At 54.2% G+C, this 57,671-nt stretch carries 49 protein-coding genes, 2 tRNA genes and 1 pseudogene (1 of these 52 running past the window's edge); 31 read left to right on the top strand and 21 right to left on the bottom strand.

From position 1 onward, the window contains the following. A protein-coding gene (gene fepB, locus HA51_RS09515) for a Fe2+-enterobactin ABC transporter substrate-binding protein (RefSeq protein WP_084934295.1) crosses the window boundary here: on the top strand, positions 1 to 917 show its 3' portion. Its footprint begins 49 nt before the window's first position; only the last 917 of its 966 coding nucleotides appear in the window; the start codon falls outside the window, past its left edge; the stop codon is at positions 915 to 917. On the opposite strand, the gene entS is transcribed toward fepB, so the two are convergent. Then, on the bottom strand, positions 912 to 2,162 hold the full coding sequence (gene entS / locus HA51_RS09510; protein WP_084934294.1) for an enterobactin transporter EntS: 1,251 nt from the start codon (positions 2,160 to 2,162) through the stop codon (positions 912 to 914). The two genes, fepB and entS, sit on opposite strands and share 6 nt — an antisense overlap. A 139-nt stretch (positions 2,163 to 2,301) precedes the next feature. On the opposite strand from entS, the gene fepD reads away from it, so the two are divergent. The 3 genes from fepD to HA51_RS09495 are packed head-to-tail and all read left to right on the top strand — an operon-like array spanning position 2,302 to position 5,065. After that, complete coding sequence (fepD, locus tag HA51_RS09505; RefSeq protein ID WP_084934293.1) at positions 2,302 to 3,291, top strand: Fe(3+)-siderophore ABC transporter permease; 990 nt, start codon at positions 2,302 to 2,304, stop codon at positions 3,289 to 3,291. Beyond that, on the top strand, positions 3,288 to 4,271 hold the full coding sequence (gene fepG, locus HA51_RS09500) for an iron-enterobactin ABC transporter permease (RefSeq protein ID WP_084934292.1): 984 nt from the start codon (positions 3,288 to 3,290) through the stop codon (positions 4,269 to 4,271). Before fepD ends, fepG begins: the two co-directional genes overlap by 4 nt. Beyond that, positions 4,268 to 5,065 carry an ATP-binding cassette domain-containing protein gene (locus HA51_RS09495; protein ID WP_084934291.1) on the top strand — a complete coding sequence of 266 codons (798 nt, stop codon included), beginning with the start codon at positions 4,268 to 4,270 and terminating at the stop codon, positions 5,063 to 5,065. The genes fepG and HA51_RS09495 overlap by 4 nt, the downstream gene beginning before the upstream one ends. 86 nt (positions 5,066 to 5,151) lie before the next feature. Here the strand turns inward: HA51_RS09495 and HA51_RS09490 are convergent, their stop codons facing one another. Then, the gene (locus HA51_RS09490) at positions 5,152 to 9,066 is read right to left on the bottom strand and encodes an enterobactin synthase subunit F (protein ID WP_084934290.1); all 3,915 of its coding nucleotides are present in this window, start codon (positions 9,064 to 9,066) and stop codon (positions 5,152 to 5,154) included. A gap of 32 nt (positions 9,067 to 9,098) precedes the next feature. Continuing rightward, positions 9,099 to 10,310, bottom strand: a complete 1,212-nt coding sequence (gene fes / locus HA51_RS09485; protein WP_084934289.1) for an enterochelin esterase — start codon at positions 10,308 to 10,310, stop codon at positions 9,099 to 9,101. Between the two features lie 261 nt (positions 10,311 to 10,571). Here fes and HA51_RS09480 point away from each other — a divergent pair, with 261 nt between their 5' ends. After that, on the top strand, positions 10,572 to 12,845 hold the full coding sequence (locus tag HA51_RS09480; protein WP_084934288.1) for a TonB-dependent siderophore receptor: 2,274 nt from the start codon (positions 10,572 to 10,574) through the stop codon (positions 12,843 to 12,845). On the opposite strand, the gene pmrB is transcribed toward HA51_RS09480, so the two are convergent. Genes pmrB through dacB form a run of 3 tightly spaced genes read right to left on the bottom strand, consistent with a single transcriptional unit; the run spans position 12,842 to position 15,992 of the window. Then, a complete protein-coding gene (pmrB, locus tag HA51_RS09475; protein WP_084934287.1) occupies positions 12,842 to 13,900 on the bottom strand; it encodes a two-component system sensor histidine kinase PmrB in 1,059 nt (352 codons plus the stop codon). The genes HA51_RS09480 and pmrB overlap by 4 nt on opposite strands. Further along, a complete protein-coding gene (gene pmrA / locus HA51_RS09470) occupies positions 13,897 to 14,559 on the bottom strand; it encodes a two-component system response regulator PmrA (protein ID WP_084934286.1) in 663 nt (220 codons plus the stop codon). Before pmrA ends, pmrB begins: the two co-directional genes overlap by 4 nt. Continuing rightward, on the bottom strand, positions 14,559 to 15,992 hold the full coding sequence (gene dacB / locus HA51_RS09465; RefSeq protein WP_084934385.1) for a serine-type D-Ala-D-Ala carboxypeptidase: 1,434 nt from the start codon (positions 15,990 to 15,992) through the stop codon (positions 14,559 to 14,561). Before dacB ends, pmrA begins: the two co-directional genes overlap by 1 nt. Before the next feature lie 246 nt (positions 15,993 to 16,238). Here dacB and greA point away from each other — a divergent pair, with 246 nt between their 5' ends. Next, positions 16,239 to 16,715: a transcription elongation factor GreA gene (gene greA / locus HA51_RS09460; RefSeq protein ID WP_084934285.1), complete on the top strand. Its 477-nt coding sequence runs from the start codon at positions 16,239 to 16,241 to the stop codon at positions 16,713 to 16,715. A gap of 127 nt (positions 16,716 to 16,842) precedes the next feature. Here the strand turns inward: greA and yhbY are convergent, their stop codons facing one another. Next, a complete protein-coding gene (gene yhbY / locus HA51_RS09455; protein ID WP_034826542.1) occupies positions 16,843 to 17,136 on the bottom strand; it encodes a ribosome assembly RNA-binding protein YhbY in 294 nt (97 codons plus the stop codon). A gap of 126 nt (positions 17,137 to 17,262) precedes the next feature. Between yhbY and rlmE the strand changes: the two genes are divergently transcribed. The 17 genes from rlmE (at position 17,263) to HA51_RS09370 (ending at position 35,348) form a co-directional block, all read left to right on the top strand. Further along, complete coding sequence (rlmE, locus tag HA51_RS09450; RefSeq protein ID WP_084934284.1) at positions 17,263 to 17,892, top strand: 23S rRNA (uridine(2552)-2'-O)-methyltransferase RlmE; 630 nt, start codon at positions 17,263 to 17,265, stop codon at positions 17,890 to 17,892. 173 nt (positions 17,893 to 18,065) lie between these two features. After that, positions 18,066 to 19,997, top strand: coding sequence for an ATP-dependent zinc metalloprotease FtsH (gene ftsH / locus HA51_RS09445; RefSeq protein ID WP_084934283.1), 1,932 nt, complete (start codon positions 18,066 to 18,068; stop codon positions 19,995 to 19,997). Between the two features lie 85 nt (positions 19,998 to 20,082). Beyond that, on the top strand, positions 20,083 to 20,916 hold the full coding sequence (folP, locus tag HA51_RS09440; protein ID WP_084934282.1) for a dihydropteroate synthase: 834 nt from the start codon (positions 20,083 to 20,085) through the stop codon (positions 20,914 to 20,916). A gap of 4 nt (positions 20,917 to 20,920) precedes the next feature. Next, positions 20,921 to 22,255, top strand: coding sequence for a phosphoglucosamine mutase (gene glmM, locus HA51_RS09435; RefSeq protein ID WP_084934281.1), 1,335 nt, complete (start codon positions 20,921 to 20,923; stop codon positions 22,253 to 22,255). A 218-nt stretch (positions 22,256 to 22,473) separates the two neighbouring features. After that, entirely contained in the window at positions 22,474 to 22,809 is a 336-nt protein-coding gene (gene secG, locus HA51_RS09425) for a preprotein translocase subunit SecG (RefSeq protein WP_084934279.1), read from the top strand. 46 nt (positions 22,810 to 22,855) lie between these two features. Continuing rightward, positions 22,856 to 22,942, top strand: a tRNA-Leu gene (locus HA51_RS09420). Between the two features lie 59 nt (positions 22,943 to 23,001). Then, a tRNA-Met gene (locus HA51_RS09415) sits at positions 23,002 to 23,078 on the top strand. 212 nt (positions 23,079 to 23,290) lie between these two features. Continuing rightward, complete coding sequence (gene rimP, locus HA51_RS09410; protein WP_139810661.1) at positions 23,291 to 23,743, top strand: ribosome maturation factor RimP; 453 nt, start codon at positions 23,291 to 23,293, stop codon at positions 23,741 to 23,743. 24 nt (positions 23,744 to 23,767) lie between these two features. Next, positions 23,768 to 25,255 carry a transcription termination factor NusA gene (nusA, locus tag HA51_RS09405; protein WP_084934277.1) on the top strand — a complete coding sequence of 496 codons (1,488 nt, stop codon included), beginning with the start codon at positions 23,768 to 23,770 and terminating at the stop codon, positions 25,253 to 25,255. A gap of 17 nt (positions 25,256 to 25,272) precedes the next feature. After that, on the top strand, positions 25,273 to 27,963 hold the full coding sequence (gene infB / locus HA51_RS09400; RefSeq protein WP_084934276.1) for a translation initiation factor IF-2: 2,691 nt from the start codon (positions 25,273 to 25,275) through the stop codon (positions 27,961 to 27,963). A 66-nt stretch (positions 27,964 to 28,029) separates the two neighbouring features. Next, entirely contained in the window at positions 28,030 to 28,437 is a 408-nt protein-coding gene (gene rbfA, locus HA51_RS09395) for a 30S ribosome-binding factor RbfA (RefSeq protein WP_084934275.1), read from the top strand. Beyond that, complete coding sequence (gene truB, locus HA51_RS09390; RefSeq protein WP_084934274.1) at positions 28,437 to 29,381, top strand: tRNA pseudouridine(55) synthase TruB; 945 nt, start codon at positions 28,437 to 28,439, stop codon at positions 29,379 to 29,381. Before rbfA ends, truB begins: the two co-directional genes overlap by 1 nt. 134 nt (positions 29,382 to 29,515) lie before the next feature. Then, positions 29,516 to 29,785, top strand: coding sequence for a 30S ribosomal protein S15 (rpsO, locus tag HA51_RS09385; protein ID WP_084934273.1), 270 nt, complete (start codon positions 29,516 to 29,518; stop codon positions 29,783 to 29,785). 311 nt (positions 29,786 to 30,096) lie between these two features. After that, positions 30,097 to 32,232 carry a polyribonucleotide nucleotidyltransferase gene (gene pnp / locus HA51_RS09380; RefSeq protein WP_084934272.1) on the top strand — a complete coding sequence of 712 codons (2,136 nt, stop codon included), beginning with the start codon at positions 30,097 to 30,099 and terminating at the stop codon, positions 32,230 to 32,232. Between the two features lie 129 nt (positions 32,233 to 32,361). Continuing rightward, positions 32,362 to 33,246, top strand: a complete 885-nt coding sequence (gene nlpI, locus HA51_RS09375) for a lipoprotein NlpI (RefSeq protein ID WP_008104288.1) — start codon at positions 32,362 to 32,364, stop codon at positions 33,244 to 33,246. 103 nt (positions 33,247 to 33,349) lie between these two features. Then, positions 33,350 to 33,406 (top strand): protein YrbN, encoded by a 57-nt coding sequence (yrbN, locus tag HA51_RS27795; protein ID WP_139810663.1) that lies wholly within the window; start codon positions 33,350 to 33,352, stop codon positions 33,404 to 33,406. A gap of 16 nt (positions 33,407 to 33,422) precedes the next feature. Continuing rightward, on the top strand, positions 33,423 to 35,348 hold the full coding sequence (locus tag HA51_RS09370; RefSeq protein WP_084934271.1) for a DEAD/DEAH family ATP-dependent RNA helicase: 1,926 nt from the start codon (positions 33,423 to 33,425) through the stop codon (positions 35,346 to 35,348). Between the two features lie 66 nt (positions 35,349 to 35,414). On the opposite strand, the gene HA51_RS09365 is transcribed toward HA51_RS09370, so the two are convergent. After that, entirely contained in the window at positions 35,415 to 36,161 is a 747-nt protein-coding gene (locus HA51_RS09365) for an SDR family NAD(P)-dependent oxidoreductase (RefSeq protein ID WP_084934270.1), read from the bottom strand. A gap of 183 nt (positions 36,162 to 36,344) precedes the next feature. On the opposite strand from HA51_RS09365, the gene HA51_RS09360 reads away from it, so the two are divergent. After that, a complete protein-coding gene (locus tag HA51_RS09360; RefSeq protein WP_084934269.1) occupies positions 36,345 to 37,262 on the top strand; it encodes an AraC family transcriptional regulator in 918 nt (305 codons plus the stop codon). 5 nt (positions 37,263 to 37,267) lie between these two features. Here HA51_RS09360 and HA51_RS09355 read toward each other — a convergent pair whose 3' ends face one another. The 3 genes from HA51_RS09355 to ubiU all read right to left on the bottom strand — a co-directional run bounded on the left by HA51_RS09355 (position 37,268) and on the right by ubiU (position 40,283). Then, complete coding sequence (locus HA51_RS09355; protein ID WP_084934268.1) at positions 37,268 to 38,278, bottom strand: luciferase-like monooxygenase; 1,011 nt, start codon at positions 38,276 to 38,278, stop codon at positions 37,268 to 37,270. Between the two features lie 115 nt (positions 38,279 to 38,393). Then, on the bottom strand, positions 38,394 to 39,278 hold the full coding sequence (locus HA51_RS09350; RefSeq protein ID WP_084934267.1) for a U32 family peptidase: 885 nt from the start codon (positions 39,276 to 39,278) through the stop codon (positions 38,394 to 38,396). A gap of 9 nt (positions 39,279 to 39,287) precedes the next feature. After that, positions 39,288 to 40,283, bottom strand: a complete 996-nt coding sequence (gene ubiU, locus HA51_RS09345) for a ubiquinone anaerobic biosynthesis protein UbiU (RefSeq protein ID WP_084934266.1) — start codon at positions 40,281 to 40,283, stop codon at positions 39,288 to 39,290. A gap of 204 nt (positions 40,284 to 40,487) precedes the next feature. On the opposite strand from ubiU, the gene ubiT reads away from it, so the two are divergent. Together ubiT and HA51_RS09335 are read left to right on the top strand one after the other, a co-directional pair. After that, the gene (ubiT, locus tag HA51_RS09340; RefSeq protein WP_084934265.1) at positions 40,488 to 41,012 is read left to right on the top strand and encodes a ubiquinone anaerobic biosynthesis accessory factor UbiT; all 525 of its coding nucleotides are present in this window, start codon (positions 40,488 to 40,490) and stop codon (positions 41,010 to 41,012) included. Beyond that, positions 41,006 to 41,512, top strand: coding sequence for a GNAT family N-acetyltransferase (locus HA51_RS09335; RefSeq protein ID WP_084934264.1), 507 nt, complete (start codon positions 41,006 to 41,008; stop codon positions 41,510 to 41,512). Before ubiT ends, HA51_RS09335 begins: the two co-directional genes overlap by 7 nt. Here the strand turns inward: HA51_RS09335 and HA51_RS09330 are convergent. After that, positions 41,496 to 41,783, bottom strand: a complete 288-nt coding sequence (locus tag HA51_RS09330) for a GIY-YIG nuclease family protein (RefSeq protein ID WP_084934263.1) — start codon at positions 41,781 to 41,783, stop codon at positions 41,496 to 41,498. The two genes, HA51_RS09335 and HA51_RS09330, sit on opposite strands and share 17 nt — an antisense overlap. 79 nt (positions 41,784 to 41,862) lie before the next feature. Here HA51_RS09330 and HA51_RS09325 point away from each other — a divergent pair, with 79 nt between their 5' ends. Both HA51_RS09325 and HA51_RS09320 read left to right on the top strand, forming a co-directional pair. Beyond that, the gene (locus HA51_RS09325) at positions 41,863 to 42,288 is read left to right on the top strand and encodes a YhbP family protein (protein WP_084934262.1); all 426 of its coding nucleotides are present in this window, start codon (positions 41,863 to 41,865) and stop codon (positions 42,286 to 42,288) included. 273 nt (positions 42,289 to 42,561) lie between these two features. Beyond that, the gene (locus tag HA51_RS09320; RefSeq protein WP_084934261.1) at positions 42,562 to 43,599 is read left to right on the top strand and encodes a permease; all 1,038 of its coding nucleotides are present in this window, start codon (positions 42,562 to 42,564) and stop codon (positions 43,597 to 43,599) included. Here the strand turns inward: HA51_RS09320 and nrdG are convergent. Both nrdG and nrdD read right to left on the bottom strand, forming a co-directional pair. Beyond that, positions 43,594 to 44,058, bottom strand: a pseudogene (nrdG, locus tag HA51_RS09315) (anaerobic ribonucleoside-triphosphate reductase-activating protein); the annotation flags it as partial. The gene HA51_RS09320 and the pseudogene nrdG sit on opposite strands and share 6 nt — an antisense overlap. Beyond that, positions 44,055 to 46,193, bottom strand: a complete 2,139-nt coding sequence (nrdD, locus tag HA51_RS09310; protein ID WP_084934259.1) for an anaerobic ribonucleoside-triphosphate reductase — start codon at positions 46,191 to 46,193, stop codon at positions 44,055 to 44,057. The pseudogene nrdG and the gene nrdD, both read right to left, overlap by 4 nt. 268 nt (positions 46,194 to 46,461) lie before the next feature. On the opposite strand from nrdD, the gene HA51_RS09305 reads away from it, so the two are divergent. Beyond that, complete coding sequence (locus tag HA51_RS09305; protein WP_084934258.1) at positions 46,462 to 48,846, top strand: beta-N-acetylhexosaminidase; 2,385 nt, start codon at positions 46,462 to 46,464, stop codon at positions 48,844 to 48,846. A 277-nt stretch (positions 48,847 to 49,123) separates the two neighbouring features. Here the strand turns inward: HA51_RS09305 and ridA are convergent, their stop codons facing one another. From ridA to argF, 4 genes are all read right to left on the bottom strand, one after another. Continuing rightward, positions 49,124 to 49,510, bottom strand: coding sequence for a 2-iminobutanoate/2-iminopropanoate deaminase (ridA, locus tag HA51_RS09295; RefSeq protein ID WP_084934256.1), 387 nt, complete (start codon positions 49,508 to 49,510; stop codon positions 49,124 to 49,126). 78 nt (positions 49,511 to 49,588) lie between these two features. Then, positions 49,589 to 50,053: an aspartate carbamoyltransferase regulatory subunit gene (pyrI, locus tag HA51_RS09290; protein ID WP_084934255.1), complete on the bottom strand. Its 465-nt coding sequence runs from the start codon at positions 50,051 to 50,053 to the stop codon at positions 49,589 to 49,591. A gap of 10 nt (positions 50,054 to 50,063) precedes the next feature. Beyond that, entirely contained in the window at positions 50,064 to 50,999 is a 936-nt protein-coding gene (pyrB, locus tag HA51_RS09285; protein ID WP_084934254.1) for an aspartate carbamoyltransferase, read from the bottom strand. A 232-nt stretch (positions 51,000 to 51,231) separates the two neighbouring features. Continuing rightward, on the bottom strand, positions 51,232 to 52,239 hold the full coding sequence (argF, locus tag HA51_RS09280; RefSeq protein ID WP_084934253.1) for an ornithine carbamoyltransferase: 1,008 nt from the start codon (positions 52,237 to 52,239) through the stop codon (positions 51,232 to 51,234). A gap of 163 nt (positions 52,240 to 52,402) precedes the next feature. On the opposite strand from argF, the gene rraB reads away from it, so the two are divergent. Both rraB and miaE read left to right on the top strand, forming a co-directional pair. Further along, positions 52,403 to 52,825 (top strand): ribonuclease E inhibitor RraB, encoded by a 423-nt coding sequence (gene rraB / locus HA51_RS09275; protein ID WP_084934252.1) that lies wholly within the window; start codon positions 52,403 to 52,405, stop codon positions 52,823 to 52,825. Between the two features lie 59 nt (positions 52,826 to 52,884). Further along, a complete protein-coding gene (gene miaE, locus HA51_RS09270; RefSeq protein WP_084934251.1) occupies positions 52,885 to 53,646 on the top strand; it encodes a tRNA isopentenyl-2-thiomethyl-A-37 hydroxylase MiaE in 762 nt (253 codons plus the stop codon). Between the two features lie 26 nt (positions 53,647 to 53,672). Here miaE and HA51_RS09265 read toward each other — a convergent pair whose 3' ends face one another. From HA51_RS09265 to HA51_RS09255, 3 genes are all read right to left on the bottom strand, one after another. Beyond that, entirely contained in the window at positions 53,673 to 54,179 is a 507-nt protein-coding gene (locus HA51_RS09265) for a GNAT family N-acetyltransferase (RefSeq protein WP_425435717.1), read from the bottom strand. Between the two features lie 63 nt (positions 54,180 to 54,242). Further along, positions 54,243 to 57,098, bottom strand: a complete 2,856-nt coding sequence (locus tag HA51_RS09260) for a valine--tRNA ligase (protein WP_084934249.1) — start codon at positions 57,096 to 57,098, stop codon at positions 54,243 to 54,245. Positions 57,099 to 57,100: 2 nt separating this feature from the next. Further along, the gene (locus tag HA51_RS09255) at positions 57,101 to 57,562 is read right to left on the bottom strand and encodes a DNA polymerase III subunit chi (RefSeq protein ID WP_058971041.1); all 462 of its coding nucleotides are present in this window, start codon (positions 57,560 to 57,562) and stop codon (positions 57,101 to 57,103) included. Between the last annotated feature and the right edge of the window lie 109 nt (positions 57,563 to 57,671).

Below are 57,671 nucleotides of genomic sequence, written 5' to 3'. Positions count from 1 at the left end.
AGACTTTTACAAGTCTTGCGCAGGCTGAACAGGGTTGGCCGCGCACCGTTCAGGGGGCTAATGGTCCCCTGATCCTCAACAAAGCGCCGCAGCGCATTGTTTCCACCAGCGTTACCCTGACGGGCTCGCTACTGGCCATCGATGCGCCTGTCATCGCATCCGGCGCGACAGCACCTAACAGCCGCTTGGCTGACGATCAGGGCTTCTTCCGTCAGTGGGGCGACGTGGCGAAACAGCGTCATCTCAAACGCCTTTATATTGGTGAACCGAGTGCGGAGGCCGTTGCTGCCGAAGCGCCCGATCTGATTCTGGTCAGTGCAACCGGCAATGATTCAGCGATCAAGCTGGCCAGCCAACTCTCGGCCATCGCACCCACGCTGGTGGTCAATTACGATGACAAAAGCTGGCAGGACGTGGTGACGCTGCTCGGTCAGGCCACCGGCCATGAAACTCAGGCCGCCCAGCGAGTGAAAGCTTTTGACGATCGTGAAGCGGCGTTGAAGAAAGCCATCACGTTGCCGCCGCAGCCGGTTTCCGCCATGGTGTGGAATGGGGATGGGCGCGCGGTCAATGTGTGGACCGCGGAGTCAGCGCAAGGCAAGCTACTGCAACAGCTCGGTTTCACCCTCGCTGAACCTCCTGCTACTGTTCAACAGGGACACAGTATGGGGCAGCGTAAAGACATTATTCAGTTGTCGGGTGAGAACGTTGGCAGTGGTCTGACGGGTAAAACCTTCCTGCTGTTCGCCGGTGACGATAAAACAACGCAGTCGGTGCTTAATAATCCGTTCCTAGCGCAAAATGCGGCAGTGAAACAGCAGCAGGTCTTCCCGCTGGGCGTCGATTCGTTCCGACTGGATTACTACAGCGCCAGCAACCTGCTGGCGCGTCTGGAAAAACTGTTCGTTAAATCATGATGCCTGTTCCGCCAGCTCCGGTGCTGGCGGATGGTATCGACGCAGACGTCCCATCACCCACCACATCATTACGCCCAGCAGCGCTGCCGCAAAGCCAAATAGGGCGGCAGCCTGTGGTGGCAGTAACCATGAACCCATGGCACCAATCATCGCCGCCCCGATCGCATCGCCAGTGACGTTTTGCGCTGTCCATAACCCATTAATGCGTCCCAATAAATGGTCAGGCGTTAATAGCTGAATCATGGCGTACTGCACCAGACTGTTGATGGCACTGAAGTAACCAAAGGCAACCAAACACAGTAGCGCCAGCGGCAAGTTGGGCATCAAACTGAACAAGCCCAGTGCCACAAAAGCCGCAACCGCACTGCCCAGTACTAACTGTCCTGGTCGTGCGGCGTGCTTCAGTTTGCCGCTGGTAAAGGCGCCAATGGCGGCACCCAGCGGGACTGCTGCATACATCATACCGAGCTGATTTACCGTGACTGACCAGTGTGGTGCCAAGGCGGGGTAAAGTACCCGTACCGCACTGGCCAGTGTGACCAGAGCACCAATCAGCGCCACCATGCCGACAATCGGGCTTGCAAACAGGAACTGCACCCCGGCAGCGAGTGATTTCAGTGGATGTTCGCGCGGCTGCGGGGGTGGGGGAAGTTGTGGCAGTTTTAGCAGTGTCAGCACCGTTAATAGCGTACCGAATGCGGTCAGGCCGTAGTTCCACACGACGCCGCCGTGTGCAATCACCAGGCCCGCAATCGCCGGTGAGAGAATGGAACCAAAGCGTACCGTCAACATGGTGATGGCACCGGCCTGCATAATATTTTCGCGTCCTACCAACGCAGGAGTGGCCGCCAGCAGCGCCGTCACGCCTATCGCGCCAAAGAAACCGTCCCAGAATCCCAGCAGATAAACGGCAATCAATGACGGTTCAGGGAGTGCGGCGTTAATTGCCAAGGCAATAAAACCCAATCCGCAGGTAGAACGGGCAATCAGAATCAGCTTTTTACGTTCGTAGCGATCCGCTAACACGCCACCGGTTAGCAGACCGATAAACATACCTGATGCCGCCAGCGTTACCGCTAACCCCACCAAAAGCGGAGATTGTGTCATTTGCTGAATTTGTACCGGCACCGCGACGGCAAGCATACCTAACGCGACAATGGAGATGAAACGCGCGATAAACACGGCGCGAAATGCCGCGTGAGTTTTCAGCAGGGAGAGATCAATAAAGTGGGAGGATTTGTTCATTCGTTCGCCTTTTTGCACCAATTTTCCTCATCGTCCGCGAGGCCAGTCATGGTAACATAGGCAAACGCGAGTAATAACGATAACCATTATCAAATTGCGTTGCGCATGCGACGACGTTAAACAGTGAAGGTTTTGAACGATGCGCCAAATTCGTGCATTAGCAGGCTCAGGGATTCTGCTCGTGCTCCTCATCGCGCTCAGCTTAATGCTGGGGGCAAAATCAATACCCCTTTCCGATGTTTACCATTCTCTGACCTCCAGTTGCAGCAGCGCGGAGTGTGTGATTGTGCGCGATGCACGTTTGCCTCGCACTTTGGCAGGATTACTCGCTGGCGTTGCACTGGGTTTAGCAGGGGCTTTGATGCAAAGCCTGACACGCAACCCGTTGGCCGATCCCGGCATTCTTGGCGTCAATGCAGGTGCCGGATTTGCGGTGGTGATTGGCATTGCGCTGTTTGGTGCCGACTCCCCCCTCGACTGGCTCGGCTTTGCTTTTATCGGCGCATTGCTGGCATCACTGCTGGTGGCCATGACCGGTGCGATTGGCGGCGGACGCGTTAACCCGGTACGCCTGACGTTAGCGGGTGTGGCGCTCGGCGCGGTACTGGATGGCCTAACATCGGGCTTATCACTGCTCAACCCTGATATTTATGACCATCTGCGTTTCTGGCACAGCGGCTCGCTGGATATCCGTAACTTTACTGTTCTACGCACCCTGTTTCCGGCGGTGCTGGTGGGCAGCGTGGTGGCGATTTGCCTGTCGCAGGCGCTGAACAGTTTAAGCATGGGCGGCGATATGGCGACGGCGTTGGGCACGCGAGTCGCGCGGACGCAGCTGTTGGGATTGCTGGCCATCGCTCTGCTGTGTGGTGCCGCCACCGCTGCGGTGGGGCCGATTGCTTTTATTGGCTTGATGACGCCGCATTTTGCGCGCTGGCTGGTAGGCAACGATCATCGCTGGATGCTGCCTGCGACCGCATTGATTACACCTATATTGCTACTGGCGGCGGATATTCTTGGCCGCCTTCTGGTCGCAGGAGAATTGCGCGTTTCCATCGTGACGGCGATGTTGGGTGCGCCGGTACTGATTATCTTGGTACGTCGTAAACTTGGACGAGGTGCGCTATGACGCGCCGGGTAGGGTTACACACCACCTGGTTGCTGCTGTGTTGCTTACTGCTGGCGTATCTGGCAATGACGCGCGGTGCCTTGCCAATCGGGGCTGAGCAATTCTGGCAGATGCTAAGGGGCGAAGGCGCCGGTAACGTCAAATTGATCGTGCTGGAATGGCGACTCCCTCGCGTATTGATGGCGTTACTGATTGGCGCGGCCCTCGGCGTAAGTGGCGCTATTTTCCAGTCTCTGCTGCGCAATCCGTTGGGTAGCCCGGACATACTCGGTTTTAACACGGGCGCCTACAGTGGGGTGCTGGTGGCGTTGGTGCTGTTCAATCAAGGCATCGCCGCCATGACCGGTGCCGCGCTGATCGGTGGGATCGCCACTGCGGCGCTGGTGTACCTGTTCGCCTGGCGCAACGGCGTCGAAACCTTCCGTCTGATTATTGTCGGCATTAGCGTGCGTGCATTGCTGATGGCGTTGAATGCCTGGCTGATTATCAGCGCCTCGCTGGAGTCGGCGCTGAGCGCCGGTTTATGGAGTGCCGGCTCGCTAAACGGCATCACTTGGGCGAAAACGCCGCCGGTGATTGCGGTGTTGCTGTTGTCGCTGCTGGTGATGGCCTTGCTGACGCGACGGATGCGCCTGCTGGAGATGGGCGATGACACCGCCAGCGCGCTCGGTGTCCCGGTTGAACGCAGCCGCATGTGGCTGATGCTGATTGGCGTGGTGCTGACTGCCGCATCCACCGCGCTGGTGGGGCCGATCTCTTTTGTGGCGCTCTTGGCCCCGCAAATTGCCCGTCGGCTCGGTGGCGGAGAGAGAGGCGCATTGTTGCTGGCATCACTGTGTGGCGCACTGCTACTGATCGCCGCTGATTTTGCTGCACAGCATCTGTTCCTGCCTTATCAATTACCGGTTGGCGTGATCACTGTCAGCTTGGGTGGACTCTATTTGATTGCATTACTGGTGCGGGAGGCGCGACGCCAATGATCGATATTCCTTCACGTCTGTATGGCGAAAGCCTGACGCTTGGCTATGACAAAAAAATCGTGGCGGAGAATCTGTCAGTGGCGATCCCGGAAGGGGAGCTGACGGTGATTATCGGCCCGAACGCCTGTGGTAAATCCACCTTATTACGGACACTCAGCCGCCTCAACACGCCGCTAAAAGGTGAGGTGTATTTAGATGGCGAGGCCATTGCGCGCTATCCCACTAAAGAAGTGGCGCGGCGGCTTGGGCTGCTGCCCCAGAGTTCGAATGCGCCTGCTGGCATTAGCGTGTCGGAGTTGGTGGCGCGCGGGCGCTATCCTCACCAGGCACTGTTTGGTCGCTGGCGCGAGGAGGATGAAGAGGCGGTGCAGCAGGCGATGCGCGCGACGGGCGTGGCTGATTTGGCACAACAACTGGTCGATACCTTATCCGGTGGACAGCGTCAGCGAGTGTGGATAGCCATGGTGCTGGCACAGCAAACGCCGCTGTTGCTGCTGGATGAACCGACAACCTGGCTGGACATCACGCATCAGATTGAGTTGCTGGAACTGATGCAGGAATTGAACCAGCAGCATGGCCGCACGCTGGTGGTGGTATTGCACGACCTCAATCATGCCTGTCGTTATGCCACGCATTTGATTGCCATGCGTCACGGCAAGATTATCGCAGAGGGCAAGCCAGCAGAGATCGTGACGCCCGCGTTGATTGAGCAGGTGTATGGTTTACGCTGTGTGATTGTCGAAGATCCAGTGGCGCATACGCCGATGATCGTGCCGCTGGGGCGAGGAAGATAATACCCAGGGCTGCATAAATGGCAGGGCGGCATAAATGCTGCCCCTACGGCGGGGTAAGGTGCGCATTGATGCGCACCGGGTATGTTTTAACCCAATATCCGCTGCAACAGCGGCCCAATCTGTTCAAACATCTGCGGTGAAATGATCTCCACGTGAGCACAATCCATCGGCCACACCTCTAACTCACCCACGTAGGGTGCCCAGGCATCCCGTGCATCCTGGCCTGGCTGCTGCGTCTGTTCCGCCAGGAACAGGGTAGCACGCCCCTTAAAGCGAGCGCTGCGTGCCGTCGCCAGCAGGCGCACTGAACTGGCGTAGTTAGCTTCGATGGTATCGAACATCGCTCGCATCTCTTCACCGGCCTGATGGCGCTGCGCGGCAATAAACTGTTCGCGTTCACGATTGACCTCTTCGAGCACCGCCGGATCTAATACGTTCTCACCGCGCTTCTCGTCCCAGTTTTGTGTCTCGGGTGGCCAGGTATCGAGCAAGCCGAGGAAGGCAACCTCTTCTCCTGCCGCTTCAAGCCGTGCAGCGATGCCTTGTGCCAGCGTGCCGCCCAGTGAATAGCCGAGGAAATAATAAGGCCCATGCGGTTGTGCCTCACGCAGCGTGCGCAGATGCGCCTCGCATACCTCATCGAGATGCGCGCTCTGGTTCAGTGGGCTGTCGGTGCCTGGAGACTGGATGCCAACCAGCGACCAGCGCGGCGCGAGGTAGCGTTGCAGGATGCTGAACTGCCAGGCAAAGCCGGATGCCGGATGGAAGCAGAACAGCGTTGGCCCCGCGCCTTGACGCAGTGGCAGCACCGCTTCAAAACCGGCTTGTTGATGTGATTGTGTATCACTGAGCAGCCGAGCCAGTTTTTCCACCGTTGAGGCCACCATAATTTGCCCCACCGAAACCGGTTGTTGCAGTTCACGACGCAACTGCGCCGCTAAACGCATCGCCAGCAACGAGTGTCCACCGAGGGCGAAGAAGTCATCCTGCGCACGGATGTGCTCGCGATCCAGCAGTTGGCAGAAAGCCTGTGCCAACTGGGTTTCCAGCCCTGCATGCGGTTCACGGCCCACGCTGTCAGCGGCGTTTTGCGGCAGAGGCAGGGCTTTACGATCTAATTTACCGTTGCTGCTGAGTGGGAAAGCTTCAAGCTGCACAATCGCCACCGGCACCATGTGCGCAGGCAGGCGCTGTGCCAGTGCTTCACGCAGCGCTTCGCCATCCACCGGATGCGCTGCAATCACATAACCCACCAGTTGCCGCGCATCCCCGCCTTGCGTCGCGGCGTTGCCCAGCACCACAGCATGGGTGACAGCCTGTTCAATGCCTGGCTGATCACTTAATACATGATCGATTTCGTTAAGCTCGATGCGTTGACCACGAATTTTTAGCTGATCGTCGCTGCGGCCAAGATATTCCACGGCGCCGTTATCCAGCCAGCGTGCGACATCACCGGTCAGATACATACGCTCGCCCGGGACAAAAGGATCAGGAATGAAGCGGCTGGCGGTCAGTTCTGGACGACCCAGATAGCCATGCGCCAACTGTACGCCCGTGAGATAAAGGTCGCCCGCCACACCGGGTGGTACGGGCTGCATGCGTGCATCAAGAATACGCAATCCTGTGTTCCACACTGGGAAACCAATCGGCACGCTAGGCCCCTCGACGGCTGCCAGTGCCTCACCAAAGGCGGGATACCAGCTGACATCCACAGCGGCTTCGGTCGGGCCATACAGGTTATGCAGAGGAGCGTGCGTCAGTGTTTCCCATTCACGCGACAGGTCGGTGGGGAGGGCTTCACCGCTGCAAAACACGTTGCGCAGGCTGGCGCAGCAAGCGATGGCTTGCGGGTTATCAAGGGCCGCGATAAAGGCCGCCAGCATCGAGGGTACGAAATGCGTGGTGGTCACTTTGTAGCGGGCAAACAGCTGTTGCAGTGCTTCAGGATCGCGGTGCGCCTCCGGCGGTGCCATCACCAACTGCGCGCCAACAAGCAGCGGCCAGAAGAATTCCCATACTGACACATCGAAACTGCTCGGGGTTTTCTGCAGAACCACATCATCGGCTTGCAGCGGATAGCGATCCTGCATCCACAGCAGGCGGTTCACAATCGCTTCATGGCCCACCAATACGCCTTTCGGCCGTCCCGTTGAGCCAGAGGTGTAGATGATGTAAGCCGCATCCTGCGGCGTCGGTGCGCTAGCCGGTGCAGGTGCATCCAGGCGCGTGTAAAGCGCATCAAAATGCAGTTGATTCACTTGGGCGATAGCGCTGAAGCGGGCGCGCAGATCTGACGAGGTTATCAGCGTTTTCGGCGTGGCATCTTCCAACATCAGCTGTAGACGTTCATCGGGATAACTGGTATCCAGCGGTAGGTAAGCCGCACCGAGCGAAACGATCGCCTGTAACGCCAGCGAAAGCTGAACTGAACGCGGTAAAGCCACCGCCACGATATCACCGCGCTGTACGCCTGCGGCAGTGAGATCGGCCGCCAGCGCGAAGACTTGCTGCTGCATGTCGTGATAGCTGAGTTGATGCGTAGCATCGATCAGGGCGGGCGCGTCTGGCGTACGTTCAACCTGCTTTGCCAGCAGTGAAGCCAGTGTTTCAACCGGAACGGGATGTGCCGTCTGATTGATACGGGCGATCTGTTCATGTTCATCCGCGGTCAGCAGATCGAGTTCACCCAGCGGGCGCAGGGGTTGTGCCGCGAGCTGATTGAGCAGCAAAGCAAAACGGCTGGCGTGGCGCAGCAAGGTTGATTCGCTATAGCGCTCCGCATTGGCCAGCAGCTCCAGCGTCACCTCACCCTGTTCGCTCAGGTAGATTGCGATCTCCAGATCGCGCACTGGCCCCGAAGCCAGCTGATGGGTAATACCCTCCACGCCGGCAAAATCGAGCTGATAATCAAACATCTTCAGGTTGATCACCGGACCATACAGCGGGTCGCCATCGCCGAGACGGCCCAAATCGCGCTGTACCTGTTCTGCATCATAACGCTGGTGGCGGCGCATTTTCTTCACTTCACCTGCCAGTTGCGCGGCAAGCGCGGCGATCGGCTGGGCGGGATCGTAATGCACGGCCATCGGCAGCACATTGATCACCGGACCGGTGGCGCACAGCGCGGCGGAACCGATGCGGCGCATAAAGATAAATCCAGCGGCGAAGTCATTCTGTCCACTGAGACGAGCCAGCCACAATGCCACCAAGGCAAAAGCCAAATCGGCTGCGCTGGATTGCGGGTGCTGGTGAGTTAACGCCTGGAAAGTGCTGTGATCGAGCGTCACGCTATGGCGCAGCAGATCGGTACTGGCGCTTTGTCCGGCAAGAGGCAGCGGTGACAGGGAAGCCGGCGAGGGCAGTGCCGCGCCTTTTTCGCGCCAGAATTCACGATCGCGCGTAAACGAAGCGGATTCCTGATAGCGCTGATACTCTTCCACCACCTCGCTAAACGGGATAAACGGCGTGGGTTCAGCGTCCTGTTGCTGCACTGCCGCCGTGTAGAGATTGGCGATACGGCGAGTAATGGCGGTAAAGCTAAAGCCATCGACCACCAAATGGTGATAACGCTGATACCAGAACCAGTGTTGATCGCCAATGCGATACAGCGTGTGATGCCATAATTTAGCACCGCTCAACACGCGCAGATCGCCGTTCATGTCTGCACGCATCAACGCACGCGCCTTGGCGGCAGCATCCGCTTCATCGCGCAGGTCCACTATCTGGGGGGCGCTAAACGTTTGTGGCTGTGCCCACTGCAGGGCTTCTCCCTCGACTTCGCCAAACGCCATGTTTAAGGTGTCGGCTTCCTGCATTCCCGCCACAATCGCTTGTGCCAGCAACGCACTGTTAATGGTGCCACGTAGCTCCACAAAATGGGCCACGGCATAGGCATTGTGGTGCTGGGTCAGCTGGTCGGCAATCCAGATGCCGGGCTGCGCCGCTACCAGCGGCAAGGTATGTTGGTCGGTCATAGTATTGTTCATCAGAGATTCAGACATCGTTGCTCCGGTTTGCGTCCTGCGTGATGAAATTAAGTCGGATTGCGCCACAGGGCTTGCAGACCGTCGAGCAGACCACCGCGCCAGCACAGCGCGTCATGGCCGCCCTCAACCGGTTGGTAATTAACCTGATAACCGGCCGCGGTAAGTTGTTGTTGTAATTGTTGATTAGCTTGCAGAATCAAGCCTTCACGTTTTCCGGCCTCTAGCCAAAAACGCAGCGGCTGTTTGGGTGCTAAGCCGCTATCCAGCGCCTGCAACAGCCAACCGTGCGGATTACCACGCTCTGGCCACCAGAAGGATCCCGAGAGGCTAAGCGCGTTACCGAAAGTTTGCGGGAAATGCAGCGCAGCGAACACCGAAGCCAGACCACCAAAGCTTTGCCCGGCCACCAATGTGCTGCTGGCCTGTTGGTGATAGGGAGCCCATTCCGCCACTTGTGGCAGTAACTCCTGCTGAACCGCCTGCCAAAACTGTGGGTTGCAGGGCAGTTCCCGGCTACGGTGCTCACGGTCAATGATGTCGATAAACAGATAGACCGCAGCGGGCAATTTCTTCGCGTCAGTGAGGTGCTGCAACGGCCCGGCAATCGGCATTTGATTGGCCCAAAATTGTCCGTCCAGCAGGATGGCCAGCGGGCGTTGTGCCGCATCAGACTCACCTGTGGTGTAAATCCACACTTTGCGGCTATTGCCTAATAGTTCGCTATCCCACTGATATTGCTGCAAAGCGATGGCGGGTGCAGTGCCATCGTCAACGGATTGCCAGATTTGCTGATTGGGGGCCTGTGGCAGATGCAGCGGCGATACGCCCATGCCGCGTCCGCCCGCCCAGCCGCGCAGTTTATTGAGTGGGTCGGCCTTGGCCGTAGGGAATTTGTCACGCCACCACTGACGCAGTGCGTACATGTCGGCTTCACCCGAGAAATCGGTGGCTTGTTCATCGGGCATCAGACAGTAGCTGCCGCGCCAGTTGGCAGGAAGCGACGTTTGCCAGTACCACACATCGGTGCCTGTTACGCGCACCAAGGATTGCGGTGGACGCTTCTGGTGATGATCGGTCACGCCGGTAATGTTGATCCACACCCGCTGCGTGCTTGAGGTACTTTCACTGCCTTGCGGGTCCCGCCAGAAGAAGGTGACCAGACAGGTGCCATCCGGTTGGACATCTACGCGTGGAATACCTTGAGATTGTTGCTCCTGCCACCAGGCTTCGTTACCGGTCACATCATTTCGCCAGGTCATAGGGGCTGCCAGTCACTGTGTAGGGAAAGATTTACATAAGATTAATATTTAATACTATTGATAACTATTTGCATTTGCAATAGGGTGTTTCCGCTCAAAAAGAGCGCGCGCGTTCCGCCTGACTCTTTCCTTTTTGGAAAGTTATGCAACGGATGGCACTGTCAGGTCTGGAACTCAGCGTACAAGGACAGGGATATTCTCACCGGCTCGCCAGTCAAGAATCCAACGGCATTTTTCGCTGGCCATCCAGGAATGAAAACAATGACGCGTTATTCACGATTATCATTAGCTATTTTGATTGAACTGGGGCTTAGCGCCTCACTGCTCTCCGGCAGCGCCTGGGCAGCAGACACTTCCAGCAAGACGACCAGCAGCCAATCTTCACCCGACGCCGAATCCATGAACGGCGGTACGTTAATGGTGACCGCCCAGCAGCAAAACCTGCAGGCACCCGGCGTGTCTACCATCACCGCAGACGAAATTAAAAAGCATCCTCCTGCGCGCGATGTCTCGGAAATCATTCGAACCATGCCAGGCGTCAACCTCACTGGCAACTCAACCAGCGGCCAGCGCGGTAACAATCGTCAGATTGATATTCGCGGCATGGGCCCGGAGAATACCCTGATCATGGTGGACGGCATGCCGATCACCAGCCGCAATTCAGTGCGTTTAGGTTGGCGTGGCGAGCGTGATACGCGCGGTGACACCAACTGGGTACCGCCGGAGATGATCGAACGCATCGACGTGATTCGTGGCCCGGCAGCGGTACGCTACGGTAACGGCGCGGCGGGTGGGGTGGTGAATATTATCACCAAGAAATACACCGACCAGCAGTGGCACGGCTCGTGGAACACCTACTTAAATGCTCCGGAACATAAATCGGAAGGTTCCACAAAACGCACCAACTTCAGCCTTGAAGGCCCATTGGGTGATGATGTTAACTTCCGTTTGTACGGTGGCTTAGCCAAAACCCAGGCGGACGCTTACGACATCAACGATGGCCACGCAGCGGCACGTACCGGTACTTATGCGGGCAGCTATCCGTCTGGACGTGAAGGTTCAGTTAACAAAGATATCAATGCGTTGTTGAGCTGGGCGTTTGCTCCGATGCAAACCCTGGAACTGCAGGCCGGTTATAGCCGTCAGGGCAACCTGTACGCAGGCGATACGCAGAACACCAACACCAGTGCGCTGGTGAAAAGCCTCTATGGTGATGAAACTAACCGCCTGTATCGTCAGAACATCTCGTTGAAATGGACCGGTGCCTGGGATAACGGTGTCAGCACCAATACCTACGCGCGTTATGAGAAAACCCGTAACAGCCGTATCAACGAAGGTCTGGCGGGCGGTACCGAAGGTATCTTCTCTAACGATGGTTTCAACACCATTCAGTTAGACGATATTTTGCTGCACAGCGAAGTCAGTATTCCTTTCGAATGGCTGATTAATCAGACGGCAACGCTGGGTACCGAATGGAACCAGCAGAGCATGAAGGATCCCTCTTCAACCACCCAGGCTGCGAGCTACGGTGATGTGCCAGGCGTGTCGAATACTGGCCGCAGCCCGTATTCAAAGGCGGAAATCTTCTCGCTGTTCGCTGAAGACAACATGGAGCTGACCGACAGCACCATGCTGACGCCAAGCCTGCGTTTCGATCACCACTCGATTGTGGGCAACAACTGGAGCCCGTCTCTGAACCTGTCGCAAGGTTTGGGTGATGACTTCACGCTGAAGATGGGCGCGGGCCTGGCGTATAAAGCGCCAAGCTTGTACCAGACCAACCCGAACTACCTGCTGTACAGCAACGGTCAGGGTTGTGCTGCCAGTACTGGTGCCTGCTATTTGCAGGGTAACCCGGACCTGAAAGCCGAAAACAGTTTCAACAAAGAGATTGGGCTAGAGTGGAAACATGAAGGTTATCAGGCGGGTCTGACTTGGTTCCGTAACGATTATCGTAACAAGATCGAAGCGGGTTATGCAGCAGTCGGTAAAGCCTCGAATGGCACCACGGATATCTATAAGTGGGAAAACGTACCGAAAGCGGTGGTGGAAGGGCTGGAAGGTACGGTTAACGTACCGTTCTCTGATAGCGTAATGTGGAACAACAACTTCACTTACATGCTGCAGAGTAAGAACAAGGAAACCGGCGATCGTCTGTCGATCATCCCGGAATACACCTTGAACTCCACGCTGAGCTGGCAGGCAACGCAGGACCTGTCGCTGCAAACCACTCTGACTTGGTACGGCACGCAGACACCGAAAAAGTATGACTACAAAGGTCAGCCTGTTACGGGAAGCGCGGCCGATAAAGTCAGTCCTTACTCCATCATTGGCCTGAGCGGCACTTACGATGTGAATAAGTACGCCAGCGTGACCTTGGGTATCGACAACCTGTTTGATAAGCGTCACTTCCGTGAAGGTAATGCGCAAACCACCGGTAACGCCACCACGGGCGCTTATCTCTACGGTGCGGGTGCCAATACTTATAACGAATCAGGTCGTACTTACTACATGAGCCTCAACACCCACTTCTAAAGCAGCTGTTGCGGTAAATAGCAGCGGGCAATCAGCCCGCTGCTATCTGAACGGTTTATCAGCTCCAGCCTGCCACGATGCATCTGCACAATGCGCAGCACAATGTTCAAACCCAATCCACTGCCACCGTAACGCTGATCGCGTCGACGGAACGCTTGGGTTAATTCTTCCGCTGCATCGGCCTCAATGCCTGGCCCCTGATCCCACACTTCGATGATCACCTGCTGTTTGTCTTGCTGCATATTTACTCTCACTTCACTCCCTTCCGGGCTATAACGTGAGGCATTCTCAAGCAAATTGCGCAGCATTAGGCGTAGCAGTACGGCTTCGCCTTGCTGCGGGATGTCTTTGTTATGTGGCCAGTGCAGCGTTTGCTGGCGTTGTTCGTAAAGTTCGGCCATTTCCGGCTCTAGCGGCTGCATGATGTCTTTCTGCCACAACAGTTGTTGATAGTGGCCACCCGCCAGCGCTTGGCCTGCACGCGACAGCATCAGCAATTGCTCAACGGTATGCATCAATTGATCGATGCGCTCAATCAGCATCTCGCTCTGCGGCACGCTTTGCTGGTGCAATAGCTCCAGATGCAGGCGCAGTCCTGCCAAAGGCGTACGCAACTCGTGCGCCGCATCGGCCGTAAATAAACGTTCCTGCTGTAGCGTGTGATCGAGACGGGATAAGAGCTGATTGATGGAGGATGTGACGGCGACGATCTCATCCATTTCGGAATAGACCGGCAGCGGGGTGAGATTGTCGGCAGAGCGGTGTGCCAGGCTATCTTGCAGCGAACGCAGTGGGCGAATAATCCAGTTGATCGCCCAGAATGAGAGTAGCAGCGTCAGCGCTATCATCACTAACGAGGGCAGCAGCAGCGACGCAATCGCTTCGCGGATCTCATTTTCGACGCGGTCATTACGCGCTTGGGCCGAAAGGGTTTCATTAACCAGGAAACTGATCTGTTCGCGGCTTTCATGCCACAGCCAGATGGCGCTCATCACCTGGCAGGTGAGGAGAATCAGCGCCAGCATTATCAGTAACCGCTGACGCATGCTATTCATTCGCGTAATTCCAGACGGTAGCCCACGCCGCGCACGGTTTTGATGCGATCTTTCCCGAGCTTGCGACGCAGATTGTGGATGTGAACTTCCAGGGTGTTGGATCCGGGATCGTCATTCCAACTATAGAGATCCTGCTGTAACGTTTCACGATGGACGTTCTGACCGACACGCATCAACAGACGCGTTAGCAGTGCGAACTCTTTCGGCGTGATTTCCAGCGGACGTTCCTCAAGCAATACCTGTTGCGTACTCAAATTCAGTGTGAGATCGCCCTGCTGCAGCAAGTTGTCACTGTGTCCCTGAAAACGACGGATCAAGGCACGCACACGCGCCTGCAGTTCCACCAGCGCAAAAGGTTTCACCAGATAATCATCGGCGCCTGCATCCAAGCCATCGACGCGATCTTCTAATGCATCACGTGCTGTGAGGATCAGCACCGGCACGTTGATGCCATCACGTCGCCACTGGCGTAGCAGCGTCGCGCCATCACGATCCGGCAGTCCGAGATCCAACACGATCAGACTGTATTGGCCGCTACGCAAAAATGCGTTGCTCTCTGCGGCCGTGCTGGCGCAATCGATGGCATAACCTTGTGCACTGAGGGCCTGAGCCAGGCCCGACTGTAACAGCGCATCATCTTCAACAATCAGCAGTTTCATTAGTTGTTTTTGTTGATATCCGAGTAGAGGCGGCTCTCAAAGCGTACCAGAGGGATACGCCGTGTTTTTTGATCTTCAGGCGGTACGGCATAGCCAGAAAGATATTGCACAAAGGCCACGCGCGCGCCGCTGGAGGTGGTGATGAATCCTGCCAGATTATAGACGCCCTGCAGTGAACCGGTTTTGGCCGATACTTTGCCATCCAGTCCCGCTTCGTGCAGACCACCACGATATTGCAGTGTGCCATCATAACCAGCCAGCGGCAGCATCGAAATATAGTCCAACGTCGAATCATTTTTAGCAATGTATTGCAGCACCTGCATCATGGTATCCGGCGCGATCAAATCATGGCGCGACAAGCCAGATCCATCGACCTGAATGCTGTTACCCAGATCAACACCGGCTTTTTCACGCAGAATACGGCGTACGGCATCAGAACCGGCGCGGAACGTGCCTGGCACATTGAAATAGTGATGGCCAATGGTGCGGAACACGGTATCTGCAATCATGTTGTCTGATTTCTTCAACATGGTGTGCAACAGATTATGCAGCGGCGCGGATTGCGTTGAGGCGAGTACGGTGCCAGGTGGCGTCACTTGCGTCTGACGTACTAAGTGCCCGCTGTAGTCGATATCGGCGGCACGCAGTTCGGCTTTCAGGATTTCACCGGCCCACGCTGCACCATCTTGCACGGCAAAGGCCAGCGGCAGCGGTTCAGCGCGCTGGCGCATGCAGCCCGTCAACGTGTAACGGTTCAGTTCGCCCGGCACGACATCCAGTTCGCAATATTGTCCATCACCACTGTTACGGCCAATGGTGCGTACCTGGCTAAACATATGCGCCGGATAATAGGAAGCGATGCGTACAAAGGCGTTTTCGCCCGGCGTATTGGCGCTGTAAAGCGAGACGGAGAAACAGTTTTTATCAACAATAGCCGCGCCTGGCGGGGCACTGAAGCACTGCGTCATATCGTTCCACGGCCATCCTGGCGCAGCGTCGTGGCTGGCGAACACCGAGGTGTCGATCACCAAATTGCCCTTGATGTGCGTGATGCCCTGCTTTTTCAGCGCCGCAACCATGTTGCGCAAATCCTGACGGCTCAGCGTCGGATCGCCACCAAAGCGTGCCACCAAATCACCGTTAAGTGTGCCATCGCTGACCGCACCTTTGGTTTCCATGGTGGTCTGGAATCGGAAATCAGGACCGAGTTCCAGTAAAGCCGCCAGCGCAGTCACGACTTTCATCGTACTGGCCGGCAATGCCATCTGTTTGCCGTGATAGTCGATTATCGGGGTTGATGCGCCCACTTTTTGTACCAACAGCGCCAGGTTTGCGCCGTCTGGCAAATACTGCATGTATTCTTCAACGGGGGCTGCTTGTGCCTGCAGCATAAACGCACAGGTTAATCCGGTAACAAGTCGTGAAAATCGCATAATCTCGCGGTAACTGACGGGTGAAGGCGTCAATACTACGTCCCGAGGCGGTGCAAAGTAAACGATGACCCACAGGGAACTCTGGGGTAAAATACGTATCAAAATGCAAAACCGAACCTGACCCGGAAAGCTTTCCGGGTCAGGATTCTTTTGCTTGTGAAAAGAGGTAACGCGCCGCAGAAGCTATTTTCTGCTGTCACCGGTCAGGATGACGCCGTTAACCAGGATAGATGACGAGGAGCCAAAATGAATCAGATTCCGATGACGTTGAAAGGCGCTGAGAGCCTGCGTGAAGAGCTGAACGAACTGAAAACCGTGAAGCGTCCGCGCATCATCGCCTCTATCGCCGAAGCCCGTGAGCACGGCGATCTGAAAGAGAATGCCGAGTACCACGCTGCCCGCGAAGAGCAGGGTTTTTGTGAAGGGCGTATTCAAGAGATTGAAGCCAAACTCTCTAACGCTCAGGTGATTGATATCACTTCGATGCCAAAGACCGGACGCGTTATTTTTGGTGCCACCGTGACCATTTTGAATGTGGATACTGACGAAGAATTCACTTACCGCATTGTGGGTGATGACGAGGCCGACTTTAAGCTGAATCTGATTTCTGTGAACTCACCCATGGCGCGTGGTTTGATTGGAAAAGAAGCGGATGACGTCGCGATTGTGAAGACACCGGGCGGCGATGTGGAATATGAAGTGTTAAAGGTGGAATACCTTTAAGATATTGCTACGCTTTGAAATGTATAGCCGCACATTGTAAAGAAAGGAAAAAGGCCGCATAGCGGCCTTTTATCCCATGCAGGAGCATGGCACTTTCTCTGCCCGTCATGGCAGCCTTTACGGCTTATTAACGTGGCAGAGTAATTTTGCGCTCTTTTGCAGGGCGATACAGCACCAGCGTGTTGCCGATGACCTGTACGTTACAAGCTTTTGTTTCACGTACGATTGCGTCAACGATCAGCTGCTTGGTTTCACGATCTTCCGAGGCAATTTTCACCTTGATCAATTCGTGATGCTCGAGCGCCAGTTCGATTTCGGCGAGCACGCCTTCGGTCAAGCCATTACCGCCCAGCATAACAACGGGCTTAAGTGGATGGGCAAGGCCTTTCAGGTGCTGTTTTTGTTTGGTACTCAGATTCATCGTATTTTTTACTTACTCAGGGATTGAAAACGGTTCATTCTACCGCCATCTCGGGTATATCGCCAAATCAACGCGACCGATTGCGTACTGATTTATCGCTACGATGAAGATTTAATTGGAAAAATTATGACGGGTAAAAAGCGTTCGGCCAGCTCCAGTCGCTGGCTACAGGAACACTTTAGCGATAAATATGTGCTTCAGGCACAGAAAAAGGGGTTGCGTTCGCGCGCCTGGTTTAAACTGGATGAAATTCAGCAGGGTGACAAGCTTTTCAAACCCGGCATGACAGTGGTAGATCTGGGTGCTGCACCCGGTGGTTGGTCGCAATATGCGGTACAACAAATTGGATCGAATGGTCGTATTATTGCCTGTGATTTGCTTCCTATGGACCCGATTGTCGGCGTCGATTTTTTGCAGGGCGACTTTCGTGAAGAGGCGGTTTTAAGCGCATTGCTGGAGCGTGTAGGTGACCAAAAGGTGCAAGTTGTCATGTCTGACATGGCGCCGAACATGAGCGGTACACCTGCGGTTGATATTCCACGATCAATGTATTTGGTAGAGTTGGCGCTGGAAATGTGTCGAGATATCCTGGCACCTGGCGGCAGTTTTGTAGTGAAAGTGTTTCAGGGAGATGGCTTCGAGGAATACCTGCGGGAAATTCGCTCCCTATTTACGAAAGTGAAAATTCGTAAGCCAGACGCTTCTCGTTTACGTTCGCGTGAAGTGTATATTGTGGCGACAGGGCGCAAACTATAGCCCTCGGTACCGGAATCAAAGCAAGGCGAACTGCGTTTACTCTGATGTGTAATTCTGAGTTTCAGTGGAAAGCAGTAAAATCATCAGCGCCGCGATTCCAGGTCTGAAGGATATATAGTACCCTACGCTGTCTGTTAACACCGTTGTAATATGAGGTTAATCCCTTGAGTGACATGGCGAAAAACCTGATTCTCTGGTTAGTCATCGCGGTCGTGCTGATGTCTGTCTTCCAGAGCTTTGGGCCCAGCGAGTCGAATGGCCGTAGGGTTGATTATTCAACCTTCCTGTCGGAAGTGAACCAGGATCAGGTCCGCGAGGCACGTATTAACGGGCGTGAAATTAACGTTGTCAAAAAAGACAGTAATAAATATACGACTTACATTCCTGTCAACGACCCTAAGCTGCTTGATAACCTCTTGACCAAAAACGTCAAAGTGGTTGGCGAACCACCTGAAGAACCAAGCCTGCTGGCTTCTATCTTCATCTCTTGGTTCCCAATGCTGCTGTTGATAGGCGTTTGGATCTTCTTTATGCGTCAGATGCAGGGCGGCGGTGGCAAAGGCGCGATGTCCTTTGGCAAGAGCAAAGCCCGTATGCTGACCGAAGACCAGATCAAGACCACTTTTGCTGATGTCGCTGGCTGTGATGAAGCGAAAGAAGAAGTGGGTGAGCTGGTTGAATATCTGCGCGAGCCAAGCCGCTTCCAGAAACTGGGTGGTAAGATCCCGAAAGGCGTCCTGATGGTCGGTCCTCCGGGTACCGGTAAAACCTTGCTGGCTAAAGCGATTGCTGGCGAAGCGAAAGTGCCGTTCTTTACTATCTCTGGTTCTGACTTCGTCGAAATGTTTGTGGGTGTCGGTGCATCTCGTGTGCGTGACATGTTCGAGCAGGCGAAGAAAGCCGCGCCGTGCATCATCTTTATCGATGAAATCGATGCCGTAGGCCGTCAACGTGGCGCCGGTTTAGGCGGTGGTCACGATGAACGTGAGCAGACGCTGAACCAGATGCTGGTTGAGATGGATGGCTTCGAAGGCAATGAAGGCATCATCGTTATCGCCGCAACCAACCGTCCAGACGTACTCGACCCGGCGCTGCTGCGTCCAGGCCGTTTTGACCGCCAGGTTGTGGTGGGTCTGCCAGACGTTCGCGGTCGTGAACAGATTCTGAAAGTGCATATGCGTCGTGTGCCGCTGGCTACAGACATTGATGCAGCAATCATCGCACGTGGTACGCCGGGCTTCTCAGGTGCTGACCTCGCTAACCTTGTCAACGAAGCGGCACTGTTCGCTGCACGTGGCAACAAGCGTGTGGTCTCGATGGTTGAGTTCGAGAAAGCGAAAGACAAAATCATGATGGGTGCAGAACGTCGCTCCATGGTGATGACGGAAGCGCAGAAAGAATCGACCGCTTACCACGAAGCTGGCCATGCGATTATTGGTCGTCTGGTACCGGAACATGATCCGGTGCACAAAGTGACGATTATTCCTCGCGGACGTGCGCTGGGTGTGACTTTCTTCCTGCCTGAAGGTGACGCAATCAGCGCCAGCCGTCAGAAGCTGGAAAGCCAGATTTCTACCTTGTACGGTGGTCGTCTTGCTGAAGAAATTATTTACGGTGCAGAACGTGTCTCTACCGGTGCTTCTAACGACATCAAGGTAGCGACTAATCTGGCGCGTAACATGGTGACGCAGTGGGGCTTCAACGAAAAATTGGGTCCGTTGCTGTACGCTGAAGAAGAAGGCGAAGTGTTCCTTGGTCGCTCTGTGGCGAAGGCAAAACACATGTCTGATGAAACAGCACGTATCATCGACCAGGAAGTTAAGCACCTGATCGACAGCAACTACCAGCGTGCTCGCGTTCTGCTGGGTGAGAACATGGACATCCTTCACGCGATGAAAGACGCGCTGATGAAGTATGAAACCATTGATGCACCGCAGATTGATGACCTGATGGCTCGTCGTGAAGTTCGTCCACCTGCGGGTTGGGATGATTCAGGCAACAGCAGCTCATCAGACAATAATGGTACGCCAAAGGCGCCACGTCCGGTTGATGAACCGCGTACGCCTAATCCTGGCAACACCATGTCAGAGCAGCTCGACAAATAAGAGGCTTCAAACCTCTGCAAAAACCCCGGCTGGTCCGGGGTTTTTTACATTTAGTGATTCAGTGAATTCCCAGGAGATTCCCCCCATGAAGTTGTACGCCCGTGATTCCCATCTCGATCTTTCGTTTCCCCATGTGATGGGTATTTTGAATGTCACGCCGGACTCCTTTTCTGATGGCGGGACGCATAACACCTTGGTGGATGCACTGACCCATACCAATGAGATGGTCAATGCCGGTGCCACTATCATCGATGTGGGCGGCGAGTCAACGCGGCCGGGCGCAGATGAAGTGAGCGTGGAAGAAGAACTGGCGCGTGTTATCCCTGTTGTCGAAGCGATTGCTCAGCGCTTTGAAGTGTGGATTTCTGTCGATACGTCAAAGCCAGAAGTTATCCGTGAGGCAGCGCGAGTGGGTGCTCACATCATTAATGATATTCGCTCGCTATCAGAACCCGGCGCGTTGAATGCCGCTGCGGAAACGGGGTTGCCGGTTTGTCTGATGCATATGCAGGGTGAACCCCGTACCATGCAACAGGCGCCAGAATATCAAGATATTGTGAGCGAAGTGGACGCTTACTTCACAACGCAAATTGCACGCTGTGAAGCCGCGGGCATTAAAAAAGAGAATCTGCTGCTCGACCCTGGCTTCGGTTTCGGTAAAAATCTCAGCCACAATTATCAACTGTTGGCTGAACTGAGTCATTTTCATCACTTCGGTTTGCCGTTATTAGTGGGAATGTCGCGTAAGTCGATGATTGGCCAGCTGTTAAATGTCGGTCCGGCGCAACGCCTGACCGGAAGCCTGAGCTGTGCGGTGATTGCCGCTATGCAGGGGGCACAAATTATTCGCGTGCATGATGTGAAAGAAACTGTCGAAGCGATGCGCGTTGTCGAGGCGACACGGCGAGCAAAAGGATAAAGGCATGAGTAATCGTAAATATTTCGGTACAGATGGCATTCGTGGCAAAGTGGGTGAAGCTCCGATCACGCCTGATTTTGTACTGAAGCTGGGTTTTGCTGCCGGTAAAGTGCTGGCGCGTTCAGGTTCTAAGAAAGTTGTGATTGGTAAAGACACGCGCATTTCTGGTTATATGCTGGAGTCGGCGCTGGAAGCTGGCCTTGCGGCGGCGGGGTTATCTGCAGCCTTTACGGGGCCGATGCCGACGCCTGCCATTGCCTACCTGACTCGTACTTTCCGTGCAGAAGCCGGCATTGTGATCTCGGCATCGCACAACCCCTTCGACGATAACGGCATTAAATTTTTCTCTGCCGAAGGCACCAAACTGCCTGACGAAGTGGAAGAAGCCATTGAGCTGGAACTTGAAAAGCCTTTGACCTGTGTGGAATCTGCGGAGCTGGGACGAGCAAGCCGTATTGTGGATGCCGCGGGTCGCTACATTGAGTTTTGCAAAGGTACATTCCCTGGCGAACTAAGCCTTAATGGCTTGAAGATTGTGGTGGACTGCGCAAACGGGGCCACTTACCACATCGCCCCAAACGTGCTGCGTGAACTGGGCGCTAAAGTCATTGCGATTGGCGTGCAGCCAGATGGCATGAACATCAACAAAGAGTGTGGTGCCACCGATCTGCGCATGTTGCAACAGCGTGTTCTCGAAGAGAAAGCCGATCTTGGTCTGGCCTATGACGGTGACGGCGACCGCATCATGATGGTCGATCACTTAGGCGAGAAGGTGGATGGCGACCAGATTCTTTACATCATCGCGCGAGAAGCCCTACGTCAGGGACAGCTTCGCGGAGGTGTAGTAGGGACATTGATGAGTAACATGGGGCTGGAGCTGGCGTTGAAGCAGTTAGGCATTCCATTTACCCGTGCAAAAGTGGGTGATCGTTACGTGCTGGAAAAAATGCAGGAGAAGGGCTGGCGCATGGGCGCTGAGAACTCCGGGCATGTGATTTTACTGGATAAAATCAGCACGGGTGACGGTATAGTGGCAAGTTTGCAAGTACTTACTGCAATTGTGCGCAACCATATGAGCCTGCATGATTTATGTAGTGGTATGAAGATGTTGCCGCAGATATTAGTCAACGTCCGTTTCAGTGGCAGCCATGATCCGCTGGAGAGCGACAGCGTTAAAGCGGTCAACGCTGAAGTGGAAAAAACGCTGGCAGGGCGAGGGCGTGTACTGCTGCGTAAATCGGGCACTGAGCCGCTGATTCGCGTGATGGTAGAAGGTGAAGATGAAACGCTGGTAACCGAGTTAGCGCATAAAATCGCGGATGCGGTCAAAGCAGTCTAACGGTGCAACAGGCGGAAAGATTTCAGCCTTTCCGCCTGTAAAATCACCATGATGGCGCTTTTTTCCGCAATCAATAACGTTGATGAAAATTGCGCTTGCAGAGGTATGCACCATTGGTTAGTATTCACACCCGCTTCTGATGGGTGATGACGATACTCTCCGTCAATATTGGTGAAGTTTTTAACTGTGCAGATAATGCGCAAGGAAACAGGTTGATTATGTACGAAGCTCTCTTAGTTGTTTTCCTTATTGTAGCGATTGGCCTTGTAGGTCTGATCATGCTGCAGCAAGGCAAAGGCGCTGATATGGGAGCCTCGTTCGGTGCGGGCGCCTCTGGTACACTGTTTGGTTCAAATGGGTCTGGTAATTTCATGACTCGTATGACCGGCGTGCTGGCTACCCTGTTCTTTGTTATCAGTCTGATTCTGGGCAATCTGAACACGAACAAAACTTCTAAAGGAAGCGAGTGGGATAACCTCACTGCGCCAGCTCAGTCTCAACAGCAGACTCAGCCAGCTAAACCGGCAACCCCGGGCAATGATATCCCGCAGTAAAATCGTCAATGCTTTAGCGACAACACAGCGTCGCAGTCAGTGCAGTACCGAGGTGGTGAAATTGGTAGACACGCTACCTTGAGGTGGTAGTGCTCGAAAGGGCTTACGGGTTCAAGTCCCGTCCTCGGTACCAAATCTCAGTAAAACTTGCTATTTTCGCAAGATCGGCGTAATATTCGCCACGTTTTCGGACGCGGGGTGGAGCAGCCTGGTAGCTCGTCGGGCTCATAACCCGAAGGTCGTCGGTTCAAATCCGGCCCCCGCAACCACTTTCCCTTAGAGTTCTTTTTCAAATATACTGTATGCATCGACGGACGCATCCTCAGTGAGTTTTTGAAAAAAATTCTTTTGGATCGTGTGCCGAAGCCGCCATGCGGCGTACAGGGTCCAGTCATAAAAAGCCCCGAATTTTCGGGGTTTTTTGTTATTAGGAATCGCAACACTGGGCTATAGGCCCTTTTTTTATGTCTTGGGGGTGGGCTTGTCCACATTAGAGCAAAAATTGACTGATTTGATCACCGCTCCGGTAGAAGCGCTTGGCTACGAATTGGTCGGTATCGAATTCGTTCGCGGTCGCACATCGACTTTGCGCATCTATATTGATAGTGAAGACGGTATCAATGTTGATGATTGTGCCGATGTCAGCCACCAGGTCAGCGCGGTGATGGATGTAGAAGATCCTATTACTGTTGCTTACCACCTTGAAGTTTCCTCGCCTGGTCTTGAGCGTCCTCTTTTCACTGCTGAACACTATAATCGTTTCGTCGGTGATGAAGTGAGCGTGGTACTGCGTATGGCCGTACAAAACCGCCGTAAATGGCAGGGCATCATCAAGTCTGTCGAAGGTGAGATGATCACGGTGACCGTTGAGGGTAACGATGAAGTGTTCGCACTGAGTAATATTCAGAAAGCGAACCTGGTCCCCCACTTTTAAAAGTCCGGATTGAGGCTAACCAGGATGAACAAAGAGATCTTAGCTGTAGTAGAAGCCGTTTCTAACGAAAAAGCCCTGCCGCGTGAGAAAATCTTCGAAGCGCTGGAGAGCGCTTTGGCCACTGCGACCAAAAAGAAGTATGAGCAAGAGATCGAAGTGCGCGTCAGCATTGACCGCCGTAGCGGCGATTTCGATACTTTCCGTCGTTGGGTGATTGTGGACGAAGTCACACAGCCAACACGTGAGATCACGCTGGATGCCGCGCGCTTTGAAGATGAAGCGTTCAATCTGGGCGAATACGTTGAAGATCAGATTGAATCTGTCACCTTCGACCGTATTACGACGCAAACCGCGAAACAGGTTATCGTGCAGAAAGTACGTGAAGCTGAGCGCGCGATGGTGGTTGATCAATTCCGTCAGCACGAAGGTGAAATCATCACTGGCGTGGTGAAGAAAGTGAACCGCGACAGCATTTCACTGGACCTCGGCAGCAATGCTGAAGCCGTGATTGGCCGTGAGGATATGCTGCCTCGTGAAAACTTCCGTCCGGGCGATCGTATTCGCGGTGTGCTATATGCTGTACGCCCAGAAGCTCGTGGCGCTCAGTTGTTTGTGACCCGTTCTAAGCCGGAAATGCTGATCGAACTGTTCCGCATTGAAGTGCCAGAAATCGGCGAAGAAGTTATCGAGATCAAAGCGGCAGCGCGCGATCCGGGTTCACGTGCCAAAATCGCCGTGAAGACCAACGATAAACGTATTGATCCAGTAGGTGCTTGTGTCGGTATGCGCGGTGCGCGTGTGCAGGCTGTTTCAAGCGAGCTGGGTGGCGAGCGTATCGATATCGTGTTGTGGGATGACAACCCGGCACAATTCGTGATTAACGCTATGGCACCAGCTGATGTGGCATCAATTGTGGTGGATGAAGATAATCACACCATGGATATCGCTGTTGAAGCCGGTAATCTGGCTCAAGCGATCGGCCGTAACGGCCAAAACGTGCGTCTGGCTTCCCAACTGAGTGGCTGGGAACTGAACGTGATGACCGTCGATGATCTGCAGGCTAAGCATCAGGCTGAAGCCCACGCAGCGATCGATATGTTCACCAAACATCTCGAAATCGATGAAGAGTTCGCCACCGTTCTGGTAGAAGAGGGCTTCTCTTCGCTGGAAGAATTGGCTTACGTGCCAATTAACGAGCTGCTGGAAATCGACGGCCTCGACGAAGAGACCATTGAAGCCCTGCGTGAACGAGCAAAAAATGCGTTAACCACCCTGGCATTAGCGAAAGAAGAGAGCCTTGGTAATCAGGAGCCCGCTGAGGATCTTCTGAATCTTGAGGGCTTGGATCGTGCGCTGGCGTATCGCCTGGCGTCAAAAGGCGTTTGCACGCTGGAAGATCTCGCTGAGCAAGGTGTTGACGATCTGACAGATATTGAAGGGCTGGATGATGAGAAGGCCGGTGCGCTGATCATGGCTGCACGTAATATCTGCTGGTTCGGCGATGACGCGTAATAACAGGAAGGAACAGCATGACAGATGTAACCGTAAAATCGCTGGCCGCCGAAATTCAGACTCCGGTCGATCGCCTGGTACAGCAATTTGCTGATGCAGGGATCCGCAAGTCTGAAAACGATGCGGTATCCCAGCAAGAGAAAGAAACCTTACTGTCTCACCTGAATCGTGAGCACGGTCAGACCGGTTCAAGTAAGCTGACTTTGCAGCGCAAAACGCGCAGCACCTTGAATATTCCCGTCACCGGGGGTAAAAGTAAGTCGGTGCAAATCGAAGTCCGCAAAAAGCGCACATACGTGAAAGGCGATGCAGAGTCTGAGCAAGCTCAGGCAGAAGCGGAAGCCGAGGCGCAGCGTGAAGCGGAAGAGCAGGCGCGTCGCGAGGCGGAAGAACAAGCCCGTCGCGAAGCTGAACAAAAAGCGCAACGTGAAGCCGAAGATAAAGCCAAGCGCGAAGCCGCTGAAAAGGCCAAACGTGAAGCAGCGGAAAATGACAAAGTGACAAATCAACCTACCGACGAAGTAACCAAGGCTGCGCAGTCTGATAAAGCCCGTCGTGAAGCCGAAGCGGCTGAACTGAAACGCAAATCAGAAGAAGAAGCGCGTCGTAAACTGGAAGAAGATGCCCGTCGTGTGGCAGAAGAATCCAAACGCCTGGCTGAAGAAAAAGCTGTTGAATGGGCAAAACCTGAAGAAGAAGATAAGGGCGACTACCACGTCACCACTTCTACTCATGCCCGTCAGGCAGAAGACGAAAACGATCGTCAAGTTGAAGCAGGTCGTGCGCGTGCGCGTACAACTAAAGCTGCTCGCCCGGTGAAGAAAGGCAACAAGCATTCTGAAGCCAAAACCGACCGTGAAGAAGCACGTGCTCAAGTACGTGGCGGTAAAGGTGGCAAGCATCGTAAACCAAGCTCACTGCAGCAGGGCTTCAACAAGCCAGCCCAAGCGGTTAACCGTGATGTTGTGATTGGCGAAACCATTTCTGTTGCTGAATTGGCCAACAAAATGGCAGTGAAAGGTTCACTGGTCGTTAAAGCGATGATGAAGATGGGCGCAATGGCGACTATCAACCAGATCATCGACCAGGAAACCGCTCAGATGGTCGCGGAAGAGATGGGTCATAAAGTGATCCTGCGCCGCGAGAATGAGCTGGAAGAAGCGGTAATGGACGATCGTGATACCGATGCAGCGCAAGAAAGCCGCGCGCCAGTCGTGACCATCATGGGCCACGTTGACCACGGTAAAACTTCACTGCTTGACTACATCCGTTCCACCAAAGTCGCTTCAGGCGAGGCGGGCGGTATTACTCAGCACATCGGTGCATACCACGTTGAAACTGACAACGGTATGATCACCTTCCTGGATACCCCGGGCCACGCCGCGTTTACCGCGATGCGTGCACGTGGTGCGCAGGCAACGGATATCGTTATCCTCGTTGTTGCTGCAGATGATGGCGTGATGCCTCAGACCATCGAAGCTATCCAGCATGCGAAAGCAGCCGGTGTGCCAGTGGTTGTTGCAGTCAACAAAGTTGATAAGCCAGACGCAGATCCAGACCGCGTGAAGAACGAACTGACTCAGTACGGCATCTTGCCGGAAGAGTGGGGCGGCGAGAACATGTTCGTTAACGTATCTGCGAAAGCCGGTACCGGTATTGACGACCTGTTGAACGCCATCTTGCTGCAAGCCGAAGTGCTTGAGCTGTCAGCGATTCGCGAAGGTATGGCAAGCGGCGTTGTGATCGAATCGTTCCTCGACAAAGGTCGTGGTCCGGTTGCCACCGTGCTGGTACGCGAAGGTACGCTGAATAAAGGCGATATCGTGCTGTGTGGCTTCGAATATGGCCGTGTGCGTGCGATGCGTGACGAAATGGGTCGCGAAGTGCTGGAAGCAGGTCCGTCCATTCCAGTAGAAATCCTCGGTCTGTCCGGTGTGCCGGCAGCGGGTGATGAAGCGACTGTAGTACGTGATGAGAAGAAAGCGCGTGAAGTTGCTCTGTATCGTCAGGGTAAATTCCGTGAAGTGAAGCTGGCGCGTCAGCAGAAGTCGAAGTTGGAGAACATGTTCGCCAACATGACCGAAGGCGAAGTGTCCGAGCTGAACATCGTACTGAAATCCGACGTACAGGGTTCTGTCGAAGCGATCTCCGATTCCCTGCTGAAACTCTCCACCGACGAAGTGAAGGTGAAGATTATTGGTTCGGGCGTGGGTGGTATCACCGAAACCGACGCAACTTTGGCTGCTGCATCCAACGCGATCATCCTTGGCTTCAACGTGCGTGCTGACGCTTCAGCTCGCCGCGTGATTGATGCTGAGAGCGTTGACCTGCGTTACTACTCCGTCATCTATAATCTGATCGACGAAGTGAAAGCAGCGATGAGCGGCATGTTGGCACCAGAGTACAAACAGCAGATCATCGGTCTGGCTGCTGTACGTGATGTGTTCAAGTCACCGAAATTCGGCGCTATCGCAGGCTGTATGGTCACCGAAGGCAACATCAAACGTCACAACCCGATTCGCGTTCTGCGCGACAACGTGGTGATTTACGAAGGCGAACTGGAATCTCTGCGTCGCTTTAAAGACGATGTCAACGAAGTGCGTAATGGCATGGAGTGTGGTATCGGCGTGAAGAACTACAATGATGTTCGCGTTGGCGATATGATCGAAGTCTTCGAAATCATTGAAATTAAACGCACCATCGATTGATCATCATCTGATGTGTTGCAATTTGGGAGGCCTCTGGCCTCCCGAATTATTTGGGAGAAAGAAAAAATGGCAAAAGAATTTGGCCGCCCACAGCGCGTATCTCAGGAACTGCAGAAAGAAATCGCTATTATCCTGCAGCGCGAAATTAAAGATCCACGCCTCGGCATGATGGTCACCGTATCCGGTGTTGAAGTGTCTCGCGACCTGGCTTATGCCAAAGTATTCGTGACATTTTTAAATGATAAAGATGAAGAGGCGGTAAATAATGGCTTGAAAGCGCTGAAAGAAGCGTCAGGCTATATCCGCATCTTAGTCGGAAAGGCGATGCGTCTGCGCATCGTGCCAGAACTGACCTTCTTCTATGACAACTCGCTGGTTGAAGGTATGCGTATGTCTAACCTCGTCAGCAACGTTATCAAGAGTGATGTTGAGCGTCGTGGTGAAAACCCGGCGGAAGATGACAAGGAGGACTGATGAGCCGTCCTCGTCGCCGTGGGCGCGATATCCATGGCGTATTTTTGCTGGATAAACATCAGGGCACATCATCAAATGATGTGCTGCAGAAAGTTAAGCGTCTGTTTAATGCTAACAGAGCGGGCCACACGGGCGCGCTTGATCCCCTTGCGACGGGCATGTTGCCAATTTGCCTTGGTGAAGCGACCAAGTTCTCCCAGTTCTTGCTCGATTCAGACAAGCGCTATCGCGTGATTGCCCGTCTCGGTGAACGCACCGACACATCAGATGCTGATGGCAACATTGTCGAAACGCGCCCGGTAGCTTTTAACCAGGCCGAATTAGACGCTGCGCTCGACAGTTTTCGTGGTGACACCCTGCAGGTGCCGACCATGTTCTCTGCATTGAAGTATCAAGGCCGTAAGCTTTACGAATATGCGCGCGAAGGCATCACCGTTCCGCGTGAAGCGCGTCCGATTACCGTGTTTGAACTGCAGTTTATTCGCTGGGAAGGGGATGAGCTGGAGCTAGAGATTCACGTTTCCAAAGGAACTTATATTCGCACCATCATCGATGACCTCGGTGAGAAGCTAGGCTGTGGCGCACATGTGATTATGCTGCGTCGTTTGCAGGTGGCGAAGTATCCGATTGAGCGCATGATCACCTTTGAGCAGTTGCAAGTGATGGCGGCGGAAGCTAACGCTGGAGAAACGCCGGACTACAGTGCGCTTGATGCGCTGCTGCTGCCGATGGATAGCCCAGCGGAAGAGTTCCCCATCGTGAATTTGTTGCCATCTGTCGCCGCTTTTTTCAAGCAGGGAATGCCGGTACAGGCGGCGAATGCGCCTGAACAGGGATTGGTGCGCGTGACGGAAGGTGACGAGCATAAATTCATCGGCATGGCAGAAATCGCTGAGGATGGGCGCGTAGCGCCACGTCGTCTGGTGGTCGAGTTCCCCGCCTAATCAAAACATGCCCTTCAGCCTGCACGACGTATTTGCGTTGCTATCGGGCGAAGAGTAGAATAGCGCGGCTTTAAAAGCGGGCTGCTGAATTAGAGATCGGCACCCATACATTCATTTTTTATCTGGAGTTTATTATGTCTCTAAGCGTTGAAGCTAAAGCAGAGATCGTTGCTAAATTCGGTCGTGGTGCTAACGACAGCGGTTCAACTGAAGTTCAGGTTGCTCTGCTGACTGCTCAGATTAACCACCTGCAGGGTCACTTCTCTGAGCACAAAAAAGACCACCACAGCCGTCGCGGTCTGCTGCGCATGGTATCCCAGCGTCGTAAGCTGCTGGACTACCTGAAGCGTAAAGACGTTGCTCGCTACACCAGCCTGATCGAAAGCCTGGGTCTGCGTCGCTAAGTCTGAAGAATCTGATCAACGATGTAGCGTATGCAGTTTGCAGAAAAGCGCATCTGACGATCAGATTTGTGCGAGTTTCGCGAAAAGGGGGCCTTTATGGCCCCTTTTTTCGAGCAATCCGCAGCATTCCGTACCAAACTCATGTATTGTTGCTGAGAGTGATCTTTGCTTGCAGCGTTTCGCGCGGCTAATGAGAGGCTTTACCGCATGAGCGGTTGAGGATTGTCATTAGTCGCGAGGATGCAACTAAAGATCGGTAAACCCCGGCGAGCCTAAGTGGGCTTCGCCCCTCGAATTTAAGGACTTAAATTTTGCTGAACCCGATCGTACGCAAATTCCAATATGGTCAGCATACCGTCACGCTGGAAACCGGCATGATGGCGCGCCAGGCCACTGCAGCAGTTATGGCGAGCATGGACGACACTGCGGTATTTGTTACCGTTGTTGGCCAGAAAAAAACCAAACCAGGTCAGGATTTCTTCCCGCTGACGGTTAACTATCAGGAGCGTACTTACGCTGCTGGTCGTATCCCGGGTAGCTTCTTCCGTCGTGAAGGCCGTCCAAGCGAAGGCGAAACCCTGATCTCTCGTCTGATTGACCGTCCAGTGCGTCCACTGTTCCCGGAAGGTTTCATCAACGAAGTGCAGGTTATCGCCACCGTTGTTTCTGTTAACCCACAGGTTAACCCAGACATCGTTGCGATGATCGGCGCATCTGCCGCGCTGGCGCTGTCAGGCCTGCCATTCAACGGCCCAATTGGTGCGGCTCGTGTTGGTTATATCAATGACCAGTACGTTCTGAACCCAACCGCTGATGAAATCAAAACCTCTCGTCTGGACTTGGTGGTTGCCGGTACTCAGAACGCGGTTCTGATGGTTGAATCTGAAGCAGAAGTACTGACCGAAGACCAGATGCTGGGCGCGGTAGTATTTGGCCACGATCAGCAGCAGGTTGTTATCGAAAACATCAACTCACTGGTTGCTGAAGCGGGCAAACCACGTTGGGATTGGCAGCCAGAGCCAGCGAACGATGCACTGATTGCACGTGTTGCTGCACTGGCAGAAGCTGGCATTGCTGATGCTTACCGCATCACTGATAAGCAAGAGCGTTACACTCAGGTTGGCGCAGTTAAAGACGCCACCATCGCTGCACTGAAGGCTGAAGATGAATCATTAGATGCTGGCGAAATCGCTGACATCGTTCACGATCTTGAGAAGAGCGTTGTGCGTAGCCGTATCATCCGTGGCGAGCCACGTATTGATGGCCGCGAAAAAGATATGATCCGTGGTCTGGACGTGCGCACTGGCGTATTGCCGCGTACTCATGGTTCTTCTCTGTTCACCCGTGGTGAAACTCAGGCACTGGTGACTGCCACTCTGGGTACTGCCCGTGATGCGCAGAATCTTGACGAGCTGATGGGCGAGCGTACTGACAGCTTCCTGTTCCACTACAACTTCCCTCCGTACTCAGTGGGCGAGACCGGCATGGTTGGCTCACCGAAGCGTCGTGAGATTGGTCACGGTCGTCTGGCGAAGCGTGGCGTGCTGGCAGTGATGCCTAAGCAGGAAGATTTCCCATACACCATTCGTGTGGTGTCAGAAATCACTGAATCAAACGGTTCTTCTTCTATGGCTTCCGTGTGTGGTGCTTCTCTGGCACTGATGGACGCAGGTGTTCCGATCAAAGCGGCCGTTGCTGGCATCGCGATGGGTCTGGTTAAAGAAGACGAAAACTTCGTGGTTCTGTCTGACATCCTGGGCGATGAAGATCACCTCGGCGATATGGACTTCAAAGTAGCGGGTAGCCGCGACGGTATCACTGCACTGCAGATGGATATCAAAATTGAAGGTATCACCCGTGAGATCATGCAGGTTGCACTGAACCAGGCTAAGGGCGCGCGTCTGCACATCCTGAGCGTGATGGAGCAGGCAATCAGCACCCCACGTCAGGAAATTTCTGAGTTCGCACCACGCATCTATACCATCAAGATCAGCTCAGACAAGATCAAAGACGTTATCGGTAAAGGCGGTTCTGTTATCCGTGCGTTGACTGAAGAGACCGGCACCACCATCGAAATCGAAGATGATGGCACCGTGAAGATCGCAGCAACTGATGGCAACAAAGCGAAAGAAGCAATCCGTCGCATCGAACAGATTACGGCTGAAATCGAAGTGGGCCGTATCTATGAAGGTAAAGTGACGCGCATCGTTGATTTTGGTGCCTTTGTAGCCATCGGTGGCGGTAAAGAGGGTCTGGTACACATTTCTCAGATCGCGGATAAGCGCGTAGAGAAAGTGACCGACTATCTGCAGATGGGTCAGGAAGTTCCAGTCAAAGTGATGGAAGTGGACCGTCAGGGCCGCGTACGCCTGAGCATCAAAGAAGCGACAGAGCAGAAACCAGCGGAAGAAACCCCTGCTGCAACGAATGCATCTGACGCCGAGTAAGCGTTTACTGATTGGCTTCTCCCTGCTCTGCGGGGAGAAGTGTTTAGATCATCGCGAGGGCGGGAATCCTTGTGCACAGCAGGCGGATGACAGGATGGTTATCCCAATGTTTGTATTCGGGAGTGGGAAATGAAGCCTTTTTTGCGCTGGTGTTTTGTTGCGACAGCTATCACGCTGGCAGGATGCAGCAACTCCAATTGGCGTAAGAACGAAGTTCTGGCAGTACCTTTGCAGCCCACACTGCAGCAAGAGGTGATCCTGGCGCGAATGGAACAAATTCTTGCCAGTCGTGCCCTGACCGATGATGAACGCGCACAGCTATTATATGAGCGCGGAGTGTTGTATGATAGTTTGGGTCTGAGGGCATTAGCGCGGAACGATTTCTCGCAAGCGCTGTCTATAAGACCAGATATGCCTGAGGTGTTTAACTACCTTGGTATATACTTAACGCAGGCAGGCAATTTTGATGCTGCCTATGAAGCGTTTGATTCTGTACTTGAGCTTGATCCAACTTACAACTATGCGCATTTAAACCGTGGTATCGCCCTCTATTACGGCGGTCGATACAAGTTAGCGCAAGATGATCTGCTGGCGTTTTATCAAGACGATCCTAACGATCCTTTCCGCAGCCTTTGGCTCTATCTCGTTGAAAGCGATATGGACGCCGACAAGGCAAAAGTCACGCTGAGACAGCGACATGACAAAGCGGTCCGGGACCAATGGGGATGGAATATTGTCGAGTTCTACCTTGGCGACATCAGTGAAAAAACACTGATGGAACGTCTCAAGGCGGACGCAACGGATAACACCTCGCTCGCTGAACATCTCAGTGAAACCAACTTCTATTTAGGTAAGTACTACCTAAGTCTGGGGGAGAAGGACGACGCGAAAGCGTTGTTCAAACTGGCGGTCGCTAACAATGTTAACAACTTTGTTGAGCACCGATACGCATTGTTGGAACTGGCGCAACTCGGCCAGACACAAGACGATTTATCAGAATCTGACCAGCAATAGCTGACGAACTTTTATTGCCTGAATACTTGTAAAGTCATCATCTTCGAGGTGAGGGCTTTTCTGTTCGTCAAAACTTCTAATTTGAGCCGGTTCACACTTTTTGATGAAAATTACTGAAAGTTTTCACGACGAGTTATGTAGACTGGCCGCCGCAATCTAAGAGGCACGTGTACTACATGACTGATATTCAAACCACTTTTTCCGAACTTGGCCTGAACGCCGACATCCTTGAATCACTGAACGGCATGGGCTATGTAAAGCCATCCCCAATCCAGGCTGAGTGTATTCCTCACCTGCTGGCGGGCCGTGACGTATTAGGTATGGCGCAGACCGGTAGTGGTAAAACTGCAGCATTCTCTCTGCCGCTGCTGAACAACATTGATCCAACTGTTAAAGCACCACAAATCTTGGTGCTGGCTCCAACCCGCGAACTGGCTGTTCAGGTTGCTGAAGCCATGACTGAATTCTCTAAACACATGCGTGGCGTGAACGTGGTTGCCCTGTACGGCGGCCAGCGTTATGACGTACAGCTGCGCGCTCTGCGTCAGGGACCACAGGTTGTCGTAGGTACACCTGGTCGTCTGCTGGACCACCTGAAACGCGGCACGTTAGATCTGTCTAACCTGCGCGGTCTGGTGCTGGACGAAGCTGATGAAATGCTGCGTATGGGCTTCATCGAAGACGTTGAAACCATCATGGCGCAGATCCCAGACGGTCATCAGACCGCGCTGTTCTCAGCGACCATGCCAGAAGCGATTCGTCGTATTACTAAGCGTTTCATGAAAGATCCACAGGAAGTGCGCATTCAGTCAAGCATGACCACGCGTCCTGATATCTCTCAGTCTTACTGGACCGCTTACGGCCGTAAAACTGACGCGCTGGTGCGTTTCCTTGAAGCTGAAGACTTTGATGCTGCCATCATCTTCGTGCGTACTAAAAACGCCACGCTGGAAGTTGCTGAAGCGCTGGAGCGCAGCGGTTACAACAGTGCTGCACTGAACGGTGACATGAACCAGGCACTGCGTGAGCAGACGCTGGAGCGCCTGAAAGATGGTCGTCTTGACATCCTGATCGCGACTGATGTTGCTGCTCGTGGTCTGGACGTTGAGCGTATCAGCCTGGTTGTTAACTATGACATCCCAATGGATGCAGAGTCTTACGTTCACCGTATCGGCCGTACCGGTCGTGCAGGTCGTGCTGGCCGCGCACTGCTGTTCGTTGAGAACCGCGAGCGTCGTCTGCTGCGTAATATCGAACGCACCATGAAGCTGACTATTCCAGAAGTTGAGCTGCCAAACGCAGAACTGCTGGGTGAGCGTCGTCTGGCTAAATTCGCCGCGAAAGTACAGCAGCAGCTGGAAAGCAGCGATCTGGACATGTATCGCGCACTGCTGAGTAAAATGCAGCCGGGCGAAGATCTGGATATCGAAACTCTGGCCGCAGCACTGCTGAAAATGGCACAGGGCGAACGTCCACTGATTCTGCCACCAGAAGCACCGCGTCCAGCACGTCGTGAATTCCGCGACCGTGATGATCGTCGTGATTCACGCGACTCACGCGATGCACGTGGTCCACGCGAAAACCGTGCAGACCGTGGCGAACGTGGTGAGAGCCGTGATGGTGCTCCACGTCGTGAACGTCGTGACGTTGGCGAAATGCAGCTGTACCGCATTGAAGTGGGCCGTGATGATGGTGTTGAAGTCCGTCACATCGTTGGCGCGATCGCTAACGAAGGCGACATCAGCAGCCGTTACATTGGTAACATCAAGCTGTTCGGTACTCACTCAACTATCGAGCTGCCAAAAGGTATGCCGGGCGAAGTTCTGCAGCACTTCACTCGCACGCGCATCCTGAACAAGCCGATGAACATGCAGTTGATGGGTGATGCACCGGCACACGAGCGTTCTGATCGTCGTCCTGCTGGCCGTGATGGCGAGCGTCGTGGCAATGGCGCACCGCGTGGCGAAGGCGCACCGCGTCGTTTCTCTGAGCGCCGTGAAGGTGGTCGTGACGCAGGTCGTGAAGGCGGACGCTTCAGCCGTGAAGGCGGTCGTGGCCCACGTCCAGAAGGTGCTTCTGCACCACGTCGTCGTGACGCATAAGCGATAAACGCTTAAAACAAAAAGGGACGCCTCGGCGTCCCTTTTTTTATGTTCGTAAATTAAACGTTACACGCCGCCAGCAATCAACACCCGCTCACCGCTCACATACGCTGAGTCTTCTGATGCCAGAAATAAAGCCACCTGTGCCACATCCTCCGGCAGACCAAATCGTCCTAACGGCGTAGCGGCAATCAGCTTCGCTTTGACATCTGGATTCATCTTCTTCGCCGCCAGTAATCCTTCCGTGAGAATAATGCCCGGTGCAAGTGCGTTGACGCGAATATTACGCGGCCCCAGTTCACGTGCCAGGCCCTGCGTTAAGGTATCGATTGCGCCTTTGGTCGCCGCCCATAACACCGAGCCCGGCGTGCTGCGTTGGCTGTTAAGTGCACTTAGATTAATGATGGTGCCACCGCGAGCGGGGAAATGTTTCGCCGCCTGCTGGCAAACCAGTAGCGTGCCCAACACATTCACATTGAGCTGCTGCTGCATCTCACTAAGGCTGAGTTCGGCGAAATCGCCGTGATGGAAAATACCCGCATTGTTGACCACGATATCCGGTGCGCCAAACTGCTCGATGCTGCGAGCGAATAGACGCTGCACATCGGCCTCTCGTGAGATATCGGCCTGAACGGCGATAGCGTCGCTGCCCATTTCGCAGATGTCAGTGACCACATCTGCCGCGCCTGCTTCATCCTGTCGATAGTTAACCACGACCCGAGCACCGGCCGCCGCGAAAGTCATAGCAATGGCGGCGCCAATGCCTTTCGACGCGCCCGTTACCAGCGCAATTTTGCCTTCAAGTGCTTTCATTGTGTTTCTCCACCTGAGAATTCGGGGAAGGGTAAGCATGCGCTGTCCATACAATTTTGCGGTAGTGCAATCCTGCAAGCTTTTTGCACGATCCTGCAAAAGTGCGGCTGTAGGGCTAGGCGCAGCATTGGGGAAAAGCGAGAATAGCCCCACAGTGATTTCTCATCGCGGAGTGTGCAACGCATGATTCATCAGGAACAGTGGCAGCAGTTGGTGGCGATGATTGCGCGCCATACCCCGGAAGATGGCCGCCACTTCAGCCCCATCGATTTTCTCTCCTTTGGCCGAAGCTCCAAGCCTACCAGCCTGTCACATGTGGCTACTTGGGCCAGCTTTGCGTTGGTGGCGCAGGGGCAGAAGGCGTTGCGTATGGGTGAAGATGTGATGCACTACGGACCTGGCGACCTGCTGCTGGTCACGCTGGATATGCCAGTACAATCCTGCGTAGTGCTGGCAACACCAGAGAAGCCCAACTTGGGGGTGGGGATCACCATTAATGAAACCCGTTTGATGCGTTACCTGGAGCATTTTCCACTGCAGCACATTGGTGCGGCGGTGGCGAATGAACGCGGCATTACCGTGCACAAGGTGGCACCGCCGTTAGTCGATGCCGTGATTCGTCTGGTTGAGTTGTTGGATCAACCCCAAGATATTCCAGCTTTGGCACCGCTGATTGAGCAGGAGATATTTTATCGGTTGCTCACCGGGCCTGAGGGACCACGCATTCTTAACATGGCGTTGACTGAGCGTCCTGGTAACAAAGTGGCAAGAGCGGCGCGTTGGCTGCGAGAAAATTTCCATCAGCCTCTGAAAATGGACAAACTGGCCAGCAGCGTTGGCATGAGTATCTCATCGCTGCATCATCATTTTAAATCCGTCACGGCGATGACGCCGATGCAATATCAGAAGCAGTTGCGTTTGAATGAAGCACGGCGCTTGATGTTGATTGAAAAGCTGGATGCAGGAACGGCGGGCTATCGCGTGGGATATCAAAGTGCGTCGCAGTTTAGCCGGGAATACAGCCGTTTTTACGGGCAATCCCCCGCGCGCGATATCCGTATGGTGGCGGTGGGGCCTGAAGGCGTGTCCCCACCGCAGTAAGTGGACTACAGCGAACGTGCTGCTTCCATTGCCAATGCGAAGGAGCGCAGACGGGCTTGCGAATCGAAAATTTGGCCGTTGACCATAATCTCATCTGCCTGAGTCTCGCGTATTAAGGCGGCAAGTCCCTGACGCACTTTGTCACTGTCCCCGACAATCGACATGCTCAGTGCCTGCTGAACGCCATATTGCTCCGACGGTGACCAGAGATTGTCCATGTTCTCGACGGGCGCGGGCAGTGGACCCGGCTGGCCGCGACGCAGGTTGATAAACTGCTGCTGCATTGAGGTAAACAGGAAGCGCGCATCACGCTCGCTATCCGCTGCAACCACGTTGACGCACACCATGGCATAGGGTTTCGCCAGTCGTGCAGAAGGCTTAAATTTCTCGCGATACAGGTGCAGCGCCTGGAACAGCAGGTCCGGTGCAAAGTGGGAAGCAAAGGCAAACGGCAGGCCGAGCTGTGCAGCCAACTGTGCGCTGTAAAGGCTGGATCCCAATAGCCAGACCGGAATTTTCAAGCCCAAGCCAGGCACCGGTTGTACCGGCGGATGCTCACCCTCTTCGGCATCAAACCAACGAATCAGTTCTGCGACATCTTCCGGGAAGCTATCCGCCTGAGCGCTGGAGAGATGGCGGCGCAGCGCTAGCATGGTGCGCTGGTCAGATCCTGGGGCGCGGCCAAGCCCCAAATCAATACGGCCAGGATACAGCGATTCGAGCGTACCAAACTGTTCAGCGATCACCAGCGGCGCGTGGTTGGGCAACATGATCCCGCCAGAACCGAGGCGTAAGGTTTCCGTATTCGCGGCTAAATAGCCAATCAGCACGGATGTCGCGGCACTGGCAATACCGGTCATATTATGGTGCTCAGCGAGCCAATAGCGATGGAAACCCAGGGCTTCAGATTGACGCGCTAGCGCCAGCGAATTGTGGAAAGCTTCACGCGCGGCAGAACCTTGCGGAATAGGCGCCAGATCCAGTACGGACAGGCGAACAGTTTTTTTCTCAGACATGGGCACTCCAAATAAGGATGGCGCAGGTGTTATCAGACCTGCGCCAGTGAGTATTACTCATCATTACCCATATTAAAACTGCTAATAACAGCAGGAATATAGCCGGAACGTGCCTTTATCGACCACCTTCCAGCGCCATGCCCGCTAAACGACGCCAATATCCATTGCTGTCACTCCCGCGAGCCATCATTAGCGGGGCTTCACCCGCCTCATTAGCGCGGAAGCGATCCACTTCCGCCAAGGTGCTTTCGTCCTGCGGTGACAAGCGCACGATGTCGATCCAGTTATGCATTCCAGCAAGATCATTACCGAGGTTATAGCAGTAACCGCTCATGGTCTGAATGCCATTCAGCACAAACACTTGCTGACCCTCTTGCGAGAGTACACGGCGGCCCGTGGGGTAGTGAATACAGCAAGTCTGGCAATCATCTTTGGCCCGATTTTCTGAACGTGCTGTAAAACAGCGCGCCGAAAGTGCCAGCGGTAGATGTCCGTAGCCAAGCACTTCCACCTCAAATTTATCGCGTACACCAGAAGCATCGCACTGCTGTAAGAGTTGGATTAACCAGTCACGTGACATCTCTACGGGGATGCACCAGCGCGTCATGCCTTCTTTGAGCAGCAGTTGCAGCGTTTGCGCGTTGTAGACGTTAAGCGTTGGCCCGGCGACAAACGGCAATTGGCGCTCCGCAGCCATATTCACCGTCCCGATGTCGTTCGCCTCCAGCAGGAACTCGCCATTTTCCACATAGCGTCGTAGCTCTTTCACTTCAGACGGCGATTGCAATAGCGCTAACGTGCTGAGCACCACTTGCTTGCCGTGTTGCGCCAGCATACGCCCGATCTCCATCCACTGATTAAATGAGGTCGCACGCCGTTTACTGCAGACGGCTTCACCGAGATAGATAATCTCGGCGCTGCTGGCCGTAGCCTGCTGATAAAAATATTCCAGTGTGTCAGTCGGCCAGTACCACAGTACCGGCCCAATTGCGTATTTCATGCGATCTCCTCACTGCCAGTCGCGGTGATAAGCGCCAAGTGTGGTTTGGCTACCTTCAGAAAGCTCACCAAGCGCACGCATCCAGGGTTCTTGCACAGCAAACTGTTCGGGCGAGGACATGCAGCGATCAATCGCCTGGCGCCATACTTTCGCCACCTGCGCCACGTAAGCGGGGCTGCGCTGACGGCCTTCAATTTTTACCGAAGCGATATTGGCGCGAAACAGCTCTGGCAGCAGCGACAACGTATTCAGGCTAGTGGGCTCTTCCAGTACGTGATAGCGCTGGTTATCCACTTCATAACGGCCTTTACACAGCGTGGGATAACCCGCACTTTCATCGGCACCGTAGCGATCAATCAGCACTTCATTGAGGCGCGATTCCATGCCCTGAGGCGTTTGTTGCCAGCGAACGAACTTGGCGGGTGAGCAGGCACCGGCGCTGTTGGGTGACTCCCCTGTCAGCCAGGAAGAAAGATAGCAACGGCCTTCAGCCATGATGCACAGGCTACCGAAGGCAAATACTTCCAGTGGCACCGGCGTTTCGCGCGCCAGCTGTTTGACTTGATGCATCGACAGCACGCGCGGCAGCACGACACGGCTCAAATTGAAATGGCGATGGTAAAAGTGAATGGCCTGCAAATTGGTTGCCGAGGCTTGCACAGAAAGATGGCGTTCGACCTGCGGGTAGCGCTGCGCGGCGTACTCCAGCGTGGCGATATCCGCGAGGATCAGGGCATCTGCACCATTCTGCGCGGCGATATCAATGGCAGTCTGCCAACGATTCATGCCATCAGGATGCGCAAAGGTGTTAATCGCAACATGCAGCTTGCGGCGATTCTGATGCAGATAACGCGCCGCTTCTGCCAGTTTCTTGTCGGTAAAGTTGAGGCCAGCAAAGTGGCGGGCATTGGTGTCATCTTTCAGGCCGACATACACCGCGTCAGCGCCATGCTCTACCGCCGATTTCAGCGCAGGTAAATTCCCTGCTGGACACAGCAGTTCCATACATTTTCTCCCCCTGAATTCTCAAGTTGTAAAGTGTAGGGAAGGCCTTAGCCCGGAATGTTGATTTAAGGCAGTGAAAGCGCCATTCATCATGCAGAGTGAAGAATAATTAACCAATCGTTAAGCGATTTCCTTGATCTCAGTGGAGGCGAAGGGCCGGGGATGTGGCAATATAAGTAAAATTTTCTGAAGGGATTGATCATTATGTTCACGCGGTTATGCGGCCTGATTGTGGAAAAAGGTCCAAAATTCCTTGCCTTACCTGTCTCAATTACGCCATTCCCTGTGAAAAAAGTGGTTTTGCAACAACTCTTAAACTGGCAATTTCGTCATGCTTTGTCCGAAGGTGAGTTAGACTTTCTGGAAGGGCGCTTTCTGGGAATCGAGATCGCGGATGTGAATCTGCGCTGGATTACCACTTTGCAGAAGGGTCGCCTGACCGTTTCGCACGACGCCGAGGCAGATGTCTGGTTCCGTGGCGAAGCCAATGATCTGTTGCTGGTGGCAGCACGCAAAGCAGACCCCGATATGTTGTTTTTTCAACGCCGTTTGGTGATTGAGGGCGACACGGAGCTGGGACTGGAGGTGAAGAATCTGATGGATGCTATTGAACTGGATGCCATGCCCACGCCGTTGCGCACGGGGTTACAGCAGCTGGCTGCCTTTGTTGAGGCAGGAATGAAACAGGACGCGAAGGCCGCTGAGGCGCGCGCGGGGATCTCATGTTGATTCGAACTGAAATTGGGGTGGATGCAGCGGGCATCGATAACCTGTTAAAGCGCAGTTTTGCTACCGCAGCTGAAGCGGAATTGGTTCAACAGTTACGCGAAGACGGTCTACTGACCCTCGGCGTCGTGGCCACGGATGATGAAGGGCAGGTGTTGGGTTATGCCGCCTTCAGCCCGGTGACCTTGCAAGGCGAGGATCGCAACTGGGTTGCGCTGGCCCCGCTGGCGGTGGATGAATCGGTTCGTCAGCAAGGTATTGCCAAGAAGTTGGTCTACGAGGGGTTGGATTCACTCAACGAATTCAGTTACAGCGCGGTAGTGGTTCTGGGCGATCCAGAATTTTACAACCCGCTGGGCTTCGAACCGGCAGCACGTCACGGCTTGCATTGTCGCTGGTTAGGCAGTGAAGCGGCGTTCCAGGTATATAAGTTAGCGGACGATGCTTTTTCCGGTGCGGAAGGTCTGATCGAATTCTCTGAACCCTTTAATCTTTTCGATTAAACCACGTGTTCAGGCATGAGGGCTGCTGCGCAACGAGCAGCAGCTTTTGTGTGCGGCTAAGTTGTTTCACCTGGTACTCCAGTCGTGAAGCCGCAGACCGATCGCCTGCAGCACAGTGAAACACCAGCGTCAGCGGACCTTTACCGCGCAGTGAGCGCGCACCTCGTCCCAACTGATGTTGTTGCAAACGGCGATTTACATCTGTTGTGATGCCGGTATAAATCATCCCGGCGGCGGTTTGCAGCATGTAGAGCTGCCAGCTCTGTTGCATATCACTATCCTGATCAATTGCTGGCAGGCAGTGTAGCGTGCTTATGTGAGTATCGCTATGTGCCACAGGGAGTTGTATTTTGTCTGACCATTCACACCTAATTCGTTATCTGAAAAAACAGCATGCTCTGTCACTCTGCGCCAGCAACGGCGACGATTTGTGGTGTGCCAACTGCTTCTATGTCTTTGATGAAACGCGTATGGCATTTTGGCTAATGACGGAGCCAGACACGCGTCATGGTAGGCTGATGCTGGCGAATCCGCGCGTGGCGGGCACCGTCAATGGCCAGCCGAAAACAGTGCTGTTGATTAAAGGCGTGCAGTATCGCGGTCACATTCAGCGATTGAATGAAGACCAAGAAGAAGCGGCGCGTCGTGCCTACCAGAAGCGTTTCCCGATTGCGCGTAAAGTCAAAGCGCCGCTGTGGGAAATCACGCTGGATGAGGTGAAGATGACCGATAACGCGCTGGGCTTCGGTAAAAAGATCCTCTGGTCGCGTGTGTAATTTAAGGATTTGCACGTCCTGTAGCAGCGCGATTTATCACGCATTTCTCAAGCGACGTTACCGTTAACCGCTGCACAGTGAAATGCGCTGTTGTCGATATAAACGCAGCTTACTGCCGTGCAAGCTGGAGCCATCAGCAGAGATATAAATTCCGTGGCAGATCAAATTTAGGGTAATCAACAGTAGTCGATTTCAATAACCTGATTAACACTATGGTTTAACCGTCGTGCATTCTGTGCGGCTCGCGTTATTCAGTTGAATACGGAATCCGTCATGACCCAACTCGCCACCTCTGCTCCTGCCACACGCTTCACGTGGTGGAAACCCGTGTTATTCCTCGCTGTTGTCGTCATCGGCCTGTGGTATGTCAAGTGGCAGCCTTATTATGGTAAAGCTTTTACCGCCGCCGAAACGCACTCCATCGGAAAATCCATTCTCGCCAACGCGGCAGATTCGCCGTGGCGAGCCGCGCTGGATTACGCCATGGTCTATTTTCTTGCGGTATGGAAAGCGGCGGTGCTCGGCGTGATCCTCGGTTCACTGGTGCAGGTGCTAATCCCGCGTAACTGGCTGCTGCGTTTAATGGGGCAGTCGCGTTTTGCTTCGACGTTGGTGGGGACCGGTTTAGGTTTGCCGGGGATGATGTGTACCTGCTGCGCGGCACCGGTGGCGGCCGGGTTACGTCAGTCCCAGGTGTCGAGCGGGGCGGCGATGGCCTTTTGGCTGGCAAACCCGTTACTCAACCCGGCCACGTTGATCTTCATGGGGTTTGTGCTGGGTTGGCACTTTGCGGTCATTAGGCTGGTGGCCGGGGTGATGATGGTTTTGGGGATTGCTTCACTGGTACAGCGCAGCGTGCCAGAGCAAAGGGTCACGGCACCGGTAATCACGGCAACAAACAGCGAACAACCGTTTTTCGCCCGCTGGTTGCACGTGATGTGGCGGCTGTTTTGGAACACCATCCCGCTCTATATCTTGGCCGTTCTGCTGCTGGGCGCGGCGCGTGTCTGGTTGTTCCCGCATGCGGATGGCGCGGTCGGTAACACCCTGTTTTGGGTGATACTGATGGCGATTGCCGGCTGCCTGTTTGTCATTCCGACGGCCGCAGAGATTCCGATTGTGCAAACCATGATGTTGGCGGGAATGGGCATCGCGCCAGCTCTGGCGCTGTTGGTGACCTTACCCGCTGTGAGTGTACCGTCGTTACTGATGTTGCATCGTGCTTTCCCGGCGCGAGCCCTGTGGATCGCGCTGATTGGGGTGGCTGTCAGCGGCATCCTCCTCGGCACACTCGCCTTGTGGCTGACGTAAATACCAGATTTTTTGATTGCGGCTGCCGCGCCACAGCAGCCGCGCATCTCTCTCTGCTTCAACAAAGCGTCCGTCGATCAATACGTCAATTTCGTCGACCACTTCCCACTGTGCAGCGCTGAGTTCCGCCATCTCATAGCCGGTCCACAGCCAGATATCTTTGTCTGGGCATTCACGCCGCACGCGTTTTACTAAGCGGCGGATATGCGGCACATTGTGCGGATGCAGTGGATCGCCGCCGCTGAGCGACAATCCCTGACGTGGGATGCGCTGATCTTGCAGGTCGGCAATCAGCTGCTCCTCCATTTCCAGCGTAAAAGGGACGCCGGAATCGAGCCGCCAGGTGCTCTGGTTGTAGCAGCCACGGCACTGATGCTCGCAACCGGCAACAAACAGCGTGCAGCGAGTACCCGGACCGTTAACGATATCGACGTCGTAATAGCGATGGATATGCATCATCCGAGCTGTCCTGTATCCAGATGCTTAACGCGGCGCTGCACCTCTTCTTGCTTACCAGCATTGAAGGGGCGGGCATCCGGGCTGCCAAGATAGCCGCAGACGCGCCGGGTGACGGAGACTCGCGCCGGATCGTGGTTGCCGCAGCATGGGCAGGTGAAGCCTTTACTGGTGCAGCTAAATTCGCCGCTGAAACCGCATTCGTAACACTCATCAATCGGCGTATTCGTGCCGTAGTAGGGCACGCGGTGATAGCTGTAATCCCAGACATCTTCCAGCGCTTTGAGGTTGTGCTGAATATTGGGGTATTCGCCGTAGCAGATGAAGCCGCCATTAGCGATGGTGGGATAGGGCGCTTCAAAGTCAATCTTGTCGTAGGGATTCACTTTCTTCTCGACGTCGAGATGGAAGCTGTTGGTGTAATAGCCTTTATCGGTCACGCCCGGCACCACACCAAATTCAGCAGCATCCAGGCGGCAGAAGCGATCGCACAGGTTTTCGCTCGGCGTACTGTAGAGGCTAAATCCGTAGCCTGTTTCGGCTTTCCATGCGTCCACGGCATCGCGCAGTCGCTGCACAATCGCCACGCCTTTTTCCCGCAAATACAACGCATCATAAGGATGGACTTCGTTGCCGCTCAGCGCATTGAGTGTTTCATGCAAACCGATATAACCGAGTGAGATAGAGGCGCGACCGTTGCGGAAAATCGCGCCTACTTCATCATCAGCCTTGAGCCGGACGCCGCAAGCGCCTTCCATGTAAAGGATTGGCGCCACACGCGCTTTGGTTTTCTCCAGCCGTGCGATGCGCGTCATTAATGCGCGTTTGGCCAGTGCCAGTCGCTCATCCAGCAGCAACCAGAAGTGGGCTTCGTTGCCTTTCGCTTCCAACGCGATGCGCGGCAGGTTGAGGCTAATCACGCCAATATTGTTACGCCCTTCGTGGATCTGCTCGCCGTTCTCCTCGTACACGCCGAGGAAACTGCGACAGCCCATTGGGGTTTTAAATGAGCCGGTGACTTCCACCACTTTGTCGTAGTTCAGGATATCGGGATACATACGCTTACTGGCACACTCCAGCGCCAGTTGTTTGATGTCGTAATTGAAATCTCCGGGGCTGCGGTTGACGCCCTCACGGATGGCAAACACCAGTTTAGGAAACACCGCGGTTTTGTGGTTTTTGCCCAATCCCGCAATGCGATTGCGCAGAATCGATTGCTGTATCAAGCGCGCGGCCCAATCGCTACCCAGACCAAATCCGAAGGTCACAAAGGGCGTTTGACCGTTAGCGGTGTGCAGCGTGTTGACCTCATATTCCAGCGACTGAAACGCGTCGTAGCACTCCTTCTCAGTGCGTGCACGTGCATAGGCTTCTGCGTCTGGAATCTGCCACTGCTGCGCCACGGTTCGATGCTTCTCCAGACTGAGATTAACAAAGGGTGCCAGCACTTCATCAATGCGGTTAATGGTGGTGCCACCATAAATATGGCTGGCGACCTGAGCGATGATCTGTGCGGTGACGGCGGTGGCGGTGGCGATCGATTTTGGCGGCTCGATCTCGGCATTACCCATCTTAAAGCCGTTATTCAACATGCCTTTAAGATCGATCAACATGCAGTTAAACATGGGAAAAAACGGTGAATAGTCGAGATCGTGATAGTGGATTTCGCCGCGCTCATGCGCCAGTACCACATCGCGCGGCAACAGTTGCTGTTGGGCATAGTGCTTGGCGACGATGCCTGCTAGCAAATCGCGCTGTGTGGGGATCACTTTACTGTCTTTATTGGCGTTTTCGTTCAACAACGCGGCGTTGGTCTGCTCTACCAGACCACGAATGGCATGATGCAATTTACCGCGTTGTTCACGCGCCAGATCGCGGTCATGGCGATATTCGATATAAGCGCGTGCCAGCTGTGGCCAGCGTCCGGCCATCAGAGTTTCTTCCACCGCACATTGGATATCGCGGATATCCACTTCAGTACGATCGGCCAGCTGGCGGCTGACCCGTGTCGCGACTTGTGTGCACCAAAGCGCATCTTCAATCTGTACAGCCTGCGCCGCCGCCTGCACCGCCAGCTCAATCCGCTGCGCTTCAAAAGGCACTCTGCAGCCGTCGCGCTTAATTACCACCGTCGCCATTTTTTCTCCGTGAAACTACATATAGATATTTAATGAGAGTGTAATCGCTATATGTGGTGTTTAGGCGGAAATTAATTGCGCCGTTTTTGACCTGCCGCAAAGAAGACATAACGAAGATTGAAAGCCGCACAATGGTTAAGCGGACTAAACTTCAAAAGTTTTAACCCGCCCAAACTTCAGCCTATTGCAACTTGATTTGCGACGCGAAGCAGGTTTAATGGTTTTTTTGCCTATTTTTGGCCCGTCATTATTCACAAGGATGCCTTACATGCCTCTGCAACGAACGCTGCTCGCCTGTTGTTTATCCCTGACTTTTTCCGCTGTTGCCGCCCCTGCCACCGATCTGCCTTTAATGCCTTGGCCGCAAAAGGTCGTGCAACCTGCTAGCGGCGGCGCATTGAAGCTGACACCACAGTTCACGCTGCATATCTCAGGCGATCATCTGGAGGGAGCCGAAGCGCGCTGGCGTGCTCGTATTTCTCGCCAAACCGGGTGGCCGTTACTGCCCGCCAGCGCACCCAGCAATCAGGCCACTATTCAGGTGCAAATTGTCCAGGCGGTGGATCCCCTGCCGCAGCCGGACAGCGACGAGAGCTATCATCTTGAGGTCAACAGCAGCGGCGTGCTGCTGAAGGCAAATACTCGCTTTGGCGCGATGCGTGGCATGGAAACACTGCTGCAACTGATTGAAAATAATGAGACAGGCACGGAAATTCCTTACGTCACCATTGATGACAAACCGCGATTTCCATGGCGCGGTGTGCTGATTGATTCCGCACGTCATTTCCTACCGATTGAAACGGTAAAGCGGCAAATTGATGGCATCGCTGCTGCGCGCATGAACGTGTTCCACTGGCATCTGACGGATGATCAGGGCTGGCGTTTTGCTTCCAACCACTATCCGCAGTTGCAGGAGAAGGCCAGCGATGGCTTGTATTACACGCAGCAGCAGATGCGTGATGTGGTGCGTTATGCCATGCAGCGCGGTGTGCGCGTGGTCCCGGAGATTGATGTGCCGGGCCATGCCTCTGCGATTGCGGTGGCGATGCCTGAACTGCTCAGTGCGCCGGGTCCCTATCAGATGGAGCGCGGTTGGGGGGTGTTTAAACCCTTGCTCGATCCCAGCAACGAAGCCGTCTTCACCTTTATCGATACCTTAATGGGCGAAGTGGCCGCTATCTTCCCCGATCCCTATATTCACATCGGGGGTGATGAAGTCGATCCAACGCAGTGGAATGATTCACCGAAGATTCAGCAGTTTATGCGCGATCATGGTTTGAAAGACACCCATGCATTGCAGGCGTGGTTCAATCAGCGTGTTGAGAAGATCCTGGAGACGCATCAGCGTCGCATGATCGGTTGGGATGAGATTTACCATCCGGATCTGCCAAAAAGTATTCTGATCCAATCCTGGCAGGGACAGGATGCGCTGGGCGAGGCCGCAAAACACGATTTCCGTGGCATCCTCTCGACCGGTTTCTATCTCGATCAGCCCCAGACGGCTGCTTATCACTATCGAAACGAGCCTTGGCCGCAAGGGCTTAATGGCCAGGATCAGATCCAGGCCGATGAACAGGCACAGAGCTGGCAGTTCACCATGCCGCGCCTGAAAGGGAGTCCGGTAAAAGGTAGCTTTACGCTGGTGGAGGGTAAAAAGGGTTGGCGGGGCTTTATTGACTTCAGCGGCAAAGCGCGGCGCATGGTGAGCGGTATTCGCTGGTTATCGCCGACGCAACTCACCTTTAGTGTCGATACCTGGATGGGCCCTTTCCAGCCAATCGTGACGGTAACGCAGGATAAATTGACCGGCTATATGCTGGTGGGCAATGTGCGTTATCCCACCGAGGGCAGCAAACTCGCGCAGGTGCCAAGCGGTATTCAGCCTTCCGTGCCGACGCCCGAACAAATGCAAAATAATTTGATCGGCGGTGAAGCCGCGCTGTGGGCGGAAAACGTCAACAGCCGAGTGATTGATACACGTTTGTGGCCGCGTGCCTTTGTCGTGGCTGAGCGCCTGTGGTCTGCCAAGGATGTCACAGACAGCGACAATATGTATCAACGCTTGGATGCGGTAGATCGTTGGGGGGCGGTATCTGTGGGGCTGCAACAACATCAGCAGGCGGAAGTGCAAATGATGCGGCTGGCAAACACGACGGATATTGCACCATTACGCGTGCTGGCAGAAGTACTGGAACCGGCGCAGTACTACACGCGCCAGCACTTAAAGTTCCAGGCAGGGCATTACGATTACTTTGAGCCGCTGAATCGCCTGGCGGACGTGTTGCCTGCCGAGAGCGGGCCGGTGCGTTTGCTGGATAAGCAGGTGGATGCGCTGATGGCAAACCGTGAAGATCATGTTGCCGCTAATGCGATTCGTCAGCAGTTACAGCGCTGGCAGAACAACAGCGATGCGGTGATGCCGCTGATCCTTTCCAATTACCAACTTAAACCGTTGCAGCAGCAGGTACAGCAGGTGGCTCAGTTGAGCCAAATGGGATTGGATTTAGTGAATGCAATGCAGCGTAATCAAGCCTACGGGGCCAGTGAGGTGGCTGAAATGCATGCCAAACTGGATGCCGCCGCCGAGGTGCAGGATGAAACGGTGCTGGCGCTGGTCAGGCCGCTGGAGAAATTATTGCGGTCGTCTAAGTAGCACAACGCGCGATAAATCGCGCCGCTACAGTGATGGGCGCATTGATAAATCGCGGTGCTGCGGTAATGAGCGCATTGATAAATCGCGGTGCTGCAGTAATGAGCACATTGTTAAATCGCGGTGCTGCAGTGATGAGCACATTGATAAATCGCGGTGCTGCAGTAATGAGCGCATTGATAAATCGCGCCGCTGTGGTGATGTTCTCACCGGATAATTGTGCTGCCACAGTTGGGCACAATAGGGTAGCGGCGCAATTTATTGCGCATTGCCTTTAGAATCAACGGCGTACTGCGATTGCCTCGATTTCAATTTTCACATCTTTCGGCAGGCGCGCCACTTCCACGCAAGAACGTGCTGGGAAGCTGGCATCGTGCTCGGTGAAAAAGGCTTCGTATGTGGCGTTAACGGTCGCGAAGTCGTTGAGATCTTTCACGAACACGGTGGTTTTCACAATATCACCCACTTTCAGGCCAGCGGCTTCAACAATCGCCTTCACGTTCTCCAGCGATTGGCGTGCCTGAGCAGAAACGTCATCCGCCACGGCACCGGTCGCCGGATCCACCGGAATCTGACCTGAAGTGATAATCATGCTGCCGAGATCCACGCCCTGCACATAAGGGCCAATTGCTGCGGGTGCTTTTTCAGTGCTGATTTCGCGAGACATTGTTTCTCCTTGAAAGTGTGCGATTGACTGCTGCCAACCACGAAAATGATCGCCCCATTATAGAGGCGACGCGAGCGATTACCAGTGACCGAGCACCACGTGGCGCGCGAACTCTTTTTCGCAGTATTTGCACTTCAAATGCACATCATCATTACGCTGTTTCACTGCAAAGCTGCTGAATACCGGCTCGCTGCGGCTAATGCAGTTGCTGTTCGGGCAGGTGAGGACGCGGTCAATCCGATCAGGCAGCGTTGGCGCGATCTTCGCCACCACTTCGTAATCGTCGATACGATTCACCGTCGCCAGCGGCGCATATACCGCTAGCTGGTTGATCTGATCGTCAGTCAGGAAGGTATTTTCGATCTTGATCAGATCTTTGCGGCCCATCTCACCAGAAGGCAGGTTCAGACCAATGGTAATGCGTTGGTCGGTCTCGGTCAGGCGAAAAAGTGACAGTAGTTTAAAACCAATCTGTGCAGGAATATGGTCAATTACCGTGCCGCGCTTGATGGCTTCAACCTGCAATTTATTATCGTGAGTCATCGGTTTCTCCTTACAGTGCCAGTTCGCTATTCAATACCAGTGCCAGCAGTGCCTGGCGGGCGAAGATGCCATTGCCTGCCTGCTGGAAATACCAGGCGTGCGGCGTACTGTCGACGTCAGTGGTGATCTCATCCACGCGCGGTAGCGGGTGCAGCACCTTCATGTTGTCGCGCGCACCGGCCAGATCTGCCGCGCGCAGGATGAACTGCGCCTTCACGTTGGCGTACTCTGAAGGGTCAAGACGCTCTTTCTGCACGCGCGTCATGTAGAGGATATCCAGCTCTGGCATCACTTCTTCAATGGTGTCATGGCGAGACCAGACAATGTTCTGCTCATCCAGCATGTCAGTGATGTAAGACGGCATAGCCAGCGCATCAGGGGCAATAAAGTAGAAACGGTTGCCGGTAAATTTGGCCAGCGCTTGGGTCAGCGAGTGCACGGTGCGGCCATATTTCAGGTCACCGACCATCGCCACGTTGAGATTATCCAGGCGGCTCTGGGTTTCACGAATGGTGAAGAGATCGAGCAGGGTTTGCGTGGGGTGCTGGTTGGCGCCGTCACCGGCATTCAGAATCGGAATGCCGTTAGAGAATTCGGTTGCCAGACGTGCCGCGCCCTCTTGTGGATGGCGCATCACAATGGCATCCACATAAGTGCTAATCACCGAAATGGTATCGGCGAGAGTTTCTCCTTTTTTGCCCAGCGACGTGTTGCCGCCATCGGCGAAGCCCACCACCGAAGCGCCTAAACGGTGCATGGCACTCTCAAACGACAAACGGGTGCGCGTCGAGGCTTCAAAGAAGCAGCTGGCAATCACGTTGTGTTTCAGCAGTTCCGGCTGGGGATGAGCCTTTAGCTGGGCGGCGGTGTGCAACACCAGCTCCAGCTCGTCGCGGTTGAGATCGTTGATGGAAATAATGTGCTTGCGATATAGCGGGTTGGCCATAGCGTTCTCCTCTGCGCTGCCGGATTGCGGACAAAAAAAAGCCCCTGCTTAAGGGGCTTTTTTTACGATCAATGGTTGACGGAAAGAAACGGGTGCATCGCCTGCGGTCAGGCGGGGTAGAGCGGCAAATTGTGCGCTGCGCTGTTGCATGTTTCCTCCGGCAAATTGTGGCGCATTATACGCATTCACTGATTTGCATCAAGCAGAAATCGCCGCCAGGTAAACGTTTGCTTTACTTGTAACCCAGCGTCGCGACCATCACCGCTTTGATAGTGTGCATACGGTTTTCAGCCTGATCGAACACGATACTGTTTGGCGATTCAAACACTTCATTGCTCACTTCCATACCATCATTCAGACCATACTGTTCGGCCATCTGGCGGCCCAATGTGGTTTGATCGTCATGGAAAGCAGGCAGGCAGTGCAGGAATTTCACCTGTGGATTGCCGGTCAGTGCCAACATCGCGCTGTTCACCTGATAAGGACGCAGTAAGGCGATACGTTCTTCCCACACTGATTTGGCTTCACCCATCGACACCCACACATCAGTGTAGATGAAATCAGCACCTTGAACGCCTTCGGCAATGTCTTCCGTCAGCGTGATTTTGCCGCCAGTTTTCTGTGCCGCAACACGGCACTGCTCTACCAACTGCTCTTCCGGCCAGCAGCCTTTTGGCGCGACCAGACGCAGATCCAGCCCCACCAGTGCCGCCGCTTCCAACATGCTGTTGCCCATGTTGTTGCGTGCATCACCCACATAGACCAACGTCATGTCGCTTAAAGCTTTGCCTGGCAGATGCTCTTGCATGGTGAGCAAATCGGCCAGCAGCTGAGTTGGATGGAATTCGGTGGTGAGCCCGTTCCAAACCGGCACGCCGGCAAATTCTGCCAGGGTTTCCACCAGCTCCTGACCGAAGCCACGATACTGAATCCCGTCATACATGCGGCCTAATACGCGCGCAGTGTCTTTCATCGACTCTTTATGGCCGATCTGGCTGCCACTTGGGCCGAGGTAAGTGACGTTAGCGCCCTGATCGTATGCGGCAACTTCGAAAGAGCATCGTGTACGGGTCGAGTCTTTTTCGAAGATGAGCGCGATATTCTTGCCTTTCAGGTACTGCGTCTCGTTGGCATTTTTCTTAGCGTGTTTTAATTCACCTGCCAGACTTAGCAGGTTGGCAATTTCAGCGGGGGTGAAATCCAGCAATCTCAGGAAGTGTCTTGAATACAGCTGACTCATACAGCGCTCCAGATACGGACTAATAATGAATTAAAATTCAATCTAACCGTATGAATATGCATTTTCAACCCCGGCGTTAAGAAACTTTCTCTTTTGTGTAGTGGCGCGCGAGGCAGTGTGGGAAAATAATTGCATTCACGTCGAACATTTTGAGGACACGCACATGGCATATGAAGCATTGCTGGAAGAACAGCGCGAAGAAACCCGCCTGATCATTGAAGAGTTGCTGGAAGACGGCAGCGATCCGGATGCGCTTTACACTATCGAGCATCACCTCTCTTGCAACAACTTCGACTCACTGGAGAAAGTGGCGGTTGAGGCTTTCAAGCTGGGCTTTGAAGTCAGTGAGCCAGAAGAGCTGGAGCTGGAAGAGGGCGGCACTGTAATGTGCGTAGACATCCTGAGCGAAGGCGCGTTAAAGCCGGAGTTGATTGATGCGCAGGTTGAGCAGTTGGTGAATCTGGCCGGTAGCTTCAACGTCGATTACGACGGTTGGGGCACCTACTTTGAAGATCCAGACGCTGAAGATGAAGACGACGATGGCGATTTCATTGACGACGAAGAAGACGACGGTGTGCGTCACTAAGTTTTGATGGGCGGCGCTCGTCGCCCAACTCTCATTCCCCGCCAGAATAAAGAACGCCGATGAATTACGCTCCACTGTTAGAACCCATCTATGAGTTTCTGCATTGCCGCACGCCACAAGCGTGGATTGATGAAGCCCGCAAGCCTGAAAACCTGACGCTATTGTTGACCGACCACATGGTGTGCGAGCTTAAAGCGGCACAAACCGCGGTGTTTATCATTCGTAAGTATGTGGCCGATAAGCCGAGTGGCGATGCCATTCTGGCGTGGCTCAAGCCGTACGAAGATTTCATCTATCGCGAAGAACCAGACAGCAACTTCATTAACGCGCATAAAAATCTGACCAAGAGCATCATTGTGCGTAACGAACTGCCGTGGGCGGATGATTTAGTCGAGATGATGATTCTGCTGATCAAAGAAGAGCTGCATCACTTCTATCAGGTGTGGGAAATTATGCAGTCGCGTGGTTTGCCGTATCGCAAAATCACCGCCAGCCGCTATGCCAAAGGACTGATTCGTGAAATCCGTACGTTTGAACCTGAAGCGCTAGTGGATAAGCTAATTTGCGGTGCCTATATCGAAGCGCGTTCCTGCGAGCGTTTTGCCAGCCTGGCGCCGTATTTGGATGATCAACTGCAAAAGTTCTATGTCTCACTGCTGCGTTCTGAAGCGCGCCACTATCAGGATTACCTTAAGTTGGCAGAACAGATTTCGGAGAAGGACATTGCACCTCGGGTGCAGGTCTTTGGTGCAGCAGAAGCGCGCTTAATCAGCGAGCCCGATGGTGAACTGCGTTTTCATAGCGGTGTGCCCGCATTTTAAAGTGAGTGCGCAGCCATGCGCACTCATCACAACATCTTCAGCATCCGCACTTCACAATCGTCGTGCCCGGTACAACCCATCGCACTCTCAATCAGCTCAAATCCCAGTGATTCATACAGCTTAATCGCGCGGGTGAGGGTGCCGGTGGTTTCCAGGTAGCAACGACGAAAGCCCTGCTGACGCGCATAATCCATGGCGCGCAAGGCGAGCGTGCGAGCCAGTCCTAAACCGCGCACTTGTGGCAGAAAGTACATCTTCTGCAGTTCACAGATATCTGGCGCGCTACACGCCAAGGGTGCCACGCCACCGCCGCCCACGACGACGCCCTCATGCTCGACGATCCAATACGCGCTGTTGGCTTCGCTATACAGCTCAAACAGACGATCAAGATTCGGATCGGACACGGTGTAGCCTTTATCAGCGGTCAGGCCGAATTCAGCGGACACATCACGGATCACTTGCGCAATGAGCGGGTTATCGGCAGCGACAATCGGGCGCACCTGTAAATTCAGTGGCGTAGCGGTGGTCATCATTCTCTTCCGGTGTAAAAAAGCCGGGCAGTGCCCGGCTATGATTTAGCAATTGGACTGATGCGCTTACAATGCCGCAATCACGCCCTGCTGTTCAATCAGTTTTGCTTTTGATTGTTCCAGCTCAACAATGCGATCGCGCTCTTTGGCCACGACCGCTTCCGGTGCACGTGCCACAAAGCCTTCGTTCGCCAGTTTGACCTGAATCTTCTCAATCTCCACATCCAGCTTGGCCAGCTCTTTCGCCAGACGCTCCAGCTCGGCTTCTTTGTTGACCAAATCCGCCATTGGGATCAGCAATTCCGCACCTTCGACGATCTTGGTCACTGAAAGCGGACCTTTCTCGCCGGCAGGCAGAATTTCCAGGCTGGCCAGACGCGCCAGGCGTGACAGGAAGTTGCGGTTCTCTTCCACGCGACGCTGTGCCGCAGGAGAGCAATCACGCAGCAACACATCCAGCGGCTTGCCCGGAGAGATGTTCATCTCAGCACGGATGTTACGCACGGCGACAATCGCTTGCTTCATCCACTCGATATCCGCTTTCGCCTCGGCATCTTCTTTCGCCGCGTCATACTGCGGGAAGGCCTGCAGCATGATGGTATCGTGTTCGATGTTCTTCAGACCTTTCACACGCTGCCAGATGGTTTCGGTGATGTAAGGAATGATCGGATGCGCCAGACGCAGCAGCGCTTCCAGCACGGTGACCAGCGTATTACGCGTACCGCGCAATTCCGCTTCGCTGCCGTTGTCCATCACTGGCTTAGTCAGCTCCAGATACCAGTCACAGAACTGGTTCCAGGTGAAGTCGTACAGAATGTTGGCAGCGATATCAAAGCGATAGCTATCCAACGCTTCACGATAGGCTTTCACGGTGCTATTGAACTCAGTCAGAATCCAGCGATCCGCCAGCGACAGCTTCATTTCACCGCCGTTCTGGCCGCAATCATGCTCTTCGGTGTTCATGAGAACAAATCGGCTGGCGTTCCACAGCTTGTTACAGAAGTTGCGATAACCTTCGAGACGCTTCATATCCCAGTTGATGTCACGGCCAGTTGAGGCCAGCGCAGCAAGGGTAAAGCGTAGGGCATCGGTACCTGAAGCCACAATGCCGTCCGGGAACTGCTTCTCGGTACGCTTGCGGATCTTCTCAGCCAGCTGCGGCTGCATCATGTTACCGGTGCGCTTCTCCAGCAGATCTTCCAGCGAAATACCGTCGATCATATCCAGTGGATCGATGACGTTGCCTTTCGACTTGGACATCTTCTGGCCTTCTTCATCACGGATCAAACCGGTCATATAGACGGTTTTGAACGGCACCTGTGGCTTGCCGTCTTCATCTTTGATGAAGTGCATGGTCAGCATGATCATGCGCGCAATCCAGAAGAAGATAATGTCGAAGCCACTCACCAGCACGCTGGTTGGGTGGAAGGTACGCAGCGCTTCAGTATTCTCTGGCCAGCCAAGGGTCGAGAAGGTCCACAGACCTGACGAGAACCAGGTATCCAGCACGTCGTCGTCCTGGCGCAGCACCACAACGTCAGCCAGGTTATTTTCCTGACGCACTTCTGCTTCAGTACGACCGACATAGACGTTGCCGTCGTTGTCGTACCAGGCCGGAATGCGGTGTCCCCACCACAGCTGACGGGAGATGCACCAATCCTGAATGTCGCGCATCCAAGAGAAGTACATGTTTTCGTATTGCTTAGGCACGAACTGGATGTCGCCGTTTTCGACGGCTTCCACCGCAACTTTCGCCAGCGGGGCGGTGCGCACATACCATTGGTCGGTCAGCATTGGCTCGATAACCACGCCGCCACGGTCGCCGTAAGGCACGGTCAGATCGTGAGGTTTAATCTCTTCCAGCAGACCGATTTCGTCAACTGCGGCTACGATGGCTTTACGTGCGGCGAAACGCTCCATTTTCTGGAACTGCGCTGGGATCTCATCTGCGCATTCGTCGCTGACTTCACCGTTAGTATCGAACACTTCTGCGCGCTCGCGGATGTCGCCATCAAAGGTCAGGATGTTGATCATCGGCAACTTGTGACGACGACCCACTTCATAGTCATTGAAGTCATGCGCTGGGGTGATCTTCACGCATCCGGTGCCTTTTTCCATATCGGCGTGATCATCACCCACGATAGGAATACGACGGTTCACCAGCGGCAGGATCAGCTCTTTGCCGATCAGATCTTTGTAGCGTGGATCTTCCGGGTTAACCGCCACGCCGGTATCGCCCAGCAGGGTTTCCGGACGGGTGGTGGCGACCACCAGGTAATCTTTGCCTTCCGCGGTTTTGACGCCGTCCGCCAGTGGATAGCGGATATGCCACATTGAGCCTTTGCTCTCGCGGTTTTCCACTTCCAGATCGGAGATCGCAGTACGCAGTTTAGGATCCCAGTTGACCAGGCGCTTGCCACGGTAAATCAGGTTCTCTTTGTACAAGCGGACAAACACTTCACGCACGGCATTCGACAGGCCTTCATCCATGGTGAAGCGCTCACGCTCCCAATCCACGGAGTTACCGAGGCGACGCATTTGGCGAGTAATGGTGCCGCCAGATTCCTCTTTCCACTGCCAGATTTTGTCGATGAAGGCATCACGGCCATAATCCTGGCGAGTTTTGCCTTCTTCTGCTGCGATCTTGCGCTCAACCACCATTTGGGTAGCGATACCGGCGTGGTCAGTACCCGCCTGCCACAGGGTGTTTTTACCTTGCATGCGCTGGTAGCGAATCATGGTATCCATGATGGTCTGCTGGAAAGCGTGACCCATATGCAAGCTGCCGGTGACGTTCGGCGGCGGGATCATGATGCAAAAGCTTTCCTGGCTGGTATCGCCATTCGGTTTAAAGTAGCCCTGCTGTTCCCAGTGCTCGTAGAGCGGCTGCTCGATATCTTGCGGGTTATATGTCTTTTCCATTTCTACACTGTCGTTTGCGGCGGAGGTGGCGTCGCCGTATTCAATTGGAAACCAACGCTGCGATACGCTTTGTAGCGATCGCGCGCCAGTTGTTTTAAGGATTCTTCGTAAGGAACAAAGTCTATCACTTCATGGAAACCAGTAGCAAAATCTGCGAACTGTGGCAGCAGGCTGATCAGCAGGTCACGCGGTGAACTGCCGCGTCGCTGCGGCCAAGCCAGTTCAACCGGTGCACCGTAGCGTGGGCCTTCACCCGCCAAGTTGTGTGGCACAAAGGCGTTAGCGGGGCGCTGCCAGAGCGCCTCATCCAGGCGATTCGCCTGTTCTTCGTTTTCACAGGCAATCAGAATGCGTTTGCCGTCACGCCAGCGTGTTTCGGCCAGATCGCACACCAGTGCTTCGATGGCGCTAAGGCCGTCGCTGGCGCTTTCTGACTCCATCACATAGAAAGTGGCGTTTTTCATGGCGGGAATATTTCCATTAATGACAGTGGGGCGCATTGTGCGTGAGCAAGTTCGCTGCGTCCAATAATAAGGTCGCCATTAATGGCGACCCTACAGGACTTGTAGGGTG

It is taken from the genome of Pantoea rwandensis (assembly GCF_002095475.1).
Lineage (GTDB): Bacteria > Pseudomonadota > Gammaproteobacteria > Enterobacterales > Enterobacteriaceae > Pantoea > Pantoea rwandensis.
Note: the sequence above shows the minus strand (reverse complement) of the source record. Positions and strands in the feature narration are given on the sequence as shown.

Bases quoted from the DNA above. Each gene is read 5' to 3' on its own strand.
- entS (WP_084934294.1), bottom strand. From the start codon at position 2,162: ATGAACAAATCCTCCCACTTTATTGATCTCTCCCTGCTGAAAACTCAC.
- fepD (WP_084934293.1), top strand. From the start codon at position 2,302: ATGCGCCAAATTCGTGCATTAGCAGGCTCAGGGATTCTGCTCGTGCTC.
- fepG (WP_084934292.1), top strand. From the start codon at position 3,288: ATGACGCGCCGGGTAGGGTTACACACCACCTGGTTGCTGCTGTGTTGC.
- HA51_RS09495 (WP_084934291.1), top strand. From the start codon at position 4,268: ATGATCGATATTCCTTCACGTCTGTATGGCGAAAGCCTGACGCTTGGC.
- HA51_RS09490 (WP_084934290.1), bottom strand. From the start codon at position 9,066: ATGTCTGAATCTCTGATGAACAATACTATGACCGACCAACATACCTTG.
- fes (WP_084934289.1), bottom strand. From the start codon at position 10,310: ATGACCTGGCGAAATGATGTGACCGGTAACGAAGCCTGGTGGCAGGAG.
- HA51_RS09480 (WP_084934288.1), top strand. From the start codon at position 10,572: ATGACGCGTTATTCACGATTATCATTAGCTATTTTGATTGAACTGGGG.
- pmrB (WP_084934287.1), bottom strand. From the start codon at position 13,900: ATGAATAGCATGCGTCAGCGGTTACTGATAATGCTGGCGCTGATTCTC.
- pmrA (WP_084934286.1), bottom strand. From the start codon at position 14,559: ATGAAACTGCTGATTGTTGAAGATGATGCGCTGTTACAGTCGGGCCTG.
- dacB (WP_084934385.1), bottom strand. From the start codon at position 15,992: ATGCGATTTTCACGACTTGTTACCGGATTAACCTGTGCGTTTATGCTG.
- greA (WP_084934285.1), top strand. From the start codon at position 16,239: ATGAATCAGATTCCGATGACGTTGAAAGGCGCTGAGAGCCTGCGTGAA.
- yhbY (WP_034826542.1), bottom strand. From the start codon at position 17,136: ATGAATCTGAGTACCAAACAAAAACAGCACCTGAAAGGCCTTGCCCAT.
- rlmE (WP_084934284.1), top strand. From the start codon at position 17,263: ATGACGGGTAAAAAGCGTTCGGCCAGCTCCAGTCGCTGGCTACAGGAA.
- ftsH (WP_084934283.1), top strand. From the start codon at position 18,066: ATGGCGAAAAACCTGATTCTCTGGTTAGTCATCGCGGTCGTGCTGATG.
- folP (WP_084934282.1), top strand. From the start codon at position 20,083: ATGAAGTTGTACGCCCGTGATTCCCATCTCGATCTTTCGTTTCCCCAT.
- glmM (WP_084934281.1), top strand. From the start codon at position 20,921: ATGAGTAATCGTAAATATTTCGGTACAGATGGCATTCGTGGCAAAGTG.
- secG (WP_084934279.1), top strand. From the start codon at position 22,474: ATGTACGAAGCTCTCTTAGTTGTTTTCCTTATTGTAGCGATTGGCCTT.
- nusA (WP_084934277.1), top strand. From the start codon at position 23,768: ATGAACAAAGAGATCTTAGCTGTAGTAGAAGCCGTTTCTAACGAAAAA.
- infB (WP_084934276.1), top strand. From the start codon at position 25,273: ATGACAGATGTAACCGTAAAATCGCTGGCCGCCGAAATTCAGACTCCG.
- rbfA (WP_084934275.1), top strand. From the start codon at position 28,030: ATGGCAAAAGAATTTGGCCGCCCACAGCGCGTATCTCAGGAACTGCAG.
- truB (WP_084934274.1), top strand. From the start codon at position 28,437: ATGAGCCGTCCTCGTCGCCGTGGGCGCGATATCCATGGCGTATTTTTG.
- rpsO (WP_084934273.1), top strand. From the start codon at position 29,516: ATGTCTCTAAGCGTTGAAGCTAAAGCAGAGATCGTTGCTAAATTCGGT.
- nlpI (WP_008104288.1), top strand. From the start codon at position 32,362: ATGAAGCCTTTTTTGCGCTGGTGTTTTGTTGCGACAGCTATCACGCTG.
- HA51_RS09370 (WP_084934271.1), top strand. From the start codon at position 33,423: ATGACTGATATTCAAACCACTTTTTCCGAACTTGGCCTGAACGCCGAC.
- HA51_RS09365 (WP_084934270.1), bottom strand. From the start codon at position 36,161: ATGAAAGCACTTGAAGGCAAAATTGCGCTGGTAACGGGCGCGTCGAAA.
- HA51_RS09360 (WP_084934269.1), top strand. From the start codon at position 36,345: ATGATTCATCAGGAACAGTGGCAGCAGTTGGTGGCGATGATTGCGCGC.
- HA51_RS09355 (WP_084934268.1), bottom strand. From the start codon at position 38,278: ATGTCTGAGAAAAAAACTGTTCGCCTGTCCGTACTGGATCTGGCGCCT.
- HA51_RS09350 (WP_084934267.1), bottom strand. From the start codon at position 39,278: ATGAAATACGCAATTGGGCCGGTACTGTGGTACTGGCCGACTGACACA.
- ubiU (WP_084934266.1), bottom strand. From the start codon at position 40,283: ATGGAACTGCTGTGTCCAGCAGGGAATTTACCTGCGCTGAAATCGGCG.
- ubiT (WP_084934265.1), top strand. From the start codon at position 40,488: ATGTTCACGCGGTTATGCGGCCTGATTGTGGAAAAAGGTCCAAAATTC.
- HA51_RS09335 (WP_084934264.1), top strand. From the start codon at position 41,006: ATGTTGATTCGAACTGAAATTGGGGTGGATGCAGCGGGCATCGATAAC.
- HA51_RS09330 (WP_084934263.1), bottom strand. From the start codon at position 41,783: ATGCAACAGAGCTGGCAGCTCTACATGCTGCAAACCGCCGCCGGGATG.
- HA51_RS09320 (WP_084934261.1), top strand. From the start codon at position 42,562: ATGACCCAACTCGCCACCTCTGCTCCTGCCACACGCTTCACGTGGTGG.
- nrdD (WP_084934259.1), bottom strand. From the start codon at position 46,193: ATGGCGACGGTGGTAATTAAGCGCGACGGCTGCAGAGTGCCTTTTGAA.
- HA51_RS09305 (WP_084934258.1), top strand. From the start codon at position 46,462: ATGCCTCTGCAACGAACGCTGCTCGCCTGTTGTTTATCCCTGACTTTT.
- ridA (WP_084934256.1), bottom strand. From the start codon at position 49,510: ATGTCTCGCGAAATCAGCACTGAAAAAGCACCCGCAGCAATTGGCCCT.
- pyrI (WP_084934255.1), bottom strand. From the start codon at position 50,053: ATGACTCACGATAATAAATTGCAGGTTGAAGCCATCAAGCGCGGCACG.
- pyrB (WP_084934254.1), bottom strand. From the start codon at position 50,999: ATGGCCAACCCGCTATATCGCAAGCACATTATTTCCATCAACGATCTC.
- argF (WP_084934253.1), bottom strand. From the start codon at position 52,239: ATGAGTCAGCTGTATTCAAGACACTTCCTGAGATTGCTGGATTTCACC.
- rraB (WP_084934252.1), top strand. From the start codon at position 52,403: ATGGCATATGAAGCATTGCTGGAAGAACAGCGCGAAGAAACCCGCCTG.
- miaE (WP_084934251.1), top strand. From the start codon at position 52,885: ATGAATTACGCTCCACTGTTAGAACCCATCTATGAGTTTCTGCATTGC.
- HA51_RS09265 (WP_425435717.1), bottom strand. From the start codon at position 54,179: ATGATGACCACCGCTACGCCACTGAATTTACAGGTGCGCCCGATTGTC.
- HA51_RS09260 (WP_084934249.1), bottom strand. From the start codon at position 57,098: ATGGAAAAGACATATAACCCGCAAGATATCGAGCAGCCGCTCTACGAG.
- HA51_RS09255 (WP_058971041.1), bottom strand. From the start codon at position 57,562: ATGAAAAACGCCACTTTCTATGTGATGGAGTCAGAAAGCGCCAGCGAC.